Source organism: Cypionkella sp. PAMC25878, from assembly GCF_058135695.1.
Window position 1 is genome coordinate 1,760,001 of record NZ_CM176871.1, and the last position, 55,773, is coordinate 1,815,773.

At 58.7% G+C, this 55,773-nt stretch carries 55 protein-coding genes, 1 tRNA gene, 2 rRNA genes and 3 pseudogenes (2 of these 61 running past the window's edge); 27 read left to right on the forward strand and 34 right to left on the reverse strand.

Annotation, left to right across the window (positions count from 1 at the left end):
• The 5 genes from ACS5RD_RS08355 to ACS5RD_RS08375 all read left to right on the forward strand — a co-directional run.
• Positions 1-1,782: ribosomal RNA gene (locus tag ACS5RD_RS08355) — 23S ribosomal RNA — on the forward strand; it begins 1,061 nt to the left of the window's first position.
• 248 nt (positions 1,783-2,030) lie between these two features.
• A 5S ribosomal RNA gene (gene rrf, locus ACS5RD_RS08360) occupies positions 2,031-2,145 on the forward strand.
• Between the two features lie 91 nt (positions 2,146-2,236).
• Positions 2,237-2,313, forward strand: a tRNA-Met gene (locus ACS5RD_RS08365).
• Positions 2,314-2,524: 211 nt separating this feature from the next.
• Positions 2,525-2,794, forward strand: a complete 270-nt coding sequence (locus ACS5RD_RS08370) for a hypothetical protein (RefSeq protein ID WP_489930791.1) — start codon at positions 2,525-2,527, stop codon at positions 2,792-2,794.
• Positions 2,791-3,108, forward strand: a complete 318-nt coding sequence (locus ACS5RD_RS08375) for a type II toxin-antitoxin system RelE/ParE family toxin (protein WP_489930792.1) — start codon at positions 2,791-2,793, stop codon at positions 3,106-3,108. Before ACS5RD_RS08370 ends, ACS5RD_RS08375 begins: the two co-directional genes overlap by 4 nt.
• Positions 3,109-3,503: 395 nt before the next feature.
• On the opposite strand, the gene ACS5RD_RS08380 is transcribed toward ACS5RD_RS08375, so the two are convergent.
• From ACS5RD_RS08380 to ACS5RD_RS08425, 10 genes are all read right to left on the reverse strand, one after another.
• Positions 3,504-4,565: an ABC transporter ATP-binding protein gene (locus tag ACS5RD_RS08380; RefSeq protein WP_489930793.1), complete on the reverse strand. Its 1,062-nt coding sequence runs from the start codon at positions 4,563-4,565 to the stop codon at positions 3,504-3,506.
• A gap of 22 nt (positions 4,566-4,587) precedes the next feature.
• A complete protein-coding gene (locus ACS5RD_RS08385) occupies positions 4,588-6,720 on the reverse strand; it encodes an ADP-ribosylglycohydrolase family protein (protein WP_489930794.1) in 2,133 nt (710 codons plus the stop codon).
• A 38-nt stretch (positions 6,721-6,758) separates the two neighbouring features.
• Entirely contained in the window at positions 6,759-7,592 is an 834-nt protein-coding gene (locus ACS5RD_RS08390) for a carbohydrate ABC transporter permease (RefSeq protein ID WP_489930795.1), read from the reverse strand.
• Positions 7,589-8,434: a carbohydrate ABC transporter permease gene (locus ACS5RD_RS08395; protein WP_489930796.1), complete on the reverse strand. Its 846-nt coding sequence runs from the start codon at positions 8,432-8,434 to the stop codon at positions 7,589-7,591. The genes ACS5RD_RS08390 and ACS5RD_RS08395 overlap by 4 nt, the downstream gene beginning before the upstream one ends.
• Positions 8,435-8,502: 68 nt before the next feature.
• Entirely contained in the window at positions 8,503-8,631 is a 129-nt protein-coding gene (locus ACS5RD_RS08400; RefSeq protein ID WP_489930797.1) for a hypothetical protein, read from the reverse strand.
• A gap of 30 nt (positions 8,632-8,661) precedes the next feature.
• Entirely contained in the window at positions 8,662-9,828 is a 1,167-nt protein-coding gene (locus tag ACS5RD_RS08405; RefSeq protein ID WP_489930798.1) for an ABC transporter substrate-binding protein, read from the reverse strand.
• 45 nt (positions 9,829-9,873) lie between these two features.
• Entirely contained in the window at positions 9,874-10,878 is a 1,005-nt protein-coding gene (locus tag ACS5RD_RS08410; RefSeq protein ID WP_489930799.1) for a LacI family DNA-binding transcriptional regulator, read from the reverse strand.
• A gap of 393 nt (positions 10,879-11,271) precedes the next feature.
• A complete protein-coding gene (locus tag ACS5RD_RS08415; protein WP_489930800.1) occupies positions 11,272-12,330 on the reverse strand; it encodes a s-methyl-5-thioribose-1-phosphate isomerase in 1,059 nt (352 codons plus the stop codon).
• Positions 12,327-13,589, reverse strand: a complete 1,263-nt coding sequence (locus ACS5RD_RS08420) for a tetratricopeptide repeat protein (protein ID WP_489930801.1) — start codon at positions 13,587-13,589, stop codon at positions 12,327-12,329. Before ACS5RD_RS08420 ends, ACS5RD_RS08415 begins: the two co-directional genes overlap by 4 nt.
• A gap of 3 nt (positions 13,590-13,592) precedes the next feature.
• On the reverse strand, positions 13,593-14,846 hold the full coding sequence (locus tag ACS5RD_RS08425; RefSeq protein ID WP_489930802.1) for a trans-sulfuration enzyme family protein: 1,254 nt from the start codon (positions 14,844-14,846) through the stop codon (positions 13,593-13,595).
• Positions 14,847-14,993: 147 nt separating this feature from the next.
• On the opposite strand from ACS5RD_RS08425, the gene ACS5RD_RS08430 reads away from it, so the two are divergent.
• From ACS5RD_RS08430 to add, 4 genes are all read left to right on the forward strand, one after another.
• Positions 14,994-15,869: an ABC transporter substrate-binding protein gene (locus ACS5RD_RS08430; protein WP_489930803.1), complete on the forward strand. Its 876-nt coding sequence runs from the start codon at positions 14,994-14,996 to the stop codon at positions 15,867-15,869.
• The gene (locus ACS5RD_RS08435; protein WP_489930804.1) at positions 15,824-16,747 is read left to right on the forward strand and encodes an amino acid ABC transporter permease; all 924 of its coding nucleotides are present in this window, start codon (positions 15,824-15,826) and stop codon (positions 16,745-16,747) included. Before ACS5RD_RS08430 ends, ACS5RD_RS08435 begins: the two co-directional genes overlap by 46 nt.
• Positions 16,744-17,490 (forward strand): amino acid ABC transporter ATP-binding protein, encoded by a 747-nt coding sequence (locus ACS5RD_RS08440; RefSeq protein ID WP_489930805.1) that lies wholly within the window; start codon positions 16,744-16,746, stop codon positions 17,488-17,490. The genes ACS5RD_RS08435 and ACS5RD_RS08440 overlap by 4 nt, the downstream gene beginning before the upstream one ends.
• A gap of 186 nt (positions 17,491-17,676) precedes the next feature.
• The gene (gene add / locus ACS5RD_RS08445) at positions 17,677-18,708 is read left to right on the forward strand and encodes an adenosine deaminase (RefSeq protein ID WP_489930806.1); all 1,032 of its coding nucleotides are present in this window, start codon (positions 17,677-17,679) and stop codon (positions 18,706-18,708) included.
• A gap of 71 nt (positions 18,709-18,779) precedes the next feature.
• On the opposite strand, the gene ACS5RD_RS08450 is transcribed toward add, so the two are convergent.
• A complete protein-coding gene (locus tag ACS5RD_RS08450; protein ID WP_489930807.1) occupies positions 18,780-21,155 on the reverse strand; it encodes a transketolase-like TK C-terminal-containing protein in 2,376 nt (791 codons plus the stop codon).
• Between the two features lie 120 nt (positions 21,156-21,275).
• Between ACS5RD_RS08450 and ACS5RD_RS08455 the strand changes: the two genes are divergently transcribed.
• The 7 genes from ACS5RD_RS08455 (at position 21,276) to ACS5RD_RS08485 (ending at position 27,101) form a co-directional block, all read left to right on the forward strand.
• The gene (locus tag ACS5RD_RS08455; RefSeq protein WP_489930808.1) at positions 21,276-21,746 is read left to right on the forward strand and encodes an Lrp/AsnC family transcriptional regulator; all 471 of its coding nucleotides are present in this window, start codon (positions 21,276-21,278) and stop codon (positions 21,744-21,746) included.
• A 94-nt stretch (positions 21,747-21,840) separates the two neighbouring features.
• The gene (locus ACS5RD_RS08460; protein WP_489930809.1) at positions 21,841-22,485 is read left to right on the forward strand and encodes a helix-turn-helix domain-containing protein; all 645 of its coding nucleotides are present in this window, start codon (positions 21,841-21,843) and stop codon (positions 22,483-22,485) included.
• Positions 22,486-22,644: 159 nt separating this feature from the next.
• Positions 22,645-23,442 carry a nucleoside phosphorylase gene (locus ACS5RD_RS08465; RefSeq protein ID WP_489930810.1) on the forward strand — a complete coding sequence of 266 codons (798 nt, stop codon included), beginning with the start codon at positions 22,645-22,647 and terminating at the stop codon, positions 23,440-23,442.
• Between the two features lie 37 nt (positions 23,443-23,479).
• Positions 23,480-24,124, forward strand: a complete 645-nt coding sequence (locus ACS5RD_RS08470; protein ID WP_489930811.1) for a class II aldolase/adducin family protein — start codon at positions 23,480-23,482, stop codon at positions 24,122-24,124.
• A 122-nt stretch (positions 24,125-24,246) separates the two neighbouring features.
• On the forward strand, positions 24,247-25,749 hold the full coding sequence (locus tag ACS5RD_RS08475) for a CoA-acylating methylmalonate-semialdehyde dehydrogenase (protein WP_489930812.1): 1,503 nt from the start codon (positions 24,247-24,249) through the stop codon (positions 25,747-25,749).
• Between the two features lie 183 nt (positions 25,750-25,932).
• The gene (locus ACS5RD_RS08480) at positions 25,933-26,097 is read left to right on the forward strand and encodes a hypothetical protein (RefSeq protein ID WP_489930813.1); all 165 of its coding nucleotides are present in this window, start codon (positions 25,933-25,935) and stop codon (positions 26,095-26,097) included.
• Positions 26,094-27,101 carry a YeiH family protein gene (locus ACS5RD_RS08485; RefSeq protein ID WP_489930814.1) on the forward strand — a complete coding sequence of 336 codons (1,008 nt, stop codon included), beginning with the start codon at positions 26,094-26,096 and terminating at the stop codon, positions 27,099-27,101. Before ACS5RD_RS08480 ends, ACS5RD_RS08485 begins: the two co-directional genes overlap by 4 nt.
• A gap of 170 nt (positions 27,102-27,271) precedes the next feature.
• Here the strand turns inward: ACS5RD_RS08485 and ACS5RD_RS08490 are convergent, their stop codons facing one another.
• Complete coding sequence (locus ACS5RD_RS08490) at positions 27,272-27,814, reverse strand: hypothetical protein (protein WP_489930815.1); 543 nt, start codon at positions 27,812-27,814, stop codon at positions 27,272-27,274.
• Between the two features lie 127 nt (positions 27,815-27,941).
• Here ACS5RD_RS08490 and ACS5RD_RS08495 point away from each other — a divergent pair, with 127 nt between their 5' ends.
• From ACS5RD_RS08495 to ACS5RD_RS08510, 4 genes are all read left to right on the forward strand, one after another.
• Positions 27,942-28,214 (forward strand): hypothetical protein, encoded by a 273-nt coding sequence (locus ACS5RD_RS08495; protein WP_489930816.1) that lies wholly within the window; start codon positions 27,942-27,944, stop codon positions 28,212-28,214.
• Positions 28,215-28,301: 87 nt separating this feature from the next.
• Positions 28,302-28,514, forward strand: coding sequence for a hypothetical protein (locus ACS5RD_RS08500; RefSeq protein WP_489930817.1), 213 nt, complete (start codon positions 28,302-28,304; stop codon positions 28,512-28,514).
• A gap of 3 nt (positions 28,515-28,517) precedes the next feature.
• Complete coding sequence (locus ACS5RD_RS08505; protein ID WP_489930818.1) at positions 28,518-28,742, forward strand: hypothetical protein; 225 nt, start codon at positions 28,518-28,520, stop codon at positions 28,740-28,742.
• Between the two features lie 12 nt (positions 28,743-28,754).
• Positions 28,755-29,300: a DUF3489 domain-containing protein gene (locus tag ACS5RD_RS08510; protein ID WP_489930819.1), complete on the forward strand. Its 546-nt coding sequence runs from the start codon at positions 28,755-28,757 to the stop codon at positions 29,298-29,300.
• A 734-nt stretch (positions 29,301-30,034) separates the two neighbouring features.
• On the opposite strand, the gene ACS5RD_RS08515 is transcribed toward ACS5RD_RS08510, so the two are convergent.
• The 8 genes from ACS5RD_RS08515 to ACS5RD_RS08550 form a co-directional block, all read right to left on the reverse strand.
• Complete coding sequence (locus tag ACS5RD_RS08515; RefSeq protein ID WP_489930820.1) at positions 30,035-30,913, reverse strand: NAD(P)/FAD-dependent oxidoreductase; 879 nt, start codon at positions 30,911-30,913, stop codon at positions 30,035-30,037.
• Between the two features lie 889 nt (positions 30,914-31,802).
• Positions 31,803-33,308: an aromatic amino acid lyase gene (locus tag ACS5RD_RS08520; RefSeq protein ID WP_489930821.1), complete on the reverse strand. Its 1,506-nt coding sequence runs from the start codon at positions 33,306-33,308 to the stop codon at positions 31,803-31,805.
• A gap of 72 nt (positions 33,309-33,380) precedes the next feature.
• The gene (locus ACS5RD_RS08525) at positions 33,381-34,175 is read right to left on the reverse strand and encodes a HalD/BesD family halogenase (protein WP_489930822.1); all 795 of its coding nucleotides are present in this window, start codon (positions 34,173-34,175) and stop codon (positions 33,381-33,383) included.
• A gap of 89 nt (positions 34,176-34,264) precedes the next feature.
• Positions 34,265-35,170, reverse strand: coding sequence for a LysR substrate-binding domain-containing protein (locus ACS5RD_RS08530; protein ID WP_489930823.1), 906 nt, complete (start codon positions 35,168-35,170; stop codon positions 34,265-34,267).
• A 71-nt stretch (positions 35,171-35,241) separates the two neighbouring features.
• On the reverse strand, positions 35,242-37,239 hold the full coding sequence (locus ACS5RD_RS08535) for an ABC transporter ATP-binding protein (RefSeq protein WP_489930824.1): 1,998 nt from the start codon (positions 37,237-37,239) through the stop codon (positions 35,242-35,244).
• Positions 37,232-38,080 (reverse strand): ABC transporter permease, encoded by an 849-nt coding sequence (locus tag ACS5RD_RS08540; protein ID WP_489930825.1) that lies wholly within the window; start codon positions 38,078-38,080, stop codon positions 37,232-37,234. The genes ACS5RD_RS08535 and ACS5RD_RS08540 overlap by 8 nt, the downstream gene beginning before the upstream one ends.
• On the reverse strand, positions 38,077-39,084 hold the full coding sequence (locus ACS5RD_RS08545) for an ABC transporter permease (RefSeq protein ID WP_489931354.1): 1,008 nt from the start codon (positions 39,082-39,084) through the stop codon (positions 38,077-38,079). Before ACS5RD_RS08545 ends, ACS5RD_RS08540 begins: the two co-directional genes overlap by 4 nt.
• Before the next feature lie 6 nt (positions 39,085-39,090).
• A complete protein-coding gene (locus ACS5RD_RS08550; protein WP_489930826.1) occupies positions 39,091-40,749 on the reverse strand; it encodes an ABC transporter substrate-binding protein in 1,659 nt (552 codons plus the stop codon).
• 362 nt (positions 40,750-41,111) lie between these two features.
• Between ACS5RD_RS08550 and ACS5RD_RS08555 the strand changes: the two genes are divergently transcribed.
• Positions 41,112-42,014: a nucleoside hydrolase gene (locus ACS5RD_RS08555; RefSeq protein ID WP_489930827.1), complete on the forward strand. Its 903-nt coding sequence runs from the start codon at positions 41,112-41,114 to the stop codon at positions 42,012-42,014.
• A gap of 226 nt (positions 42,015-42,240) precedes the next feature.
• Here ACS5RD_RS08555 and ACS5RD_RS08560 read toward each other — a convergent pair whose 3' ends face one another.
• The 5 genes and pseudogenes from ACS5RD_RS08560 to ACS5RD_RS08580 all read right to left on the reverse strand — a co-directional run bounded on the left by ACS5RD_RS08560 (position 42,241) and on the right by ACS5RD_RS08580 (position 45,449).
• The gene (locus tag ACS5RD_RS08560; protein ID WP_489930828.1) at positions 42,241-42,900 is read right to left on the reverse strand and encodes a hypothetical protein; all 660 of its coding nucleotides are present in this window, start codon (positions 42,898-42,900) and stop codon (positions 42,241-42,243) included.
• On the reverse strand, positions 42,897-43,643 hold the full coding sequence (locus ACS5RD_RS08565; protein WP_489930829.1) for a DNA methyltransferase: 747 nt from the start codon (positions 43,641-43,643) through the stop codon (positions 42,897-42,899). The genes ACS5RD_RS08560 and ACS5RD_RS08565 overlap by 4 nt, the downstream gene beginning before the upstream one ends.
• 55 nt (positions 43,644-43,698) lie before the next feature.
• Positions 43,699-44,154 (reverse strand): annotated as a pseudogene (locus ACS5RD_RS08570) (DNA cytosine methyltransferase); the annotation flags it as partial.
• A 5-nt stretch (positions 44,155-44,159) separates the two neighbouring features.
• Positions 44,160-44,498, reverse strand: coding sequence for a hypothetical protein (locus ACS5RD_RS08575; protein WP_489930830.1), 339 nt, complete (start codon positions 44,496-44,498; stop codon positions 44,160-44,162).
• Between the two features lie 193 nt (positions 44,499-44,691).
• Positions 44,692-45,449, reverse strand: a protein-coding gene (locus tag ACS5RD_RS08580) for an IS5 family transposase (protein ID WP_489927796.1) whose coding sequence is annotated in 2 segments (ribosomal slippage) — positions 44,692-45,131 and positions 45,131-45,449 — 759 coding nt in all. Because the reading frame shifts where the segments join, the coding sequence is not laid out codon by codon here.
• Positions 45,450-45,545: 96 nt separating this feature from the next.
• On the opposite strand from ACS5RD_RS08580, the gene ACS5RD_RS08585 reads away from it, so the two are divergent.
• Both ACS5RD_RS08585 and ACS5RD_RS08590 read left to right on the forward strand, forming a co-directional pair.
• Positions 45,546-46,091 carry a hypothetical protein gene (locus ACS5RD_RS08585; protein WP_489930831.1) on the forward strand — a complete coding sequence of 182 codons (546 nt, stop codon included), beginning with the start codon at positions 45,546-45,548 and terminating at the stop codon, positions 46,089-46,091.
• A 358-nt stretch (positions 46,092-46,449) separates the two neighbouring features.
• Positions 46,450-47,172 (forward strand): hypothetical protein, encoded by a 723-nt coding sequence (locus ACS5RD_RS08590; RefSeq protein ID WP_489930832.1) that lies wholly within the window; start codon positions 46,450-46,452, stop codon positions 47,170-47,172.
• 118 nt (positions 47,173-47,290) lie between these two features.
• Here ACS5RD_RS08590 and ACS5RD_RS08595 read toward each other — a convergent pair whose 3' ends face one another.
• The 8 genes and pseudogenes from ACS5RD_RS08595 to ACS5RD_RS08630 all read right to left on the reverse strand — a co-directional run bounded on the left by ACS5RD_RS08595 (position 47,291) and on the right by ACS5RD_RS08630 (position 52,089).
• Complete coding sequence (locus ACS5RD_RS08595) at positions 47,291-47,674, reverse strand: hypothetical protein (protein WP_489930833.1); 384 nt, start codon at positions 47,672-47,674, stop codon at positions 47,291-47,293.
• Complete coding sequence (locus ACS5RD_RS08600) at positions 47,667-48,254, reverse strand: Panacea domain-containing protein (RefSeq protein ID WP_489930834.1); 588 nt, start codon at positions 48,252-48,254, stop codon at positions 47,667-47,669. Before ACS5RD_RS08600 ends, ACS5RD_RS08595 begins: the two co-directional genes overlap by 8 nt.
• 372 nt (positions 48,255-48,626) lie before the next feature.
• Positions 48,627-49,004, reverse strand: coding sequence for a TetR family transcriptional regulator C-terminal domain-containing protein (locus tag ACS5RD_RS08605; protein WP_489931355.1), 378 nt, complete (start codon positions 49,002-49,004; stop codon positions 48,627-48,629).
• 304 nt (positions 49,005-49,308) lie between these two features.
• Positions 49,309-49,443: pseudogene (locus tag ACS5RD_RS08610) on the reverse strand (phage terminase large subunit family protein); the annotation flags it as partial.
• 28 nt (positions 49,444-49,471) lie between these two features.
• Positions 49,472-50,329 carry a nucleotidyl transferase AbiEii/AbiGii toxin family protein gene (locus ACS5RD_RS08615; RefSeq protein ID WP_489930835.1) on the reverse strand — a complete coding sequence of 286 codons (858 nt, stop codon included), beginning with the start codon at positions 50,327-50,329 and terminating at the stop codon, positions 49,472-49,474.
• Positions 50,322-50,939, reverse strand: a complete 618-nt coding sequence (locus ACS5RD_RS08620) for a type IV toxin-antitoxin system AbiEi family antitoxin domain-containing protein (RefSeq protein ID WP_489930836.1) — start codon at positions 50,937-50,939, stop codon at positions 50,322-50,324. The genes ACS5RD_RS08615 and ACS5RD_RS08620 overlap by 8 nt, the downstream gene beginning before the upstream one ends.
• Before the next feature lie 5 nt (positions 50,940-50,944).
• Positions 50,945-51,307, reverse strand: a complete 363-nt coding sequence (locus ACS5RD_RS08625) for an XRE family transcriptional regulator (RefSeq protein ID WP_489930837.1) — start codon at positions 51,305-51,307, stop codon at positions 50,945-50,947.
• Between the two features lie 24 nt (positions 51,308-51,331).
• A protein-coding gene (locus ACS5RD_RS08630; protein WP_489927796.1) for an IS5 family transposase occupies positions 51,332-52,089 on the reverse strand; the annotation gives its coding sequence in 2 pieces (ribosomal slippage) (positions 51,332-51,771 and positions 51,771-52,089; 759 coding nt in all).
• 151 nt (positions 52,090-52,240) lie between these two features.
• Here ACS5RD_RS08630 and ACS5RD_RS08635 point away from each other — a divergent pair.
• Together ACS5RD_RS08635 and ACS5RD_RS08640 are read left to right on the forward strand one after the other, a co-directional pair.
• Positions 52,241-52,603 carry a 3'-5' exonuclease gene (locus tag ACS5RD_RS08635; RefSeq protein ID WP_489930838.1) on the forward strand — a complete coding sequence of 121 codons (363 nt, stop codon included), beginning with the start codon at positions 52,241-52,243 and terminating at the stop codon, positions 52,601-52,603.
• Positions 52,604-52,617: 14 nt separating this feature from the next.
• Complete coding sequence (locus tag ACS5RD_RS08640; RefSeq protein ID WP_489930839.1) at positions 52,618-54,042, forward strand: hypothetical protein; 1,425 nt, start codon at positions 52,618-52,620, stop codon at positions 54,040-54,042.
• 638 nt (positions 54,043-54,680) lie between these two features.
• Here the strand turns inward: ACS5RD_RS08640 and ACS5RD_RS08645 are convergent.
• Positions 54,681-54,821: pseudogene (locus ACS5RD_RS08645) on the reverse strand (IS3 family transposase); the annotation flags it as partial.
• A 30-nt stretch (positions 54,822-54,851) separates the two neighbouring features.
• On the opposite strand from ACS5RD_RS08645, the gene ACS5RD_RS08650 reads away from it, so the two are divergent.
• Both ACS5RD_RS08650 and ACS5RD_RS08655 read left to right on the forward strand, forming a co-directional pair.
• Positions 54,852-54,983, forward strand: a complete 132-nt coding sequence (locus tag ACS5RD_RS08650; protein ID WP_489930840.1) for a hypothetical protein — start codon at positions 54,852-54,854, stop codon at positions 54,981-54,983.
• Between the two features lie 45 nt (positions 54,984-55,028).
• Positions 55,029-55,773, forward strand: a protein-coding gene (locus ACS5RD_RS08655; RefSeq protein ID WP_489927796.1) for an IS5 family transposase whose coding sequence is annotated in 2 segments (ribosomal slippage) — positions 55,029-55,347 and positions 55,347-55,773 — 759 coding nt in all; it runs 13 nt beyond the window's last position. Because the reading frame shifts where the segments join, the coding sequence is not laid out codon by codon here.

Here is a 55,773-nt window from a genome sequence, read left to right on the forward strand (position 1 = left end):
GGACGGCCAAAACAACCAGGATGTTGGCTTAGAAGCAGCCATCATTTAAAGATAGCGTAACAGCTCACTGGTCTAGATAAGCTGTCCTGCGGCGAAGATGTAACGGGGCTCAAACCACGAGCCGAAGCTCAGGATGCATAGCAATATGCGTGGTAGCGGAGCGTTCTGTGATATAGGACGCTGTGTATTTATATTCGGGTACACTCGAATATAGCATACACAATGTGCTTTCTGTGAAGCCGGGCTGTAAGGCATCCGGTGGAGAGATCAGAAGCGAGAATGTTGACATGAGTAGCGATAAAGAGGGTGAGAGACCCTCTCGCCGAAAATCCAAGGGTTCCTGCTTAAAGCTAATCTGAGCAGGGTAAGCCGGCCCCTAAGGCGAGGCCGAAAGGCGTAGTCGATGGGAACCACGTTAATATTCGTGGGCCAGGAGGAAGTGACGGATCTCGACTGTAGTTTGCCCTTATCGGATTGGGTGGGCTGCTTAGAGGTTCCAGGAAATAGCCCTCCATCAGACCGTACCCTAAACCGACACAGGTGGATTGGTAGAGTATACCAAGGCGCTTGAGAGAACCACATTTAAGGAACTCGGCAAAATGCCTCCGTAAGTTCGCGAGAAGGAGGCCCTATTCGTACGCAAGTATGGGTAGGGGGCACAAACTAGGGGGTGGCGACTGTTTACTTAAAACACAGGGCTGTGCGAAGCCGTAAGGCGACGTATACAGTCTGACGCCTGCCCGGTGCTGGAAGATTAAGAGGAGGGGTGCAAGCTCTGAATTGAAGTCCCAGTAAACGGCGGCCGTAACTATAACGGTCCTAAGGTAGCGAAATTCCTTGTCGGGTAAGTTCCGACCTGCACGAATGGCGTAACGATCTCCCCGCTGTCTCAAATGTGGACTCAGCGAAATTGAACTGTGTGTCAAGATGCACACTACCCGCGGTTAGACGGAAAGACCCCATGCACCTTTACTCCAGCTTTGCACTGGTATCAGGATTGTGATGTGCAGGATAGGTGGTAGGCATCGAAGCGGGGACGCTAGTCTTCGTGGAGCCTCCCTTGAGATACCACCCTTCGCCATCTTGATATCTAACCGCGGCCCGTTATCCGGGTCCGGGACCCTGCATGGTGGGGAGTTTGACTGGGGCGGTCGCCTCCCAAATTGTAACGGAGGCGCGCGAAGGTAGGCTCAGACCGGTCGGAAATCGGTCGTTGAGTGCAATGGCATAAGCCTGCCTGACTGCAAGACTGACAAGTCGAGCAGAGACGAAAGTCGGTCATAGTGATCCGGTGGTCCCAAGTGGGAGGGCCATCGCTCAACGGATAAAAGGTACGCTGGGGATAACAGGCTGATGATGCCCAAGAGTCCATATCGACGGCATCGTTTGGCACCTCGATGTCGGCTCATCTCATCCTGGGGCTGGAGCAGGTCCCAAGGGTATGGCTGTTCGCCATTTAAAGAGGTACGTGAGCTGGGTTTAGAACGTCGTGAGACAGTTCGGTCCCTATCTGCCGTGGGTGTAGGAGACTTGAGAAGAGTTGCCCCTAGTACGAGAGGACCGGGGTGAACGGACCACTGGTGGACCAGTTATCGTGCCAACGGTAGTGCTGGGTAGCTATGTTCGGACAGGATAACCGCTGAAGGCATCTAAGCGGGAAGCCCCCTTCAAAACAAGGTCTCCCTTGAGAGCCGTGGAAGACCACCACGTCGATAGGCCAGAGGTGTAAGAGCAGTAATGCTTTCAGCTGACTGGTACTAATTGCTCGATAGGCTTGATTTGATCCAGTAACAGCAAGGTTAGTGATAACCAAAGCTTCTGGGTCGTAATGTCAAAGAAATGACATGTCAAAAGCGTACATACGCTGTCGAAAGACAGCCTAAACTTGGAACAATCTGATGATCTAAAACCCTGCATGAGCAGGATAAAGATCACATACTGATGTTTGCTATGCGAAGAAGGCCCATCGCGGTTCTGGATCAACTCCAACACCGCGATCAGCCTTCCAGCACAGCTTGTTTCTTCTTTGGTTTGGTGGACATAGCACGAGCAAAACACCCGATCCCATCCCGAACTCGGCCGTTAAGTGCCGTCGCGCCAATGGTACTGCGTCTTAAGACGTGGGAGAGTAGGTCACCGCCAAACCTAACAAGAAACAACCTCTCAATACGATAGCAAGCCCTCAGCACAAAACCAGCTGAGACCACGTTCCCACACCACCAACGGGAACGACCGTCGCGGGGTGGAGCAGCCCGGTAGCTCGTCAGGCTCATAACCTGAAGGTCACAGGTTCAAATCCTGTCCCCGCAACCAAAAACACCAAATATATCAAATACTTAGAACCCGACCTAAACAGTCGTGTTTTGGCTTGCGCATTTTGTGTCAACGCCATGTCAACGTTTGAAGAGTCGTCCGTAAAACGACCGCAGGCACCGGTTTTACCATCCCCATCCGGGCGGGCGACATGCCGTTGAAACCATCGCTTTCTCCTGCTATATGACTTAGTCATACCATGGAGGCGCAGATGACCGTCAAAACCACTCTTAGCTTTACCGACCGCCATCATCACTTCCTCTCGGAAAAGGTCGGGCAGGGCGTGTTCGCCACGCAGAGCGCTGCTGTTGCGGCTGCACTGGAGCAGATGATGCAGGACGAAGAAGAACGCGAGGTCGCCCTTTCGGCCCTCGGGCAGGAAATCCGTGCCCGCATGGAAACGCCGCGTGCAACGTTTATCGACCAGGACAACGCGTTTGCCGCTGCTCGTGGCACCATCGGTGCGGCGCGCGGAACGTGATCTATCGGATCAGGTTCCACCCTCTCGTCGCGCGTGACCTCGACGCTATCGCCCATTGGATCATCGACTACGTGGGGCCCGAGGCGGCTGCACGCAAACTGGCCGAGATCGAAGCGGCCATTGCCACCCTGAAGACGACGCCTCACAAGGACAGCCTGCGAGATGAAATTGCTCCTGGCCTGCGTGCCATCCCTGCAGGCCGAAAAGCCGTCATTGCCTTCTTGGTTGATGATGACGCAGGTGAAGTGCTGATCTACGCTGTCACCTATGGCGGTGCGGATTGGATGGGACGGACCCGCGCGCGCAAAGGGTGAACGGGGGAGGGCCATCTGTTTGCTTGAAGAGGCCGGTCGATGTGCTTCTTGTTTTACGAGACGGAGATCAATGGGATACCATTCTACCATGGCTCGACAATCGCGTTTGGCCGAAATCTTTCTTGGCTGACCGAGAAGGCTCAGATGAAACGCGCTGTTCCACTCCGCCCGCTGCAGTTCGATCAAGTCCCGGTCTTTGGATGTGTCGGAACGCATTGGATCGAGTACGCGGTCGTGCAGAATGGTTGTGTTTGAGAATCCGTCGCCCTTGCATTACTTTTAGGCGTCCTGCCGAAACGTGACGTCAAATTGCGATTAACGGGCGCTCTCTATCCTTTGATGGCCGTGGATGCTGGCCGCCTTGCTGCCAGCTTTTGTGTTGGCGGCTCTGGTATCTAGAGCCGATTTCCTGATTTTTGGTCAAAGAAATGAACGGCTCCCTCGAGTGGTGTCAGATGAATGATGGAATCGAGCGACAAAGCCATTCGGTCCCGGAAAACGGCAGCGACTGTTTGACCCGCAACCTTGAACAACACATGCGTTTCTGACCCGGTCGGTTCGACGACCAGCACCTGTCCGGCCATTCCTGACGCCGACACCGTAAGATGCTCTGGCCGAACGCCGCAGATGACGACCTGGCCTTCCTTGACGGCGACGTTGGCCGGTATGGGTATCAACGCCTCAGCGAACCGAGCAGCCAATCCGCCGCCTTGGACGACAACATGTGCCTTCAGCAGGTTCATCGAAGGCGATCCGATGAATGCGGCAACAAAGGTATTGGCCGGGGCATCGTAAAGATCAAGTGGCGCGCCTATCTGTTCCACCCGGCCCGCCTTCATCACAACGATCTGGTCCGCCATGGTCATCGCCTCAACCTGATCGTGGGTGACATAGACGATGGTGGTCTTCAGCCGGTGATGTAGAGCCTTGATTTCGGCTCGCATGGCGACGCGCAATTTCGCATCCAGATTGGACAAGGGCTCGTCAAACAGAAACACCTTGGGATTACGCACGATCGACCGCCCCATGGCGACGCGCTGGCGCTGTCCGCCGGATAATTGGCGCGGGTAGCGGTCCAACAGGTGCGACAGGTCGAGAATTTCTGCGGCACGGGCGACCTGTGCCGCCTTGTCCGCCTTGGATGCCCCGGCCAGGGTCAACGAAAATGCCATGTTCTCGGCCACGGTCATGTGAGGGTAAAGCGCGTAGTTCTGAAACACCATCGAGATGTCACGCTCTTTCGGCGGCAGATTGTTGACCTGCCGTCCGCCGATGCTGATCGTGCCGCCCGAGATATCTTCCAGCCCCGCGATCATGCGCAACAAGGTGGATTTGCCGCAGCCGGACGGTCCGACCAGAACGACGAACGCGGCGTCCGGAATGTCAATGGATACGCCATGCAGCACCTGCTGCGCGCCGTAGGATTTCACAACATCCACGATGTTTACCGATGCCATAGCTGCCTACTTTCTGTGGATATCAATGTACCGGACCGACGCGTACGGCTTGGGTTGACAAGGCACCCTCGTGGACAAGCAGGCCGAGGGCGCCATCGCGGAACGTGCCGTCCCGTGTTGTCAACGCCGTGCCGTTGGCGCGCGCGGTGATGTTGTCCCCCTCGACCTCGACTGACATCGAGATCGGGGTCTCGAAAGCGACCGCAAACGGTGTCTCGGCCAAGACAGTTGTTGTTTCATCTCGGACGCGCACGATCTGGAACATGCCACTGCGCAAAAGTCGGGCAGCATAATACCGTCGCAGTCCCTGAGCCCGGACGGCGATGCCGCCGTAGGTGCCCAAGTGCAGCGTCACATCGCTGGCCACGCGGTAATCTGTCCACTGCCGGGTGCCATGCAGGATGATGCCTTCGCCCACATCCTGCGAAATGCGAAAATCTGGAGGGAAGCGTTTGGAAAACAGGCTGACACCATTGACCCAAGCCATACGCCAGAAATCGCAGCCATCGCCCGGCCGCGACAGCGACGAGGTCGCGCCATCCATCGGGCGGTGGAGCGTCACGTCAGGCGCACCATCCCAGCGCAGGTGATCGACATAGACAGCTCCATGCGCCACCGGCCCGACAGAAATCAGCGCGATGCCCACCTCGGCAATCGGTTGGCCACCGCAGTCCGGCAGGCACCATTCCAGCGTGGCGTCCTGCCCGGGGACCAGCGAAACATCTGGGCCATCGATATCAACCAATTCATCCTGAAGGTCATAGACCCGCAGGCGCAGGCAGGCATTGACGGCGCCCTGATTGGCGGCATCGGCCTTCACGCGCGCCCGCAAGGTCTGGCCGGGATAGACCAGCGGCGTGGCCATCAGGTCATAGGTCCGCATCCGCAACATTTCGGGGGGCGAGAACGTCGGCGTCAGGGCGGCACAGGTCTGTCCCACCGCCAGCGCCCGGTAGTCGATGGCCAGCGCGCGCTGGCCATTCCCTTCGGCATTGCGCAGGGCGGGCGCGTTGAAGCCCGGCCCGGTGCGGGCGCGAAAGCCCTGAACGCTGCCTGGCAACGAAAAGTGGAACTGCGCGCCGTCTTTAGGCGCCGCCATCGCCGCACCTCCATCCAGTTGCTGACCAAGGTTTGCGATGTAGTAGGCCATCCGCACCGCGTCATTGATCGAACTGCCGCCATCGGCGGACGAGATCAACAGACGGTCAGCAATCGGCCCGCGGAAATCTGCCCCAGCGTCGATCCCTTCCAGCCCCAGCATGATGCCCAGAAGGCAGCCCACGTTGCCCGCATTGCAATCGGTGTCCCAACCACTGGTGTTGACGATCATCTGCGCCCGCTGAAAGTCGTCTGGCGCATAAAGAACCGCCATGATCATCAGGGCATGGTTGGGCACGACATGGCAGTTGCCGGGGAACTTGTCATAGCCATAAGTATCCTCGATCAACTGGCGGGTGTCGTGCCAATCCGGGTTCTGGCCATGCCAGCGCCGGATATCAGCGATCACGCGGGCAATCAGGCAGTCTGAGGGGATCTGCGCCAGACCGGTGTCCAAGAGGTGGTTGATATCGGACGACCGGAACGCTTCGGCCTCCATCGCGGCCCAAAGCTGGGCGGCAAAGACGCTTTCGCCGTCATGGCTGACGCTGCCTGCCCGACCCGCCAGACGGGCGGCAAGATCCGGCTGGCACGACGCCACCATCGCCCAGCCGTCGATGAAGATCTGTGCGCCGATCTGTTCGGCCACCGTAGCCCCGTTGGTGGTGATCGAGCCGCTGGCCGGGGCCGGGATGCCCTTCTTCAGGTTCAGCCACGCGGTGTGTTCGGTGGAATTGCCATTGCCGCCCCACCACAGGATCGTGCGATCTTCGATGATGTAGTTCAGCCAGGCCCGGCCGATATCCTCGGCGGTCAGGTCCGGTGAAATGCCGTAATCTTCCAGCGCGCGGATGAAGGTAAAGGTTCCGGCCACATCGTCATCGGTCACAACAAGCGGCTGGTTCAGCTTTTCGTGGACATAATATTCAATGGGTCCAAGTTCTTGCATGATGCGCTGGTAGCTCCAGCCCTCGAAGGGGCGGCCAAGATAGACGCCGATCAGTTTGCCAAGTACACCAGCGTAGACACGGGTCAGGTAATCATTGGGCAAGGTCATGCTGGTACTCCGTACGGAAATGGGTTGATTTGCATGGGTCAGCCTTTCACCGATCCGCCCGCCATGCCTTCGATGAAGCGGCGTTGCAGAGCGATGAACAGGACGACCACGGGGAGAACGATGATCATGGCTCCAGCCATAATCTGCCCCCAATTGGTTGAATATTGGCCCGACAGCAGGAAGAACGACACAACTGCGGTCAGGCGGTCTTGCTGTTGTAGGAAAGTGGTGGCGATCAGGAATTCGTTCCACGAATACAGCCCGATGATCAGCGCCACGGTCAGAATGCCGGGCGAGGCCATCGGCAGCATCACACGGCGGAACACCTGCCAATCAGTTGCGCCGTCGATCAGGGCGGCTTCCTCCAGCTCTTTGGGGATGGCAAGGAAGTAAGTCCGCAGCAACATGATGGCAAACGGGCTCCAGATTGCGGTATAGACCAGCGACACCGCAAAGATGTTGTTGATCAGCCCCAGCCGTGCAAAGCCGAAGTAAAGCGGGAACAGGAACAACTGGATCGGCGCGGTGGTGGTGGCCAGCAGATAGAACGTCACAACCTTCCAGGCTTTTACCTTCTTGCGCGCCAGCACATAGGCTGTGGCCGACCCGGTGGTGCAGACCAGCACGATGGTCAGCGCCGTCAGCTTGGCAGAGTTGAGCAAGGTTTGTGCGAAGTGTGCGTTTTTCCAGGCCTCGGTGAAATTATCCCAACGGAAGGCTTGGGGCAGCGAAAGCGGGCTTTGCACGATCTCGGGCGCGGATTTGAGCGAGTTCAGCACCAGAAGCGCAATGGGAAACAGGGTGATGAAGGCCAACACCCCCAGAAGGGCATAGGTGATGATCAGCGTTAGACGACTTTCAACCAGCCTCATTCCTGGCCCTCCTGCGACTGGACTCGGATGTAGAAATAGGTGGCCACCAGCCCGAAGGCGCTGATCACCATCGAGGCCGCAGCCGCTTGACCCACGTTCAGGTCATAGAACGCCTTGCGATAGGCCAGTGTGGACAAAACCTCGCTGCCAAAGGCCGGGCCGCCTTGCGTCAGGATGTAGACAAAGTCAAAGACCAGAAACGACCAGATCACGGTCATGATCATCATCAAGATGATGGTGGGCTTTATCCCCGGCAACAGGACATAGCGCATCATCTGAAAGAAGGTGGCCCCTTCCAGACGAGCAGCCTCGATCTGTTCGGCGGGCACCTGGCGCAGGGCGGCGAAGAAAATCACGCATAGGAACCCCCACCAGTGCCACAAATCCACGGTCGCCACCCCGAGCAGCGCGGTGGAGGGTTGCGAGAGAGGGTTGGTCAGCGGCAGCCCAAGGTGATTGAAATAGCCGAACACGCCGGTGGCGGGGCTGAAGATCATGCCTTGCCAGACCCGCGCCGTGATCACTGTGGCAATAACGGCGGGCAGGAAATAAACCACCTGAAAGAAGGTCCTCCCGCGCCGCACCACCAAAAGCATGGTGGCCGCCAAAAGGCCGGTGGCGATGGGCACCACCAAGAAGATCGCGGTCCAGATGATGTTGTTTTCCAGCGCCACCCAGAACACCCGGTCCTGCCACAGCGCCTGAAAGTTGCCCAGTCCGGTAAAAACTGGGGTCGACATGCCATCCCAGCGAAAGAAGGCCAGGGCTACAGTCAGGCAGGCCGGAATCAGGATGACGACGACGTTGATTGCAAGCGTCGGCAAAAGGAACAGCCGGTGCATGGGGTCGTCTCCCTTTGGGATGATTGGAGTGGGGGGCGGCTTTGCCGCCGCCCCAGAGTTGCGTCAGGTCAGTTCCGCGCAGGCACAGCAGGCACTTTGCCGTCCGCCAGTTCCTGCTTGAAGGTCGTGTCCATCGTTTCCAGGAATTGCGCGGTTGTGGTCTTGCCCAGCCACACTTCCTCGATGCCGCTGATCACATAGCTGTCGGTCGCAGGCGGCAGGAAGGTCTAGGTGGTATAGCCGTACTGGTTGGCATTCACCGCCGAGGCGAGGTTGGCCATGGTTTCCCCATAAAGCGGAAGCACGTTATCGCCGATTTTCACCTTGCTCAGATCCTTCAGTGGAATGTTCCATTCACCCTGCCAGACCGTGTTCATCGCACCATAGAAGGTGTCAGTGAAGACGTAGTCGATCACTGCCGCAGCACCGTCCGGGTTCGTTGAGGCTGCTGCGATCGAGAACGTCGAGCCGATGCCCAAGGGATAGATCGGATAGGGCACGCCCTCGCCGCTGGGGAAGCCCACAAAGCCAGCTTCGGCATTGGCAGGCGGGAAATAGGTGCCGACGTTTTGGAAGCTCCAGGTGCCCGTGGGGGCCATGCCCGCCTTGCCTGACGCCACTTCGGCGAAGGCCTGCTCGCCGGTCAACGAGAAGTAATCGGGACCGAAGTAGCCCTTTTGCCAGAAATGGTTCAGCGTATCTATCGCCTTGACGAAGGGTTCCGCCGTCCAAGGCAGTTCGCCTTTCAGCGCCTTGGCGACATTTTCCGGCCCCGCGACCGAATTCAGGATCATCGAGACATACCATTCATTGGTGCCCCGCCAATCAGCGTTGCCCGCTGCAAAAGGTACCACGCCAGCCGCCTTCATCTTGGCAGCAAGAGCATCCAGTTCGGCAATCGTCGTGGGCGGGGTCCAGCCGTTCTTGGCAAAAAGTGTCTTGTTGTAGAACAGACCCACGGTTTCATAGGTCTTGGGCAGGGCATAAAGCTTGCCGTCGAACTTGCCCATGTTCAGAAAGGCCGGAAGAATGCGGTCATTCCAGCCCAGTTTGGCCGCGTAGTCGTCCAGCGGCAGCAGTTGCCCCGCCTGCGCCATCGCCGCAACGTAGGCCGGACCCGGCGTATAGACCACATCCGGACCGCTGCCCGACAACATCGCCACGCGCAACTGCTTGTCCAACTCGTTGCCGCGGAAATCAATGCTGAGTTCGTCTTTGGCGCTCGTGGCGTTGAACGGATCGATCAGGACGGACTTGAGGAAAGCCTGATTTTCCGGCGACGCCGCTTCGTACCACCAGCTTACCGGCGTCTTGTCTTGCGCAAGGGAAGCAGTGCTGGTCAAGGCGAGCCCGATCAGGGCAGCGCTGGCCAGAAAGGTTGCAGTCTTGGTCATAGTCATCTCCTCCGTTGGGGTGTTGGGGTGCCAACCTTTGTTCGTTCAGGTCGATTGTCGTTCGATCAACTGGAACGGCATCTCAAGTGCAGTTCCGATGTCGGGTGTTCCGCCTGCCATTCGGTCCATTAAAATCTGCGCGGCCTTGACGCCGACGTCCGACTGGAACTGCGCAACGGTGGTCAAAGCCGGGCTGACCAGCGTTGCGGCAGAGATATCGTCGAAGCCTGCAACGGCCATGTCGCCTGGGACTGAAAGTCCCGCTTCACGCAGCGCCTGCATGGCGCCGATGGCCATCAAGTCATTGGCGGCGAAAATCGCGGTCGGGCGCAGCGGACGCGCAAGGATCGACCTTGCAGCGCGGGCTCCGCCTTCTTCGCTGAACTTGTCATCCATGACCACGTCGGGTGTGCCGCGTGCCTGAGTCAGCGCCTCGGCATAGCCTTCGATCCGCACTTGCTGCGGGCCGCCGCGTCCGGCGATCATTGCAATCTGGCGGTGTCCGCGTGCGATGAGATACTGCACCATGGCGAAGGATCCGGCACGGCTGTCGACAAAGATGTTATCCAACGGGATGCTGCCACTGCTCTTGCGCGAAGATTCTATCCGCACGACCGGAACCCCGGAATCGACCAGCGGTTTGAAATCAGACGCGCGCAGGGTCCAGAAGACTCCCACCACACCATCCACCCGGCCTTGACGTGCCCAGTCCAAAAACCGCTGTTCACGTTGGGCCAGACCGTCCGTGTTGACGGCGATGACGTCGTAGTCGCGCGCCTCGCAGACGGACTGAATCGCGCGCATCAGGGCGGGGTAAAACGGGTTGGTGATATCTGGCACGACACAAGCGATTGTCATGGTCCGGTTGGTTTTCAATGCCTGAGCGAACCTGTTGGGCATGTAACCCAACTCCCGCGCCGCCGCAGAAATTCGTTCAGAGGTTTCTGCGGGAATGGCGCTCGACGCCCCGCTGATGACCATCGAGACCGTGGCCTGAGAAACTCCGGCCAGCAGGGCTACGTCTTTCTGTGTGGTTCGACGGTCTCGCAACGACTCTTTCCTTATACCTATAACTGATACGAATAAGTAGAATCCCCGACACTGTCAATCTGTCGTGGCAAGCAGCGGTCGGGGCAGGGTCAGAACGCGTGAGATCGTAAATTGACCATCCAACCCGAGCGCCCGCGTGATGAAATCAAACGCTGCAACTGGGACGCCGTCGCTGGGGCATGCCTTTGTGCCGAAGGCCGTTGCGCGCCCGACCTGTTGATCTCACGCGGGTCACTTCTGCGTGGAAATCCACAGGGACCACCAGCCCGTTACCCAGCGCGAAGCCAGAAACTCCAGCCCCAGGCGGTCAGGGGTTGGGGGCGGAGCAAAACCAACCACACTCTCGCGATGACCGAGGGACGACCGCAGGCAGGCCCGCAGAACGATCTTTTCTCAAGCCATTTCGACGGAGGAGTAGGTGCAGATCAAACTCGGATCAAAGGCACCTCTGTCCGTTACAATCTTCGAAATCAAACGCGGTGGCACTATGTCGAAAGTTGGATATAGCCCCTGCGCGTCCAGCGGGGCCGTGCGGTGGCCCATGAAATTCACAACTTCCTCGCCATCGCGCATTTCAATCGTGATATCTTGCTCGGTCGCACTCTCAACGTCGGGGCCACTCTGGCGCAGCACGAAATAGGGCCGTCCGGTATCGGCTGCCGCGAGCGCATACTGGTAGCTGCCGATCTTGTTGCAAACAGTACCGTCCATGCAGACTCGATCAGCGGCGGTGATGAAATAGTCAACAATACCTTCCCGCATCAGGTAGCCGCCCATACCATCGGTAATGACCTTAGTCGGGAAGCCAAGCTCGACCGCACAGAGTGCCGTAAGACGCGCGCCCTGCAGGTAAGGGCGGGTTTCGCTGCAGATCACGTTCAGCGACTTGCCCTGACGTTTCGCCTCCAGAAGGAGGTAGGCGTAAGAGCGATCAGGAAAGCAATGGGTAAGGATTGTCGCCCCATCTTCGATCAGCGCGCAGGCGTTCCGTCCGGTCTCATATCCTTGCCGGGCAAGGACCGCTGCGGCGCGATCGACCGTTTCAACAATCGCCTCACAGAGATTGTCGCGCGCAGTCACCGCGTCTTCCGCCACGTCAAGGCAAGCCTGCACGACCCGCTTTAACGCGAGACCAGTGGGCCGTGTGGCGATTAGGATGCCTGCTGCAGCCTTGATATGTTCAAGGCGAGCATCTTGCCGGGCGGCAAGCGCAAGGCCATAGCCCGCCGCAATGGAGATCGAGAACGCGCCCTGAATGACCATATCGCGGATCGCGGCGGCCACGTCCTCAACGGTCTTGCAGGTTACATATTCGACCTTGAGCGGTAGCTGTCGGCGGTCAAGAATCCGAATTTCGCCGTCGCACCACTCAGCCATGCCAGAGCGGCGGATCAGTTGTGGCATCTCGGCTTCGGGATATTCTTGCTCAAGTCCCAGTCTGATATTGGTCATTGCGATGCTTCCCGGATGAGTTTTTGTGGGTCGAGCGCCGCCTTGGTACAAGCCGCGATGAATGTCTCTTCAACGATCCGGCGTTGCGGGTTCGAGCCTCCGAGCAGCACAGTCTGTGCCAGGATCGGCACAAGGAGATATGCCGCAGCTACTGAGTTATCGTCGGCAAAGGCAGTAAATGCTGCGCAGAGCGTGACGGTCAGACGGCTGGCACCAGAGTTGCGCGTATCGTCAAGCACGCGGAATTCAGCGCGCAGTTGTTCCATCCTGGCTTTATCGCCTGACAGGGCGGTGGCGCAGATGCGATGAATGTCGGCGAAGACGAAACCGGGATTCAGATAGTGTCGGTCCATGTATGCGATCGTTTCGTCGATGAATTGCGCCGGGATAGGGTAATCACGCAAATGCGCACGCCAAAGGAAGGACGCATTGTCGCTGAAAGTGCTGAGCGGCATCGGATCGCTGACACCAGAGCTAAAGCTTGTCTCGAAATGCCGACGGCTGTGGGCGGCGCTGCTCAGGCCCATGTCGAATTCAAAGATTGATTTGTGCCAGTTGATGTGGTGACGCATGTCTGATCCGACACCGGGCCCCGCAAGCCACATGTCGACGAAGGCAAGCCCGTCGTCCAGAGCGTGGTCCTCGATATGTGCGTGGCTTAGAGAATGCGCAGCGGTGCCTGTCGGGCGCACCTCCCACGCGCGCTCAGCGCGGGCCCGGCCTTCGCGGACCATGCCGCCCTCAACCTGCGAGAAGGACTCGTTGGCAAGATACCACCAATGGTCTTTCGGCCATGTGCTGCGGTACTTTTCCATAAGCACGATATTGGCCTCGCGCCAGTCGGTGCGGCCGTTGAACGCCAAAAGGCCGAACGGCCCAACGACCATCGAGAAGGCCAGGATGTCGGTGGGCCAAGTCGCAAGGTGGTCAAGCGCGCTTGCCAAAGCGCTCTCCTGGCCTCTGGCGGCAAGGCTGAGAAGTGAAATAAGCGAACGCTCGCGCTCATTGGTTCGGGGCGCTGAATTTTGCGCCGAATCCAGGTCCGCGAGGCCGGATTTGCGGTCACCGTGGATCATCTTCTGCCGACCAAGCATAGCGCGCGCCAAGGCGAAATCGGGATCAAGCCCAACAGCCTGCGTCAGCTCTGGGATGCCGCTGTGATCGAAGGTCAGCGCGTGGTCGAGCCCCACTTTCCAAAGATCCAGCGCCAACTGGCCACCCGTCGCCACATAGCCGTATTCATCCGCAGCAATGGCCATGGCTCATACCACGCTCAGAGCTTGATCCAGATCAGCTTCCAGATCTTCGACGTTCTCAATGCCAACCGACAGCCGGATCAGTCCTTCGGTTATCCCGGCAGCTTCGCGCTGTTCACGCGGGACGTTGCTGTGTGTCATCAGCGCGGGGCACTGGATCAGGCTGTCGACGGAGCCGAGGCTGATCGCAATTGACGGAATTCGTAGCGCGTTCATGAAGCGTTTCGAGCCTTCGAAGCCGGTCTTCAACTCGAACGACAGAAGCCCGCCGTAACCATTCTGCATTTGCCGCGAGGCCAGCGCGTGGTAGCGGTTATCGGCAAGACCGGGGTAGTCGACGCGGGCAATCTTATCATGGGCCTGAAGAACCCGTGCAATCCTCATTGCGTTTTCAGCATGTCGTTGCATCCGAATTTCGAAGGTCTTAAGGCCCATCTCGGTGATCCAGCAATCGAGTGGACTCGGCGTTGCGCCAAGTTCGATCGACATTTTCCAGAAGTCACTGAAGAGCTGCATATACTCGGGGTGCCGGGTGATGACGGCACCGCCCGTGGTGGCTCCGTGGCCGGAAATGAACTTGGTAAGCGAGTGGACGACCATATCAGCGCCTAGACTCAGCGGCTGCTGGTGGTAGGGCGTCGCGAAGGTGTTGTCGACGATCAGCCAGGCACCATGCGCATGTGCAAGATCGGCCAGTGCCTCAATGTCCTGGACATCGAGCGTCGGGTTTGCCGGGCTCTCGATGTAGAGCACCTTCACGTCCGGATGTTTTTCGAGAGCTTGCGCCCAGTCGTCGAGGTTGAACGAGTTTAGGAAATGGGCGGTGATTCCGTACCTTGGGCAGATCTCGGACCACAGATTAAAGGTCCCGCCGTAAATGCTGCCCTGCACCAGTGCGGAATCTCCTGATTTCAGTCGAGCAAGAATTGCGGCACTGATCGCGCCCATGCCCGAACCGTAAATCTGCGCTGCGGCCACGTCGCTTGGATTGTCGGTGTTCTGGCGAACCATCAGCTCGCGCCCTTCAAGCCACGCAAGCTTTTCGGCCAGCAATGTAGCGTTCGGATTGCGCCCTCGGCTGTAGACGTAGCTTTCCTTGTCTTCACCCGAAAAAGCCGCCATCGCGCCTTCGACAGTGTCAAAAGAGAAGGTGCTGGTTTGGAAAATGGGCATGACATGGCTATGCAACGGGCGCTTCGAAGATCCTGGATGCGTGACAATCGTCCCCACCCCAAGTTGTTGTTTTCCGATATTATTCATAAGCTAATACCTTATATGTCAGCACGATCCGTCGCGCTCCCCATAGGAAACTAGACGTTTTGTAAAAAATGTCTAGACGGAACTTCCATTTTGTGTTCCTTATTGTTTCGCGGACCTGTTCAACCAACAAGCATCAGCAAAAATGCCATGCTGGCCACGCAAAGTACCATCAGAGGAGGTAAACTTGGAATGCTGAAGGCAACGAAAATCGCAGCGGTCGCGACGACGATTATGGTGGGTATGTGCTCGGCTGTCAGCGCGCAGAACTGCGCGGATGGCAAAACGATCGAGGCGGGCAAACTGACCATCGCGACCGGGAATCCGGCCTATTCCCCCTGGATCATGAACGACAGCCCCGAGAGCAAAGAGGGCTATGAGGCCGCCGTTGCGTGGGAAGTCGCCAAGCGCATGGGTTTTGCGGATGACGCAGTAACTTGGATCCGCACCAGCTTTGACGAGGCGATTCAGCCCGGCGCCAAGACTTTCGATTTCAACATCCAGCAGTTTTCGATCCTGCCGGAGCGCGATGCCGTGATCGACTTCAGCGATCCCTACTACATCTCGTCAAAAGCGATCGTGGTTCCCAAAGAGCTCGCTGCCACGCTGACCGAAGTGAACGCCGACGTGATCCGCAAGCTGCAGTTCGGCGCGGCAAGCGGCCAGACCTCTGCGGGTTTCATCGAGAAATACATCAAGCCCGACGCCACTTTGATGCTGTACGAAGATATGGCCGACGTGACCGCAGCTTTGCAGGCCAATCAGGTGCAGGCGACCGTCTTTGACCTGCCGACGGCCATGTTCATGACGGCGGTGCGCTATCCCGAAGGCACGATCCTTGGGCAGTTCGACGAAGACCGCGGCGGCGACGCCGACGGGTTCGGCATGGTGTTTTCCGAGGGAAATCCGCTGCGCGAATGCGTCAACAAGGCGCTGGCGGAGATGAAAAGCGATGGGACGACTGCGGTGATCGAAGCCAAATGGCTGGGCGCATCCGCTGGTATCCCGACGATCTCGCTGGATTGAATGCGATGACGCCGACCACGGAAGCAAAACACACATCGCAAAAAGCGGGAGGGCCGAAAGGCCCGCCGCTGTCGCAGAGACAAATCTACGACAAGAAGGCGCGCGCGCGCGCGACTCGTGTTGCCGGTGTCAGCACATTGATCGTGGTCGGATTTCTTTGTTTCATCGTTCCGCGGGCCCCGGGATGGGAGCTTGTGAAAAATAGCTTCTTCAATTGGGAGATCCTGACAAGCACCTTCCCAAAGCTTCTTCAGGCGTTCTTGATTGATGTCATGATTTTCGCTTGGTGTGCGCCAGCGATCCTCATCTTCGCACTGCTCATTGCGCTGGCGCGCGGCGTGACAACGCCCTCGCTGTTTCCGCTGCGGCTTTTCGCGATCCTGTTTACTGACGTCATGCGATCGGTTCCCATCATTCTGACTGTCTACATTGTCGGTTTTGGTGTGCCGGGGCTGGGCCTCTCGCCGCCGTGGAACAGCCCCTATATCTGGGGTTCGGTCGCACTGATCCTCACCTATTCGGCTTATATGGCCGAGGTCTATCGGGCGGGCATCGAGTCGATCCATCGTAGCCAGACTTCCGCTGCTCACTCGCTCGGCCTGACGCAGACTGCCACGCTTCGCTTCGTGGTGCTGCCCCAGGCGCTGCGCAGGGTCGGCCCTGCACTGATGAACTTCCTGATTTCTCTGCAGAAAGACGTGGCGCTTTTGTCCTTCATCGGGCCAATTGAGTTGATGCGTCAGGCCAACGTGTACAAGTCGCTCTACGCGAACTTTACCCCCTACGTTGGTGCCGCAATCATCTTCATGTGCATCACAATCCCGGCCACGCGCCTCACAGACTATCTGGTAGCAAAACAGAATGCGGAGAGATCATGACTGCAGGAGCCAAGCTGTCGATTCGCAATCTGAAGAAAAGCTTCGGCGCGCATGAAGTCTGCAAGCGAATCTCGATCGACGTCGCGAAATCCGAGTTGATCTGCCTCATCGGCGGCTCCGGTTCGGGAAAATCCACACTCCTGCGTTGTATCAACCTTCTTGAGCATATCGATGACGGTGAAATCTTGCTCGATGGCGTGGACATCGCAGTACCGGGCTACGACCCCAATCCGGTGCGACAGAGGATTGGAATGGTGTTCCAAAGCTTCAACCTCTTCCCGCACATGACCGTTATCGAGAATGCGATGCTCGCACTTACCCGCGTGAAGAAGATGTCCCGCGATGAGGCGCGCGAGAAGTGTCAAACCCTGCTGACGCGCTTCGGGCTTGGAGAGAAGGCCGACACCTACCCCGACCGCCTGTCAGGTGGCCAACAACAGCGCGTGGCCATCGTGCGTGCTATCGCCATGGACCCCGAGATCCTCTTGCTTGACGAAATCACGTCGGCGCTTGATCCCGAACTTGTGGGAGAGGTGCTGACTGTCGTAAAGCAGCTAAAAACACAAGGCATCACCATGCTGCTTGCGACGCATGAAATGGGCTTCGCCCGTTCCGCGGCCGACCGGGTGGCGTTCCTGTCGCAAGGCGAGCTCCTCGAGATTTCGCCGCCTGAACAGATTTTCACCAACCCCGTCCACGACCGCACCCGACAGTTTCTAAGCCGCACCTCCGAGTGGCGCTAGTAATCGGGAACAGACTGCCGCGGCATCGCAAATCTGACACTTCCGACTGACGAAAACCGACCCCAAGGGCCGAAAAAACATTCCCCCGGCCAGTGGGTTCTTTCGACATGCGCCGGATGCCGAGCGTGAACCGACACCACATGACCTGCGACGGATACGCCGCGAAACTTCAGGAGCCCCTTCGCCATGCCGACCCTTTCAACCGACGACGAGACCACACTTACCAATATGAGAAAGGTCGAGCTGCATGTGCATATCGAAGGAGGGATCACACCTGATATCCTTTTCGCCCTCGCGCAGCGCAACAAAATCGATCTTCCCGCGCGCACCATCGAAGAGTTGCGGGAGTGGTTCACGTTCCGGGATTTTCCGCACTTTGGCGACATCTACAGTATGATCAAAAGCTGCCTGCGCACGCCAGACGACATCGAAGCCATGTCCTACGGGTTTTTCCGAAATCAGGCGCTTACAAACATAATCCATACTGAGGCGACTTACACACCTAGCACCACCTATTCTCGGCAAGGCATTCCGTTTGACGAACAGATCGATGCAATCTGGCGAGCCCGCAGCCGCGTGGCGCAGGAATTCGGCACGTCGAGCGCGCTGATCATAGATATTCCACGCTGCAGCTGTACGCATGAGGAAGCAATGTGGACGGCAGAAGGTGCAGTGAAGGCGCATAAGGACGGCAAGGTCGATGCGCTTGGGCTTGGTGGCTTTGAAATCGGCTTTCCGCCAGAGCTGTTTGTTGATCCGTTTACACTTGCCGCGCAAAGCGGGCTTCCGGCGATTTGCCATGCTGGCGAGACCGAAGGGCCTCAAAGCATTCGCAACGCCATTGAGCTTCTGAAATCCATCCGCATCGGCCACGGCGTGCGTTGCTTTGAAGACCCGGCACTTGTGGCCGAACTGCGCGACAATCAGACTCACCTTGAGGTTAGCCCCAGCTCGAACATCTGCCTGAAGGTCTTTCCAAACTATGAAAGCCACCCTCTGCCCCGGATGATGGAGGCGGGGCTGAACGTCAGCATCAACTCGGATGATCCACCGATGTTCAACACCACGCTGGCGAACGAGCTAAAGATCTGCCACGAATACTACGGCCTTACGATGGACCAGCTGCGGCAGTTGCAGGTCAACGCAGCATGGAATTCACTGTGTACGTCGGCGCGCAAGGCCGAGATGGAAGCTCAGATCAACGCCTCGGTCCAATAAGAGGGTAAAGAAGAAGCCTCGCCGATTGCACGGCGAGGCTTCTTCGTTTTCCGGCAAATCCGGTTTTGGCGCTATGCCCCGGCAAAGCGCCGCAGGATCGGCCTGCCAACGGTCAGACCGCCGACCTTCTCGACGATGGAGGCTGTATCAATGCCGAAGTGCCGGTAGAGGTCAGCAATCGTCCCGGTCTGGCCGAAATGCTCAACGCCCAGCGGAATCGTCTGGTGGCCGGCGACCGAGCCAAGCCAGGCGAGCGTGGCAGGATGCCCGTCGATCACCGTCACCATCCGGCAATGTGGCGGCAGATCGTGCAACAGCGTCTCGACGTGGCTCAGCGCGGCAGTGTTGCCCCGCGCCCGCGCCCGTTGCGCTGCTGTCCAACCTGCGTTCAACCGGTCCGCCGATGTCACCGCCAGCACACCGATATCGCGGCGGCTCTGTGCGATGAGGCCCGCCGCCTTGATAGCTTCCGGCGCGACCGCGCCTTGATAGGCAATCACCACGTCGCAATTCGGCCCCGGCTTCCGCAGCCAGTAGGCGCCGTCGATGGTGCCCTGGCGAAATGCATCGTCCTGGCGCTTGCCTGGCTGTTCGATCGGGTTGGTCGAAAGCCGCAGATAAACAGAGCCACCAGTTTCATCGCGCAGCCAGGTGCGCTCATCGGGATCACTACCGCCATCTTTCTGCATATAGGCAAAGGCCCAATGCATGATAACGGCAAGCTCATCGACGAAGGCAGGCTCGAATGCCGCCAGACCATCCTGCGACATCCCGATCAGCGGCGAGCCGATGGATTGGTGCGCCCCGCCTTCGTAGGACAGCGTGACGCCAGACGGTGTTCCGACGATCATGAACCGCGCATCCTGGTAGCAGGCATAGTTCAGCGCATCGAGGCCGCGCGCGACGAACGGGTCATAAACCGTTCCGACCGGCAAAAGACGCTTGCCGAATAACGAGTGCGACAAACCTGCAGCGCCCAGAAGCAGAAACAGGTTCATCTCGGCGATGCCAAGCTCGATGTGCTGTCCCTCAGGGGTGAACTCCCATTTCGCGGTCGAGACGATTTTCTCGTCTATGAAGGTGTCTGCCTGCGCCGTCCGTGCAAAAAGCTTGCGGCGGTTCACCCATGGACCGAGGTTCGTGGTTCCTGTCACGTCCGGCGATGTCGTCACAATCCGCGATGCCAGCGCACTGTCACCTCTCGCCAGATCGTCAAGAATCTTCCCAAAGCCAATCTGCGTTGAAATCTCGCGCTCCGAGGTAACAGAAATGTCCGGCACGGCGAGCTTTTCATCGGTAAAGCGGCGACGGCCCTTGGCGAAAAACGGCGCCCGGGAGAGCACGCGCTGCAGCGAGGCCGGGTCTTCGACCGTGGCAAACTTCTCCCATTCCTGATCTTCGGGCACGCCCATGTGGCGCTGCCATTCGGCCATCTGCGACTTGTTCATAAGGCCGCCGTGGTTGTCCTTATGGCCCGCGATCGGCGTACCCCAGCCTTTGATTGTATAGGCAAGGAAACAAACCGGGCGGTCATGGTCGATGGCGGAAAAGGTGTCGGCCATTGTCTGTACGCAGTTGCCACCGAGATTCTCCATTAGTTCGGCGAGTTCATGGTCCGAACGCCGACTAAGCAGCGCCGTGACATCGCCTTGGTCGCCAAGAGCATCCATCAATCGTTTGCGCCAGACGGTGCCGCCCATGTAAGTGAGTGCGGCGTAAAGCTGGTTCGGGCAAGCGTCGATCCAATTGCGCAGCTTTTCGCCGCCCGGCTCGGCAAAGGCCGCGTGTTGCAGGCAGCCGTATTTCACACGAATTACGTCCCAGCCGAAGGCGTCGAAGATCTGCTCGATCCGCTTGAAGAGACCCTCCCGGACGATGCCATCAAGCGACTGGCGGTTATAGTCGATGATCCACCAGGTGTTGCGCAAATCGTTCTTCCAGCCTTCCTGAAGGCACTCATAGATGTTGCCTTCATCCAACTCGGCGTCACCCACAAGCGCTACCATTCGCCCCAGCGGCATGTCCCGTCCCCAGGATTTCGCGCTAATATAGTCTTGCACGATTGACGCGAATGAGGTGATCGCCACGCCCAACCCGACCGAGCCAGTCGAGAAATCGACATCGTCGCCGTCCTTTGTCCGCGAGGGGTAGCTCTGCACGCCGCCATAGCCTCGGAAGTTCTCCATGGCTGCGCGGTTCAGATTGCCCATAAGATACTGGATTGCGTGAAAAATCGGCGAGGCGTGCGGCTTTACCGCGACGCGGTCTTCGGGACGCAGCGCGCTGAAATACAGGGCTGTCATGATTGACACCATCGACGCCGAGGATGCCTGATGGCCCCCAACTTTGATGCCATCGGCTTTGGGCCTGATGTGATTTGCGTGGTGGATCATCCAGTGCGACAGCCAAAGTAGCCGCTGCTCGATGATTTTCAGATGGTTCGTCATGAGTTGGATCTTCCAATTGTCGATTTTGTGCAAGAATAGCAGTTTACCAAGAGTGAAATATTGCAATCTGCGCGTTCGAATGCCAAAAATTGGCGATATCCGTTAAGAAAGTTAAGAAAAATGGCGAATGGCGTCACGATAGACGAAATCGACCGGCGTATCCTGCGTCGCCTACAAGTTGACGGACGGATGTCGGTTCAACAGCTCAGCGAAGTCGTGGGCCTGAGTGCGACACCCACCGCCCGTCGTTTACGTGTAATGGAGGAAGCGGGGGTTATCACCGGGTATCGTGCCATCATTGATGAAGCATCCCTCGGCTTTCACGTTTCGGTTTTCGTTTCTGTCCGGCTCGACAGGCAAATCGACGGAGCGCTGGCGACGTTCGAGGCGGCGGTTCGAAATTTCCCAGAGGTGGTCGACTGTTGGCTGATGACCGGCAACCGGGACTACCTTTTGCGAGTGTCCACAGGCAACCTCGCAGAATTCGAGACCTTTCTCGTAGGGCGCTTGACGAAGGTTCTGGGAGTTGCTTCGATTGAAAGTTCGATCCCACTCCGACGTGTGAAATCAGACATGCTGCGCACCGTATAATTATGGCGGCAGGCGTCAGTCGCAAATTGTAAAGTGTTGCATACCTGTTGTCAGACGGCGATACGTCCGCCCAGAGATCTTCAAAGGAAAGCTGATGAATTCAGAGGTGAAACGCAACGTCGACGATCAGGCAGCCCTTTCTGTTGATTTCTCGATTGGCCCGGGCGTTGCCGGACATCAATTGCCACATGTCAAAGCGGGCATCAAAGCGTTCACCGAACGAAATCTTGAGGAAAGCTCGAACGGGATCGTGTCGCATTGCGAGGGTACACTTGAAGAACTTGCCGATGCCATCCGGGACTCGATCCTGACGGCTTTCCGCGCCGGAGCAAGCCATTACAGGTTAGTGATCAGCGACTCGTCTCCGACGACGGAACTTGGTTGGAAATACGTGGAATCGCTTGAACCGGTTATCCGGTCGCTTGGATCACAGATCGTACCGCTGAGTGAGATGCGGCCCGAGGATATTCCACTCGAATGGGAGGGACGGATTCTTGCGGGCGTAAGGGAAGAAAAGACCGCCGCCGTGGTGGACGATGTACTGCCAGCGCAAATCATTCAGGCCGAGGCGCGGTTTGGCCCGCTTGAGAAGTTGGACCGTGAAGGCCGCGCGCAGGCCATCGTCTGGTTCAAGGACCAGAGTACGTTCAACATCCGCTATTCGGTCGACCGCATCGCAACAAAAATGGGTGTGAGCCGTGCGACTATCTACAACTATCTGAAGGCGCAGAAGACCTGAACGATACTTGCTGAGGAGGGGCAAGGACTTGTCGGCCCCTTTATCCATGCTGCTTTACCAGTCGAGATTCAACGCCGGATGGGCATTCACTTTGACACATTGACAAATTAGACATTTCATCTAATGTACCTTCTGACAGTGTTGGAAGGAGCCAAAGGTGTGCTAGAGCAGATGTGGAAAACGGCGTTCGAAAAGCGCAGCGAAGTCGATTCTCCTGAGCGGTCCAGATGTCGCGCGACACGCTGCCTGCCCGGCGAGATTGCCCCGTATGTCTTGCTGCCGGGTGATCCGAGCCGCGCCCAGATGATCGCACAGAACTGGCTCGAAGATGCACGTCTGGTCATGGCAAATCGAGAGTTTCACTCTTACAGTGGTACTTACAAGGGCGTTCCTGTTTCGGTCATCTCAACCGGCCTTGGCAGCCCCGGCGCTTCAATGGTGGTTCAGGACTTGCCGAAGCTAAATGTCCGCGTGGCGATACGCGTCGGCACGGCGGGGACGGCTGATCCGTCGATCCATCCAGGCCACGTCCTGGTTGCGACCGGCGCGGTACGCGATGAGGGCTCGTCAAAAAAGCACCTGCCCGAGTGTTTTCCGGCAGTTGCAGATCTTAACGTGACAAACGCACTTCTGAACGCGGGTCGAAAACTGACCGACCAGATCAGCTACGGCATCGTTTCGACATCGGACGGTTTTTCCTTCCCTTCGCTCGCGGCGGAACGCGATCTTTATAGCAGCGCTGGAGTCCGCGCCTTCGAGATGGAAGCCTCCGCAGTGATGATCCTTGCGCAGGTCAACAGGATCGCGGCGGGGTGCATCCTGTCGATAGACGGCTATGTCTCGGACGTGGCCAAGGGTAACACCCAACCTTCGAGCGAACAGCGTGACAAGGGCATCAATATAGCCATCAACGCAGCACTGGACGCTATTCTTGTTCTGGCCGCCCAGGATGCATAATGTGGCGACAGGTGGCGTCCTGCACGCGGACGAGCGTATGAGCGTCGCCGCCGTAGCCTGCGAGTTGGTAACAACACGGCTTGTGGTGAACACGTCAGGCAATGTGAGTGTCCGGATCGGCGACTGCATCGCAATTACCCCGAGTGCGCGGGAATACCGCTCGTTAGAGCCAGCTGACATTTGCGTCGTAAGCATGTCTGGTGAAGTCATAGACGCACGCTGGTTGCCCTCCTCCGAGCTTGCGCTGCACCTTGCGCTCTATAAGGCCAATTCGGAGTGTCAGGCGATTGTTCACACCCATTCAGTGAATGCGACGGCAGTATCAATGCTGGTCGAAGCGTTGCCTGCGATCCACTACCAGATGGCCGATCTTGGCGGCACCGTCCCGGTCGCGCCATATGCGACATTCGGCAGCCAGGCACTCGCCGACGCGGTCATCCGCACGATCCCGAACCACACGGCCGTGCTGATGCAAAACCACGGGTCGATCTCTTACGGTTCCACACTGAAAAAGGCACTGGCGCGGACTGTGCTGCTCGAATGGTGCGCGGAGGTCTGGCTCAAGGCCGTTGCCGTCGGCAAACCGAACTGCCTGACCGAAGAACAGCTTGATGCGGCGTTCGAGCAGATGTCGGCCTATGGCAGGGTGCGGGCCGCTTGTGCCTGCGGCGAGACACACTGACCTGGACGAAACAGCCGCTGATCGGGGCTCAATAGTCTTTGCACGCTGCGACGGCCCGGCGCACGCATGTCCGCCGGACTACAGACCACTGTCTAATCTCGATACCTTTGGGAGTGAACAAGATGATAGAAGTGCAGCATTTTCGGCAGAACGAAACCTGGCCCGGCACATCGGCGCGGGTGTCGCGCATCGTCAACCCGGCGACCGGGCAAGACATTGGTTCGGTGCGGCTTGCGACAGCAGGCGACGTCGATCAGATCGTCAAGGAGGCCGCCCTTGCGTTCAAGGGCTGGGCGGCAACGCCGCCTGCGAAACGCGCGCAGGTCATGTTCGCGTTCCGGGATCTTCTAAAGAGGAATATCCAGGAGTTGGCGCAGATGCTGTCGCGTGAGCATGGCAAAACCCTCAGCGACGCTGTGGGCGAAATCAGCCGCGGCATCGAAGTGGTCGAGTATGTCTGCGGCATCCCGCAGCTGCTCAAGGGTGAATACAGCGAGCAGGTCGCAAACGGCGTTGACAGTTTTTCCGTTCGCCAACCGCTTGGCGTGGTCGTCGGTATCACACCGTTCAACTTTCCGGCCATGGTGCCACTTTGGATGTACCCCGTCGCCATCGCCTGCGGGAACACCTTCGTCCTCAAGCCGTCCGAGAAAGACCCGAGCGTGCCGCTTCGGATCGCAGAGCTGTTCGCCGAGGCCGGATTGCCCAAAGGTGTGATGAACGTCGTCCAAGGCGACAAGGAAGCGGTCGATGCCCTGCTTGACCATCCGCTTGTCGAGGCAGTGAGCTTCGTCGGCTCCACCGCAATCGGCGAACAAATCTACAAGCGCGGCACAGGGTCGGGCAAACGGGTGCAGGCGCTTTGTGGCGCGAAGAACCATCTGGTGGTGATGCCGGATGCCGACATGGACCAGGTTGTCGATGCGCTGCTTGGGGCGGGCTATGGGTCGGCGGGCGAGCGTTGCATGGCGATCTCGGTTGCCGTGCCAGTGGGCCAGGCGACGGCGGACCGGCTCGTGGCGGCCCTTGCGCCGCGAGTACAGGCGTTGAAGATCGGCCCCTATACCGATCCGAATTCCGAGCTTGGGCCGGTCATCTCGAAGCAGAGCTTTGACCGGGTTCACAATTACATCGCGCAGGGCCTTGAGAAGGGCGCAAGCCTTGTCGTCGACGGGCGCAACGTTGCGCTGCAGGGCTACGAGAATGGCTTTTTCATCGGGGGCTGCCTTTTTGACCACGTCACAACCGATATGTCGATCTACACCGACGAGATCTTCGGCCCGGTGCTTTGCGTGGTGCGGGCCGAAAATTACGACGAGGCGCTCGCGATGATCAACGCGCACGAGTATGGCAACGGCACCGCGATCTTTACCCGCGATGGCGACGCCGCCCGCGACTTCTGGAGCCGGGCGCAGATCGGTATGGTCGGCATCAATGTGCCGATCCCGGTTCCGGTTGCCTATCACTCGTTTGGCGGCTGGAAGCGGTCGCTGTTCGGCGATCATCATATTCATGGCACAGAGGGCATCCGTTTTTTCACCCGCCTGAAAACGATGACGTCACGTTGGCCCTCAGGCATCCGCACTGGTGCCGCGTTCAACTTCACGGGCGGCGCTGACGTTTGAATAATCGCCGGTCCAGGTGCGGGATGGATTTGTCAGCTTGACCGATCAACCTTTGAAACCATCTGCCGCCGCCCCCTTGCGGCGGCAGAGACCCAAGCCCGCATCTGCCCGCACGCAATCGTCGGTGTGTGCGTGTTCAGTCTGCACGCGGGGACTGCAGATTTCTCTACAAGGATAGTTGAATTGAAGATGGCGAATGACTTCGGCGTGCTCGGCTCGCACCGTAACCCTGCCCAAGCAACGCTGACAGAGCAACGCATTGAGGCGCGCAATGTGTCGGCTGCCGGGCGCGCAGATCATACGCCGTTGCAGCCCTTGATCGAGGTCCGCGCAGAGATGCCAAAATGATGTTTGCCAACCGTCTCGACGGCATCAGGGTCTTGATGCCCGGCGTCGTTCTCTGCGCCACCGTCGCAATGGCCGCCTCCTTCCTGACCGCGCACTACGTCGCGCCGGTGATGCTTTTCGCCCTGCTCCTTGGCATGGCGTTCAATTTCGTTGACCCCTCGGGCAAGTTCGAGCCGGGAGTGACGTTTGCTTCAAAAACCCTGCTCCGTCTTGGGGTGGCGCTTCTTGGTGCGCGGGTGACCCTCGCCAATATGACAGACCTTGGCCCGCTTCCGTTCTTTCTTGCTATTGCAGGCGTGATGCTCAGCATGGGCGTCGGCGTGTTGCTTTGCCGCGCGATCGGCAAACCAAGCCTTTTTGGCGTGCTGACCGGCGGGGCTGTGGGTATTTGCGGAGCATCCGCCGCCCTTGCCCTCGCTTCGGTGCTCCCAAAGGGGCTGAAAGGCATTTCCGAGCGGGACACAGTGTTCACTGTAGTCTCCGTGACGGCGCTTAGCACGGTGGCAATGGTTGCCTACCCGATCCTTGCGCGGCTTTTGCATCTTGATGAAACCCAGGCCGGGATATTCATCGGGGCAACCGTGCATGACGTAGCGCAAGTTGTGGGGGCAGGATTCTCGATTTCCGAAAAGGCTGGAAACACCGCGACGATCGTGAAACTCATGCGGGTTGCGATGCTCGTCCCGGTGATTGCCATCATCGCTGTGATGGTGCGGGACCGCAACCGCGATAGATGCGAGGGCGAAGCTGCCCCCACCCGCTTCCCGGTCTTTCTTATCGGATTCGTCGCGCTGATGACGCTCAACAGCTTCGGCTTGATCCCGGCTACGGCAAGCGTCGCGATGGCCGATACCTCGCGTTGGCTGCTCGTCCTCGCAATCGCAGGCCTCGGAACCAAGACAAGCTTTGGCCAATTGATCGAAGTTGGCCCCACCGCCGCCGCCATCATTCTGGTCGAGACCGCCGCCATCGCGGTTTTGGCCATCACGACATTGCTGTGGTGATAGGTCATTCGCAACCTTCGCAATTATAGGCTGGCCAAGCCGATGAGCAATGCCGATCCGTCCGCTCCGGAATTGTCAGGTCCGGATCAGGCTCCAGCCGACCGTACCAGGACCGAAACAGATCCTCGGCACCCCCAAAGTTCGGATTGCGATCGGTCGCAAAATCGCTTTCATCCAAGCGAGACACGTAACTCGGCAAGGGCGTGGAGTTGTTCACGGACATGAGTTTCCAGCACCCGTTGAAGGATCGAGGTCTCGATTATCACCGGTTTGCCCGATTTCTTTTCGACTTCCGCCGCCACCTGTGCTGCCATCAATGCCGCCACGCGGGCGGGCCAGGTGACCCAGACATCGCGTTCCTGCCGTGCCAGGCGAAACACCAGCGCTTCGGCGCGCGCGCGATCAACTAGCGTGCCCTTCTTCTTCTGGATCGCAAGTTGACGTTCCTGCGCATGGTAGACCGTCAGCGCCGTGCGGGCTTTGAGATAGCTGTCTGTTCCACTGCTGCCACTGGTCGGCATGGCCGCATCGCCGCCAAGCGAGCGGCGCTGTTGATCGGGATCGGTCATTTCCGTCCGGCGTGCATCGGATGCGGCCGCATTGATCGAGCCGTCGGCATAGAACACCAGCCTGCCGCCGCGTTTGGCGTTCTGGACAGCACCCCGTGACAGGCCGGAGTGGGTGGAATATTCGCGCTCGCTCATGCCGATCATAGCTAGTCCTTTGCTCAATCAAAGTAATGATATCGCTTGGTATTTCGTTGATCAAGGTCGGATTCAGAGCAAACTTGTATGGAGACGCGACGCAGCCCGAACCCCGAAAAGCCAGAAGGATCGAACCATGACCGCCAGAACCAGCCCCCGCGTCACCGACAACAGTGCGACCCATTTCACCACTGGTGCGAGGCACCGGTCGAATGCCCTGAACGCTTTTCTCGCCGCCAAGCGTGAGATCGATGGGATGCTCGGGCGCCTGAAAACCCTCAGCGACGACCATTTCGACACCCACCCCGATGCGATCCATTGGGGCGACGTTGGCACCCTGAACCATTACTCCAGCCTGCTGCGCCAGATCACTTACAGCGCCTTCAACGAGGCCGAGCACCCCGAATAGGCCCGCACCATTCCCGCAGGCCCCCAACCGGGGGCTTGGTTGCGCAGGAGGCAACGCATCCCGCGTGCCCCAAATGCGGAGCCAGACATGCATAAATTTATCGTGATGTTGATCGAAACCCTCACACACCGCGTGGTGGTTGAAGCGGCCATCAAGGAGGCCGCCATGCACATCGCGGAAACCTTCCTGACCGAGAATGACCACAACGACGATTATTTTTTTGTGGCGGGTGGTTACGAAGCTACTCACACGGAACCCGCTGCGGACGACCTTCAACCCGATGTGAAAGGCGAGGGCTGAGCCATGGCGCTTGACCCCGCCCAGCGCCATCAGATCGAGCAGGACGCCATCACCACCGCATGGGAGGCCCAGCGCCTCGCCGCTTGCGACGACGCCATCGCCCTGCTGCGCGAGATCGCGGATATGGAAACCGACGACGATGGCGATATTATCCTCGAGGCTGATGCCAATGGCCACAACGATCTCATGTCGCGCATCCTATCCTTCCTTGCCGAACACGACCAGTAAGAGAAACCCGCCATGACAAAACTCACCGAAACCCAGACCAACATCCTGACCGCCGGGGCCAAGCGCCCCGACAACATCGCCATGCCGCTGCCGAAGGGGCTGGCAGGGGCCGCCGCGAAGATGGCCGTCAGCAAGATGATCGAACACGGCTGGCTGCAAGAGGTCGATGCCAACCTGCGCCGGGGCGAACCGCTCTGGCGTGAAACCGGCGATGGCCATGGCACCACGCTGGTGGTCACGGATGCTGGTTTGTTGGCCATCGGGATCGAACCATTGGTAGCTCAGGCGATGGCGGCCATCCGCAAACACGCGACTGAGACGCCGGTGCCGAAGCGGTCGATCCCGCGCATCGGCACCAAACAAGCCCTCCTGATCGCGCTGCTGCAAGCGCCCGAAGGTGCCACGATGGAAGCGATGATCGCAGCCACTGACTGGCAGCCTCACAGCTTGCGTGGGGTCATGTCGGGGGCGCTGGGCAGGAAGCTGGGTCTGACAGTGACCTCCGTCAAAGAGGACGGCAAATGCCGGGTGTACCGGATCAGTCGGGAAGCAAACTGATTCCGCGCTTCCCTGTCATCATCACCTGCGCAATTACCGAAAACACAGCCGCCACTGCGGTTGTGAACAGCCGAACCTGACCACGTTGGCCGTGATTTTTGGGATCCGCTCCGCCCCATGTCGCAAGGATTTTCAGGCACATTAGGTCAGCCAATCGAGAGGCCAAGCCCCCAGCCTGCTCAGCACGAAAGCCCGGCCCATGTCGTTTTGCCATCGCTTAGCGGCCTGGATTTGGCCGGGTGGATTTGAGCAAGTGGATTTGGCAAACTGGATTAGGTGGATTTGGCAAAAGAATCCAGCAGGCCAAAGTCGTGATTATCTAAGGCGCTGATATTAATGTGTTTACTTATCAGAAATCCGTCAAGTGGATTTGGGTGGATTGCCCGGTGAAAAAGCCAGTCGCTAGCGAAATGCCGCGCTGCGCCCCCCCCGCATACAAACAGGGCCGGGGAGGAACCATGCCTGGGGGGCGGATGTCGAAGTCGGCCCATTGCCGCCGGTCGAGACTAGGATGGCGCCGGAATGCAGCCCCAATAGCGGTCGTTCGTGCTTGCCGCAGCGAAATCGGTTGGGCAAGGTCTGCTATGCCGACGGAGCGGTCATTCGCTCCTGGCTGCCGAAGGTCCGGTTTCGATTTTTCCTCTGACTCAAACGGTCAATACTGGTGCAAACAACCGTTCTCGGGACTTTTTCCCTAAATGCCAGAATGCTTACATGAGCAACATAATCGGCGGCTATCCAACTGTTATGCTAGGCAGGGCATTGTGGATCGCCGTTGCTGCCACGGCACCTTGGCCCATCGCACAGGCGACCTGATCGAGCCCTTCTGTGAGGTCTCCAATCGCGTAGACTCCCTCGATGCAGGTTTTCTGCTTTGCATCGATGATAACGCAACCGCCTTCAGTAAGACGAACACCGAGCTTAGCCGCCAGCTCTGTACGAGGGGTCGTGCCCAAGGCGACATACAGAGTGTCAAAGTGCTGGGTCTCTCCATTCTCAAGCGTCACGATGACTTCGGAGTCCGACAGCGCCAAGCCACTCATCGGTGACGCCAGAACGTAGATACCGTCCTTTGCCACCGCCACAGAGCCGTCAGATGGGATCAGCGTGACGGTCAGGGAATAGTGGCGAATGAAGCTCGCCTCGGCAAAGCCGTTCGCGCCACTCCCAAGAACGGCAATGCGTTTGCCGCGGATTTCATAGGCATCACAGACCGGGCAATAGCGGATCAACCCCCGGCTTAGACCCTGATCGTGGTCGCTGACCGACAAAGGCGGCCGATGATTGACGACACCAGAGGCGAAGATAACACTGCGCGCGGTCTCAACCCCGCGATCGGTCGTGACGTGGAACACGTCTCCCTGCTTTTCGACCGCGCTGACCGTCCGGTTTTCAAGCGTGGCGCCATATCGCTGCGCATGAGAGCGCATCCGGTCAAGAAGATCGCGCCCGGAAATGCCGTCCGGAAAGGGCGCCAGATTGTGCGCTTTCGGAATCATCCAGGCCCGCCCTTCCTGAGCGTCAAAAACCATGACGTTGCGCAGGAACCGGGCAAGGTAAAGCGCGGCAGTCAGTCCCGCAGGGCCGCCACCGATGATAATGCAGTCTTTCATGGCCGGTTTTCCAATGTGGAGGCATCCCAAAACGGTGGTTTTTGTCTAACCAGACGAACATATCAAGATCACCAGGAAATCAGTGGGATAAAAACCCTTGGCAGAACTCGGCTTAATTTTGTTAGATTTTTGGCCAGTTCCCGCAAAGCGGACATTGGCCGCGATGCAGTATGCGGTCAACATGAGCTCGAAGCAGCCACGCGGCGTCGCAGCAATTGCGCCTTAACACCGAGTGACCCCGGAATGGCGTGGACGGCCCGGAGCTGCCGTTCCATAGGTGGATCGCGGCTGTGCAACGGCCACGAACCAGACGTTTATGTTCGCCGCAGCGAAAATCGTCCACCAATGTCGCCGATGCGCACAGAGCTTTCGCTCGTGCAGGCTTTCTGCTCCACCCTGCTGGTCAATTTACCGAGAGTATAGGGCAAAATTCTTACGGGCATTGCCAGCGCTGGCACCGCCCTGACCACAATGGCTTTGGCCTAACACGGCTGGTTCATTTTTCTTTCGTTCCGCTTTTTTCCATCGGCTGGGCAGGCATGCCTGCGCTGCAATTTTCTGGCGACAGGGCATACGCATGCCCTTCAGCGGCAATTCCAAAGGCTGCTGGCATCATGGGCAGCCTCGCCTATATTGGGCCCGCTTGGGTTTTCAAGCCATTCAGGCAGAATGCCGGGCGCAATCTGGCCGTTCCTCGTCGCCATCTATCCGCTCCGCGTACCACTCGCCCTGCGACTTGGACAGGAAAGCAGGACAGGCTAACGCTACCAGTGATTTCCATTGATGCGCAGATCACCGACACCACCAACCCAGCCTTCATCCTCCCCTCGCCTGAAACCCCGACGCCACGGGCCAAATGGTCGTCGAAAACGATTTAGGTAAAAACCTATCACCGAGGGAGGGCAGTTTCATCCAGGTTCATTAGAATGTCGACAATCGCCTCGATTGAAAAAACCTCTAGCCCCTCTCGGCCAATGGGAAGCTCGGGGGCGATCTGCGTTACATATTCTCGCAGACCCTTACCTAGACTGTCAGTGGCGAGTTGCCTTTTCTGAATCGCCCAAATCGAGACGATAATCTCAATCGAGAACACCAGGCGCAGCGCCCCGAGCATACGCTCAAAATCCGCGACAGCATGCAGAGCATGACCAGCGGTGTCTTCCACACCATCGGCGATCTGGCCGACCGATAACAGCAAGGACGGCGCAGCCCAGATTTTGATCGAGGTGACCAGCGAGGCCGCAAGATGGCCGAGATTCAGAAATTGCACCCCACCCAGCGGGCTGTTCGGGTCAGAAAACCCGGTGGGCAGGCCGGAAAACTCGGTCCATTGCTGTTTGTGCAGACGTTCGCCGGCAATATCAGCGGCTTTGGCGAAGGCCTGCCGCAGACCGTCAATCGCCAAGGTCATCCGGCTGGAATCCATATTGCCATGCGAGCGCACCGAGCGGTCGTCATGATCGACGATGGGATTGTCGGTCACAGAGTTCAATTCCTCGTCCCAAACTTGGGTCGCGCGTTCCAACAATTCCTGCAAAGCGCCGTGGATTTGCGAGGCGCAGCGGAAGCTTAGCGGGTCTTGGATGCGGCGGGCCGCACCATCTTGCCAAAGCTGGCTTTCTTGCAGCAGGTCGCGCAATGCGGCGCTGACCTTAGCCTGACCGACGCGCTGATGGGCTTGGTTAACCTTGGCACTGATGGCGTTCAGATTGCCGCGGAAGCCTTCCAGTGACAATGCCAGCGACAGGTTTGCCAACCGCATGATTGCCCGCGCCTCGATCAGAGCATCGGCCCCGGTCGCCAGCGTGATTGCGTTGGTGTTGATCAGCGACAGGGTTTCTTTCGGGCCAGGAATGCCGCGCGCCAAAGCCTCTGGCTGGCTTTGTAGCCAATCGGCGATTTGCGCCATCGGGATCAAGTCCGCCGCGCCGACGGTGCCATAAGAGGACACTTGCGGCATCTCAGCGGTGTTGATCTGGTTGACGATCAATTCCACCAGCGGGGCGGAAACGCCCGATAGGCCCAGTGAGAACTCATTCGCCAGAATGATAAGTGCGGCGCGGACGCGATGCTCTGGCAGCACGTCGCCGCCCATATGGGTGGAATGCGCCCGTGCGAGGCGACGGTTGTAATCGCGCATGCCCTCGGGCGGCACGGCAAATTCCTTTTGCGAGCCGACCCCGGTAGTGATGCCGTAGCCTTTCACGCCGCTGGACACGATGTCTTCAACCACGCTGCGGCCTTGGCGGATGCGCAGATCGGCACCTTCGGCAAGGGCAATCGGGCGGGCGCGATGCGCGGCTGCGACAAGCTGCGCGCAGGTCAGGCTGATGCCGTCAAGGATCAGGGGATCGGCAGGGGCGGGATGGATCATAGTGTCTTCGGTCCGGGTCATGAAAAGGCCGCCATAATGCGGCGGCCTTGGGTGAAGGGTTGGGCTTTGCCGCAGCTGCGGCGGGCCCAAGATCTAGGCGGCAACGGCGCGGCCATAAAAGCCGGTTTGTTCCTCGGCGGTCATTATAACACCGGGGCGATCAAAGAATGCAAAGATTGCGACTATGCGCTCTGTCGGTCCTTGCACCTGCACGACGCGGTGGAGAGTGTTGACGCCGCGAAACACATTCAGCGCGCCGGGGTGCAATTTGACCTTTTTCACCTCCGGGTCTTCGCCGCGCAACAGCGCTGCGACGCCGTCATAGTTGGGGTCCTGGGCGCTGCGCAGATCGGATCTGTATTCCAACTCGCCGCCCTGTTCGGGCGATTGTAGCAAGATGGTGGTGGTGAATTCCGAACGGTCGAAATGCCAGTTCAACGCCTCGCCCGCGCGGCTGGCCTGCACGTTGACCCGCGCCATCGGGTCATCCATGCGATACAGCGTGTCTTTGCTCATGGTGGCGGCAAGGAAAGTGGCGAAGGGCGGCCAATCGTAAAGGTCGATCACCGGATTGCCCGCAAGCTGATCTGCGGTCAGCGTGTGGTTGACGGTTTCGACCTTGGCCAATGCCGGGTGATCTTCGGACAAGCCTTCGACTGTATCGCGGAAGTAGATGTTGTGTTTGCGGGCATGGCGGAACGAGGCGGTTGCCATCGCTGGCTTGGTGGCGTCGGCAGCCGCTTGGGTCACATCGGCGCGCATGAAACCGGGCAGATCGAACATGCCATCGGTCGCCAGACGGGTTTTGCAACTGGCAACGAGGGCCGCGTATTCGGGGCTGTCGGGGCGGTCGATCGGGTAGGTGTCAAGATCAAGAATGTGGTTCATCGGGCATCCTCCGCAATTTCATGCGGCAAGTGTCACCTGCCCGAAAGCGCGGCGCAACCGCCTGAAATATTAGCGAAGTTTAGAATAACTTAGCCAAGAGATGGCTGAGCCGAAAGCCAATTTACCAAGGCTAGCAGATGCCGCTTACGGGCTTTCGCGCGCGGATAGGCCAGACAATAGGGATAGCCCAAGGCGATGCTGATTTCTGAAAGCGCCACAAGCCGACCCGAGGCAATATCATCCAGCGCCATCATCCTTTGCCCCAAAGCCACGCCAAGGCCTTCGCGTGCCAAGTCCAGCACAAGGCTTGACCGTCCAGCCTGAAAGCCCTTGGTGTCCGAGGGCGGCTTTAACCCCGCCTTCACAAACCAGCCGTGCCATGTCGGATGCGAGCCAAAACTGCTCCCCCAACTGGTGTGCAACAGATCATCCTCTGGGACAGCGGCCATGCCCATCGCCGCCGCATTGCGCGCAAGGTAAGCCGGGCTGCACAGGGGCAGCACAACGTCTTGTTTCAGCAGCGTGATGCTGTGTTCTGGATACTGGCCAGGATCATAGCCCAGCCGCAAGTCTATGTTATGGCGCGCAAAATCGGCGGGATCGGCCTCCACCCGCAGATCAAAGCGGAAATCGGGATGCGCGCGGGAATAGGCGGCAAGCCGGCTGATCAGCCATTTTTCGGCCACTGAATCGATGGTGCTGATCACCAGCCGAGAGCGCGAACGGTCTGACACCAGCTGTTCGGTTGAATCCGAAATCATCTGAAGCGCTGCGGCGGTGCCTTCACGTATGGCATGGCCCGCATCTGTCAGCACCACGCGGTTGTTCATCCGCATGAACATCTGCTTGCCAAGGTAATCTTCCAGCTTGCGGATTTGCTGGCTGATCGCCGCTGCCGAAACGCCGAGTTCCTCTGCCGCAGCAACATAGCTGCCCGTCCGCGCCGCTGCTTCAAAGGCGCGCAGGGCGTTCAGCGGAGGCAGGGTCAGGGGCATCGGCGCTTTCTCTTGGTTGGTCGTGCCAGTCCTATCAGTTTTCCGGCGCTTAGGTAATCCCGCAGGCAGGCTCATCCACGCACTGGCAGCGCGTCGGCGGGCAAGTGGCAGTCGATCACATGCCCCGCCTCTAGTGCGATCTGCGGCGGGACTTTGCTGTCGCACAGGCCCGGAATGCTTTGTGGGCAGCGGGTGTGGAACACGCAACCCGTTGGGCGCTGCGCGGTGGTCGGCAGAGCGCCCACCAGCTTGACACGCTCTGCCGCCTCATCGCCAATGGCGGGGGCCGAGGACAGCAGGGCCGCCGTATAGGGATGATGCGGGCCGGAAAACACTGCTTCAGACGGACCGATTTCCAAGACTTGGCCCAGATACATCACCGCAATCCGGTCGGACAGATACCGCACCACCCCCAGATCATGTGAGATCAGGATATAGCTGACCTGAGTTTCCGCCTGCAAATCCGCCAACAAATTCAGGATCGCCGCCTGCACCGACACATCCAAGGCCGAGGTTGGCTCGTCACAGATCAGCACTTGCGGATCGCTGGCAAAGGCGCGGGCGATGGCGACACGCTGCTTCAACCCGCCCGAAAGCTGGCGCGGCATTGAGGCCAAGTGACGTTCGGTCAGCCGCACGCCGGTGGTCAGCGCCTGCACGCGAGCCTCGCGCGCCGCACCTTTCAGCCCGACCAGCAGGGAAATCGTGCGCTCTAACATCCACCGCACGGTGTGAGATCGGTTCAGCGCGGAATCCGGGTTTTGAAATACGATCTGGATGGATTTGACCTGATCGCGTGTGCGCGCGGCGGTGCGCCCGGCAAGGGGCTCGCCCGCAAACTTCAGTTCGCTGCCCTTATCCGGCTGCAACAGGCCCAACAGACAGCGCGCAAGGGTGGTCTTGCCGCTGCCAGATTCACCGACAAGACCCAGAGTCTCGCCCTTGCGCAGTTCAATTCCAATGTCACGCAGCACGCGCTGGCGTTGATGGCCGTCTCCAAAACTTTTCGACAGGTTTTCGATTTGCAATATCGGTGCCGCCGGCTCAGGCCCGCGCAAAGTCCCGCCCGCCTTGGCAACGACGGGCAAAGCCCCGGCGCGTTCAGGGTAGTGGCATTTGCTGGCATGGCCATCCGAGACGCGAAACGCAGGCTCGATCGAACGGCACAGATCATCGGCCACCGCACAGCGCGCGGCAAAGACGCAACCGCTGATCGTCTCACCCGGCACCGGCAGAAAACCGGGGATTGTCGCCAGCGGAGCCTGATCTTTGCTGCGCCCGGGTTGCGGCAGGCAAGACAACAGCCCAGCCGTATAGGGATGCTGCGGGGCGTTGAAAATCTGCGCGGTCGGGGCTTCTTCGACCAGACGGCCCGCATACAGCACGCCGACGCGGTCACACATCCGGGCGATGACGGCAAGGTTATGGCTGATGAACAAGATCGCGGTGGAGAGCTCGCGGCGCAGATGCTGAATCAGGTCCAATACCTCGGCCTCGACCGTGGCATCAAGGCCCGTGGTGGGTTCGTCCAGCACCAGCAGCGTGGGATTGCTGGCAATCGCCATCGCAATCGCCACCCTCTGCTGCATCCCACCCGAAAGCTGATGCGGATAGCGGCCCATCACCAGTTGCGGGTCGCTGATCTGCACTTTGGCAAGGATTTCGACCGTCCGCGCGACCCAATCGGCACGCGGCACGCCTGCCAGTTCAAACACCTCTTGCACCTGCCGTCCGATGGTCAGCGATGGGTTCAGGGCTTTGCCGGGGTCTTGATAGACCATGGCCACCGATTGGCGTCGCAAGCGCCGCAACGCGGGCGCAGTCATCTGGCCAATATCTTGGCCGTCGATCAGGATGCGGCCTTGGGTGACAGCCCCATTGCGCGGCAGATAGCGCAAAGCGGCAAAGGCCGCCGTTGATTTGCCGCAACCGGATTCGCCGACAAGGCCATACGCCTCGCCCTTGCGGATTTCCAAGCTTATGCCCGCCAATACCGAGCGGGATACCCCCTTGACGCGGTAGGAGACGGAAAGGTTTTCAAATTGCAAAGCGGGGATGGTGTCAGTCATGGCGCAGGCTTTCAATGCCATCGGCAATCAAATTGATGCCGATGATCAGCGAGGCGATGGCTGCGCCGTCAAACACCACCGTCCACCAAAACCCGCCGCCGATCAGCCCATAGTTGGACGAGATCGACAGCCCCCAATCAGGCGAGGGCGGCTGAATGCCAAAGCCGATGAAGCTAAGTGTGGCGACGGTGAAAATCGCATAGCCAAGGCGCACGGTCGCCTCGACAAGGATAGGCGGCAGCACGTTAGGCAGGATTTCGACGAACAGGATGTAAAACGTGTTCTCGCGGCGCAATTCGGCGGCGGCGACGTAATCAAAGCCACGCTCGGCCAGAACCGCGCTACGCACCGTGCGCGCGATCACCGGGGCAAAGCTGAAGGCGATTACTACCATGACAGTGACTGTCGAGGTGCCCAGTGCTGTCAGCGCCAACAGCGCCACGATCACCGTCGGCAGCGCCAGCACGGCATCGACCACGCGGCTGAGTGCTTCGTCAATCACGCCGCCGAAATAGCCCATGGTCAGGCCTAAAGCCGTGCCAAGCACCGTGCTGAGCGCCGTGGCAATCGGTGCCACCGTCAGAATATCGCGCGCACCGACGATGACGCGGGAAAACACATCACGGCCCAGCTGATCGGTGCCGAACCAATGCTCAGACGAGGGTGGCATCAGTGAACTAAGCAGATCATCGGCAAATGGATCATAGGGCACCAGATGCGGCCCAAACAGCGCGCAAGCGACCCAGAACAGCACGATCACCACGCCGATATCAAAGCTAGGCGACCGCGACAGCCGCCGCAGATCGCCGCGCCAGCCCAAGGCTGCGGTTTGCGGGTTCATTCCTGACCTCCAAAGCGGATACGGGGGTTCAGCCGCGCGTAGAGCAAATCAGCCAGCAGGGTGGTCAGCGCGAACAAAGCGCCGATCGACATCACGCCCGCTTGCAGCATCGGGAAGTCCTTTTTCTTTGCAGCCGTGTAGATTAGACTGCCAATACCTTGATAATGAAACAGAATCTCGATCACCACCAGCCCGCCGATCAGATAGACGGTCTGGGTGGCAATGACGCTGATGGTGGGCAGCAAAGCGTTACGCAACACATGCCGCCAGATCACTTGGGGGTAACTCAAGCCCTTCAACACGGCGGTGCGGGTGTAATCGGCATCCAGCGCCTCGATCATCCCGGCCCGCGCCATCCGGGCGATATAGCCAAACAGGATCAGCACCAGCGGGATCGCGGGCAGGATCAGATGGTAAAGCTGCGTCAGCGGCCCAGCACCGTCCTCCCAAGTCGCCGAGATCGGAAACCAACGCAGCCAGACGCCAAAGATCAGGATCAGCAGGATGCCCGAGACAAACTCCGGCACCACCGTCGCCGACAGCCCCACCACTGACAGGATGCGGTCGGTCGGGCGGCCCCGGTACAGCGCTGCGATCACGCCGCCGAAAATCCCCAATGGCACCACCAGCACAAAGGCCACGATGGCGAGTTTAGCCGAATTCAGCAGCGCCGTGCCAAGAAAATCCGCGACAGGCGCGCGATAGGCATAAGACATCCCCAGATCGCCGCTGACAAAGCCTGCAATCCAATCGCCATATTGCACCAGAACCGGGCGATCCGTGCCCATTTGGTGGTTCAGCACTTCGACCGCCGCCTGATCGGCAAACGGCCCCAGCATTGCGCGTCCAACATTGCCGGGCAACAGATGCCCACCCGCAAAGATCAGCACGCTCAGCAGCCACAGAGTCAGCAGCGCCAGTAGCGTGCGCTTAAGGATATATCTGGAAATCGCAACTCTCCTGGACAGATAGAGGGCGGGCCGCAGGCGATCGGCGGCCCGAATGAAGGTTTATAGGCTTGCTTGTGCCAGCATGATATGGCCCATCGCGGTCGCCACGATCCCTGTCGCGCCCGCCTTGGTCACGGTGAGGAAGTCGTAGAAATACGAGAAGATCACCGGGGTTTCATCGAGCAGCAGCGTCTGGATCTTGCCCGCCGATGCGCGCTGCGATTCCAAATCTAGCGAGGCGATATAGCCCTTCACCAGCGTATCATACTCGGCATTGGCGAAATGCGCCGAGTTCCAGGTGCCTGTGCTGGTCAGCGGCGCTTGCAGGAACACGTTTGGCACCCCGCGATGGCCGTAATCGGTGATGCCCATTTCGGAATCAAGCCAAGGCGATTTGCCCGGCACTGCATCGCCGTAATAAGCGCCCTGATCCATGATGTTCAGCGTAATATCACCGCCGATTTCCTTGACCGCATTCTGGATCAGCACCGCGTAATCTGGAATCTCCAGATATTTCTCGGTGGTCAGCGTGGTCTTGAATCCCCCCGCCATCCCCGCCGCTTCCATCAACTGCTTTGCCTCGGCAATGTTCATCTCGCGCTGGGCGATGCTGCTGTCGGTCGAGGGATAGGCCGGCATGAACGGGCTGTCATTGCCGATCTGCGCCTTGCCACGCAGCAAGCCTTGCACGAATTTTGGGCGATCCAGTGTCAACGCAATTGCGCGGCGCACGCGCTTGTCTTTGAAAGGTTCCATGTCGGTGCGCATATGCACCTGATGATGCGTCGAAGACGGCGTGGTGACGATATTGAAGTTCGGATCGGCCAGAAGACCCACGGCTTGCAATACCGGGACTTGTTGAATCAGGTCGATTTCGCCAGCCTGAAGCGCCAGAATCTGCGGCTGATAATCGTCGTAGAATTTGATCTCGATCCGGTCGGGAAGTGCAGCCGCCCCCCAATAATCCGGGTTGCGCACGAATGACGCACCAACTTTCGGGGTGTATTTCTCTAGCTTGAACGGGCCGGTCCCGATCATCGTTGCCTCAAAATCCTCCGGCATCTCGGCAGGCAGGATTACGGCATTATAGTTGTCGGTCGATACCGCATAGGGGAAGTTGCCATTGGCGGCATCCAGATGGAATTCAACCGTGTAATCATCGACCTTGCGGGTGCCGCCTTTCGACAGCATCCCCGACAGCGCCGACAACGCGTTAGAGCCCACCGCCGGATCAGATAGCCGATCAAAGGTGGCGACCACATCATCCGCGGTCATCAGCTTGCCGTTGTGAAACTTGACGTTCTGCCGCAGCTTGAAGGTCCAGACCGTGCCATCGGCATTCGGCACCCAGCTTTCCGCCAGCAGCGGTACCGCCGACAGATCAGGTGCCGAAAGTACCAGTGGCTCGGCAAATTGCGACAGGATCGTAACACCGCCCGCATCTGCAATCGTCACCGGGTTGATCACGCCAGCAGGCACGATCTGACCAAAGCGGATGGTGCCGCCCGGCGTGCCAGCGCGCGCGGCAACCGGGGCAAGCCCGAAGCCCAACGCCCCCGAAATCCCACCCAACAGTGGCGCAGACAGGCCCAGAACCGAGCCATAGCGCAGAAACTCGCGGCGGCTGACGGCCTCGCGCACCACACCGTCGATCAGATGGTTCTCGTGTTCACTGCGTCCACGGCGCAAAATATCCAGCAATTTGTGATTGATTGTCATATTCGTCTCTCCGGCTGTTGGGAAAAGCGCCATCTGGCGTGGCTTGAGGCGGTTCGGGGGCGGGATCGGCTGAAACATGGCTTCAGACCAACCAGGCGGGCACCCAGCATTGACCCGGCTGCGTTGCGCAACATGCCTGACTCAATGGCGGTCAATATAGAGTATTGCGGCATCAGAGTCCTTGGTTTTGGGTAAGGAAGCGTCGCTAAAGACGTGGGGTTCGACAAGTTGGCAAAATCTTAGCCTGACTTAGAAAATATAAGTCACAAAGCCACAGCTGAACACTTTTGTTTCAGCGCAAAGTATCGAAACCTGCCGGGTATGGCCCGACAAAAGGGACCAAAATCCAGAAAGGCCACGCTGTGCAAAAGATCATCATAGATTGCGATCCCGGCATTGATGACGCTGTGGCGATCTTTCTGGCGCTGGCCGCGCGCGACGATATTCAGGTGCTGGGCATCACTTGTGTCAAAGGCAATGTCGGGCTGGGCAAGACCTACCTGAACGCGCAACGGATTTGTGCCGCGGCGGGGCGACTGGATATCCCGGTGCTGCGCGGCATTTCGCGCCCGATACTGGCTCCTGCGGATCTTGCCGCTTCGGTGCATGGGGTGGATGGCTTGGGCGATACTGGCCTACCGCTGCCTAGCGATTTTCCGCAAACAAAGACCCATGCAGTCGATTTCATCCGACAACAGGTCGATAAGTACCCCGGCGAGGTGGTGGTTTGCGCCCTTGGGCCGCTGACGAATGTGGCGGTGGCGCTGCTGTTTGACCCGTTATTGGGAAAAAAACTGCGCTCCATCGCATTTATGGGCGGCGCCGCTTATTGCCCAGGCAATATGAACGATTTCGCCGAGTTCAATTTCATGGTTGACCCACATGCCGCCGAGATTGTGCTACAATCCGGGGCACAACTGGTGATGTTCGGTTTGGATGTGACGCAACAGACCCGGATCGAGGAACTCCATCTAGCACGCCTACGGCAGAACGGAAACGTTTGCTCCGACATCGCAGAACGGCTTTTGACCGCATATGCCAAGGGTGATCAGCATTTGCACGACCCGTGCGTCGTTGCGTGGTTGATCGAACCGTCTATATTTTCGGGAACACAAAGTCGGGTCAGAATCGTGACTGAGCCTGGACCGCAGTTTGGACGATCAATGGCGAACATCGACCCGCATGGAAATTGCCTCGTCATGACGCAAGTTGACCAGCAAAGGCTGTTCTCCATTTTGCTATCAAAACTTGCGCAATGGCCCTAGGGAAATCTCCAAGATCACTCGGCGGGCCGGTCGTTGCGGCGTGAACGAATGACCGCAGTTCGACGTTGCTGCGGTCGTCATGCCGCGCCTCAATCAGGCCGTTTTCCGCTCTGCCTGTTGATCAAAGCCGGAAATGTTGCACGGCTGGCAAACGGCCGCTCCAGCTTGATGCTGCATCTGCTCTGCCGCGACGCCGTCAGACTGCTTACCGCCCTCTTCGTCGATGTCACCTACTTACCCACGGCCGCACCTTCGGCATCGCCGCCGTCACCTCGACCTCCCGCAACATGCCACCCGCCAGCAGCCCGTCCCGCACCCAATCCAGCGCCTGCCACCAATCCTCATAGCCGCGCCGGGCGGAGGCGATCTGCTCTGGGTGCGGCCTCCAGGTCACTGGGCATGCCAGAACCTCGACCGTGCGCCAGCGCCCGCGGTGCAGCACGCGTTCCACGCCCACCACCACCGTGGTGGATCGCTCGCCATGCTGGTTGCTCTTAGTCTCCACCGGCACGCAGCGTGGAACGACGCCGGGGAGCCAGTCTGGCGTCATCCCCGCGCGCGCCAGTTCGGCGACGTAGATCGCCATGCGGTTCCCGCCCAATCTGTCGGGCATCCCGGCCAAAGTTGCAGCCACGACCTCGGCATCCTCATGGGTGTAGGACTGCGATTTATGGCCACCGCCATCAACCTTGCACCCCAGCCGCGCGCGCTGGATCAGCACGTATTCCATACCAAAGCCGAACCCTTCTTCGTCGATGTCGCGCCGCTGCGGCAGTTCCAACTGCGCTTTTTCCACCCGAAAGGCCCATTCGAGGATCGCCTGCACGCACAGCGCGCGTTTGACCCGAGCACCGCCAGCGCGACTGATCCGTCCCTGCATGCTCATGGCTGCATTCCTTCAAACAGGGTCATCTGTGCTGGGCGCTCCGGCCCATCCATCGGCCGCCAGATCCACGGGCCCGAGGCCATGGGCAGCCGCGAGAGCACGCCACGCGTGCGCTGCTGCCAGTGGGTGAACTCCGTTTCCGAGCAGGCGCAGAGCGCGTGACCGATGGGCCAGCCCATCAACCAGCCGACGAACAACGGGTTCAGCCGCCGCCGCGCCCGGGCTTTCAAGACCCTGCGCGACACGACACGCCCATGCGATGCAATCATCAAAGCCCACAGCGGGCGCGAGATCGGGGCGTGGTGCGAGGGCTGCAGCCCATGCGGCGTGATCGGCGGGACCGGGTGGGTGAAGCCCTGTTCCGCCCGGTAGTGCAGGATATCCATCCGTGACTTGCCGTCGGCGCGGGTTACGCTGGCCGGGCTGCTGCCCTTCCAGTTCTGCGCTGCCGGTGTCGGCCATTGGATTGCCTGCGCACTGAGCTTCGGCTCGCCCCGGCTGTTGATCTTGCCGCGCAGCCGGTCGACCTGATCGTCGGCCACCGGCGTTTGCCATTGCGCCGCCTGCGCTGGCAGGGGAGGCATCCCGCCCGAGCCATAGCTCTGGCCCGGCCCACCCTTCGCCCCATCCGATCCCTTCGGCGTCGACCAGTTGGTGATGCCCAGCGCCAGCGCCTCGGCCTTGCGGGTAAAGTCGCTGTTCCCGGCCGGGTTGTAGTTCGCCGTGCCGGGATGCAGGCTCATCGGTGTGGGCCAGGATGAAGATGCGCAATCGCTGGTGCGCCGCGCCGACTTCTGCCGCGCTGAACAGGCCCGCCGCAGGCGTGTAGCCCATGTGCCAAAGCTCTCGCAGCACGGATTCAAGGCCGAGGGTGACGTGACCTGAGACGTTTTCGAGGAAAACCCATTCTGGTAAACATTCCCCGATGACCCGGGTGACCTCGGGCCAGAGGTGCCGGGGGTCGTTGGCACCCTCGCGTTTGCCAGCGGCACTGAAGGGCTGGCAGGGATATCCGGCAAGGACGATGTCGAATGCTCCGTGGAAGGACCGGACATCGAAGCTGCGGAGATCATCCCAGATTGGCGCGGATGCGAAATATCCCGCGCGCTGGGCGGCGATGAGGACGCTTCGGGGGTAACCTTCCCATTCGACAAAGGCGCGGGTGTGGAAACCGGGTTCGGCGAGCATGACGCCCAGATCCAAGCCTCCGCCGCCAGCGCAGAGGGACAATCCGTGCCGGGGACGTGACACCATGCCATTCACCGCACCCCCCGCTCGCGCAGGCGTTCCGGCGTGACGAGGCCCCGCACCAGCATGGCATCACGGATGGTGTTGCTGATCACGCTCTGGGGCAGATAGCCGTCGGCATTGACCATCTTTGCGTAGAACGCCGCCTTTTCGTCGTCGCTGAGCGGAGGCTTCACTTCGCCCTTGCGCTGCCGTTTGGCTTTCTGGCCGCTGGCATCTGCGGCGGCAGTTTGCGCATCGCGCTGGGCGGCGCGTTCCATGAACCTGTCGAGGGCTTTCGGCCCATCGGGCGGGTTGGGATGATCACCCCGGCTCTCGGTGGCGACCTCAATAATCCGGTCCTCGGTCAACCCGAGGTCATCCCGCCAGCGGCGGACATGGAGCCGCGCTGGCGATCCCTGCCACCACGCGGGCAGAGTGGCGTTGGCTGCAAAGCCCAGCGCATTCAGCAGCTTTGCGAAAAACCGATCAAAATCGGAATCTCGCGCTTGCGCATCCTCCTCCTCCTTTACAGGTTTACTTAGGGTCCAGACTCATTGATCGTCAAAGCCAGAACAAGACGGTTGCGGCGAGAGCGACGGCGGAGAGGAAGACTTTTGGGCATCTGTCGTAACGTGTTGCCACCCGCCGCCAGTCTTTGAGACGGCCAAACATGATCTCAATCCGATTGCGGCGTTTGTATCGGCGTTTATCGTATTTGACAGGCTTCGCGCGTGACTTCCGGCCGGGGATGCAAGGCGTGATCCCCTTGTTTTTCAGGGCGTCTCGGAACCAGTCGGCGTCATAACCCCGGTCAGCCAGCAGCCACGTCGCTTTGGGTAAGCTGCCCAGTAAGGCCGCAGCGCCGGTGTAATCGCTGACCTGACCTGCGGTCATGAAGAAGCGGATCGGTCGGCCGTTTTCGTCAGTGACGGCATGCAGTTTGGTATTCATGCCACCTTTGGTCCGGCCAATCAGACGACCGCGCCCCCCTTTTTCACCCCAAGGCTTGAAGCCGTGCGGTGCGCCTTGAGATAGGTCGCGTCGATCATCACCGTCTTCGGGACCGCCGCCTCGGAGGCCAACCCTTCCATCATCCGGGCAAAGACGCCCATGTCGCCCCATCGCTTCCAACGGTTGTAAAGCGTCTTCGCCGGGCCGTATTCCTTCGGCGCGTCAGACCAACGCAAGCCATTGCGATTGATGAAGATAATGCCGCTCAAGACCCGACGATCATCGACACGCGGCACCCCGTGGCTCTTGGGAAAGAAGGGTTTAAGTCGAGCCATCTGCTCGTCCGTCAGCCAGTAAAGGTTGCTCATTGCTCAGTCTCCTTGCGGAGCCTGAATCACGGCTGCGTTGCAAAATCAATAGGTCCTGACCCTAAGAAGGCACTAAAGGAGCAGGTTGATCCATGGATGGCTATAGTCACTCCCAGTCCGGGCAAGGGCTATGCAGTATATTCTTGCTTGCGGGAAACCGGAAACTTGACGCCCTCGTCAATCGTTTTCGTCGATCCGCCTGAACAGACGGGTGATTTCCAGATCGAGCTGCCTCCCGACTGGGTTAGACGGCAGAATTACGCCGCTTGGTTGAAAATCATGGGTTTGCCGGGCGCTTCCAGTCGGTTGTTGTCTGCGCCCGACAGTCGAGAAGCCTACAGTGAGACGACTGAAGTTCGGATGCAAATCCTTAGAGTTCGAGACCGATTTTTTGCAGTGTCCGGTTTTCTCGGGCGGCCTTCGGCCTTTGCTCACACGCGTTTTGTTGTTGGAATCGAGGTCGATGCACTTCGTGCAGTTAGTTCCGCGATACAGGGTTCCTCAGATGCACTGCGCGGCTATCGCTCACGACGTCGGGACAGCGACGATGTCACTGCGCCGATCAGCATCCTCAATGACGGTACCATGTTCGGCATTTTCTCTAGTCCAGATTTTTCTGGCACAGAGAGTTTCATGCTCTGATAATCTAGGCGGGTCAACGTTCGGGAACTGTCGGAATTCGTATGCGTGTTTATGTCCGATTCCAAGAGACTTTATGCCGTCTCTGGAACATGTTAATTCATACGCGGCAAATCGGTCCAGTTCGACTGTAGTGGCTGCCTGTCCCCGCAACCAAATCTAATAAACATATCAGATACTTAGAACCAGACCTAAACAGTCGGGTTTTTGCTTGTGCAAAACACATCAACGCCACATCAACGTTTGAAGAGTCGCGCTGAAAAAGTGGTGGGAAATCAATCGCCTACCCATAAATCCCGATTTTGCCGCCATCGACCATTTGAGTCTGGCCCGACCGTAATCCTTGTGGCAGCATCGCGCCATGATCGAGTTCCGCACCCTTCCTGATGACCATCCTGACCTGGCATGCTCGCCGCTGTTGCGGGCTGCGCTGCTGACGCTTCGGTATGCGCAGGAGCACGGGGCCATCGGCCTGACTAAAACAATGGCCTTCAAGCGCGTCTTTGTGCATTGGGCGGTCGAACATTTTGACTGGCCCGGAAAAAGCGCTGAAGAAATGTTCCGCTACAGCAAGGTCATCAATGAATACGAATTCCCTCCGCTCGAGGTGCTGCACCAGCTTCTGATCACCCTGCGCCTGGCGCGCCACTTCAAAGGCGAATTCCGTCTGACCAAGCGTGGTGCAGAACTGGCGGACGCGCCAGCGCCGCTGTTTGCCGAACTCATCCCCTTCTTCGTTCTCAAGATTGACCACTCCTCCTATGCCCGTTTTGAAGATCGTCCCTTCGGCAAATGGGATGTGTGGATGAACGTCATCAACGTCGAGGCCGACCATGGCACCACCGAGAGGGCGCTGTTCGCGGCCTTCTACGGCGAGGAGCATGATTGGGACAACGCAGGATGGCGCGAAATGGCGGCGTTCTCCTCCTGCGTTCTGCGCCCGCTTGAATGGGCAGGGCTTCTGGTCCAGACCCGTGGAGAGCGCGAGGGCAAGCACCTTCACCACGTCTTCAAAACACAGCTGTGGCGCAGTGCGATGAGACTGGATACCGATCGCATGCTGCAGCCTATCTCCGTTCAATAGTTGGCCTACGTAACCGGCCCATAGAATACAATAAGCGGGTCATGCTATGCTGCGGTCCGGCTTGCCCTTAAACGGCCATTCGCCGCCAAATGCAGCAATGCACAATTGGAATAGTCGGTTAGATGAAGAGGCTCTCGAGCGCCGAAACAACAAACGCCTGTTCTTGCCGTGTGAGCGACCTGACTGCTTTGGCGAAGGAAGCCAGTTCGCCTGCAAGATGCGCATCTATCGCGCCGGTTTTGGTTGCGCCCAAGACGGGAAGTTTGTCTTCCCTTACCCTTACGAGCAGTGAAAATGACACGACAGACTTCCCAGTGGGCGACTTTGGCAAGCCCGGAATTTGGCCATCCTCCAAGACGCAATCACCTTTGAATCCGGAGCCGGAGTTCAGAAAAAGAAATGCGAAGATCGTCTCGTGCTCTGTCCGACCAAGGCAAAGGTGAAATTTTTCCTTGCCTGCGATGGTCGAGTGGAAGCGGATGACATCACCAGCTTCATACATACGACGAGTATTCAGCCAACGTGGCGGCTTGCTCGAAATTTGGCTCCTCGAAAAGCAGGCCGAGCTTCATGGCATAGGCCGCTCGACCACCATCTTCACGCCAAGCATCGACGTAAGCGGGGTCTTCGTGAGTCAGCCGTCGAATCTGACTAAAGCCCAACGACTGAACCACACCGAGCGATTGAGTCAAAACCTCGATATCGCTCGCTGACAGAAAATCTTGAGGATCCAAAGCTTCATCGACGGGGAAGAAATGCTTCGTCGACTTGATGTGCGGAACCGATTTCCAAGGCACACCATGAAGTTGATGGTCACGCATAGCCTTCTCATTTCCTTTGAGAAGATCATAGGCGAGCGATGGGACCGGCCCGTGAAACATCGCACAGTAGTTATCGTATGTTACTGGCCTTCCCCATTCGTTCAGATGGGCACGGTCTGCGAGGAACAGTGTTTTGACCAGATCATACTGCGACACGTTTCGGCCTCGCCGCTGGGATTCGACCATAACGAAGTATAGCGCGGCCACGATGCGGTCCACGTTAGGCTTCATCTCGACATGCTCAGGGATAGCGTTGCTCATCACTCGGACCTCTATGGTCGCTGCATGTAAAGGAATCTACCAGAATTCCAAGATATGCGAGAAAAAAGTGAACATGTTGTGGCCGTGCAGCGGATGCGCTGAATTCTATGGGTGCGACGCCGCTATGCCGCTTGACCGCTTTCCACCCTTTATGCCCGCGGCACTGGTGCGGTGGCCATCTTTGGCACCAAGGTCCGCTTTCCTGGTGCTGACGTGACCTGCTCCCACCGGCTGAGGGCGTCCGCTTTCCCCCGCCCGAAGTTGCCGCGCGAGGAACAGTTTAGGGTCCCACGCGCACTGCGTAGCGGGCTGCCGACCGCGCTCAGATTTGCCATTTGGAAGAAAATGCGTTCGACATCACGCATTCAGCGATCAACCACTGACCACTGCGCCCAAGTAGAAGTTGAGCATCTCGTCAAGCGAGGTCGGGTTCCGCCGCAGGCGGCTCCGCAGGGCAGCCCCCTCCCAGCAATTAACCAGCAGGTCGGCCATCTGCCGCACATTGGTATCTGCGGCGACTTGGCCAAGTTGCCGCGCTTCTTCCAGGCAACCAGCCACCCGTTGGGCAATTGCGGAAAAGCAAGCTTCGATCTTCTGTCGAAACACCTCGCTGACACCCGACAGCTCTTGGCCGAGGCCACCAAGAAGGCAAGGCACCTGCGATGCTGGCAATCTCGCCGATGTGATCGCCGAGGAAAGCGATGCTGGTCTGGAATATTCCGCCCGTCCGCGTGGCATCGGCCAGCGCATTGGCCACCGTCTCCAGAGCCGGTGCCACCGCCACCGTCAGTTGGTTCGTGAGCCCAAGCCAGACCAGACCTAGCCGGTCGATTGCATCACCTGCCGTCCGGATCTGATCGGCGTCCTGATCGGAAACCGCCACCCCGAAGTCCGTGATGTCCTGGGAGGCTTGGCGCAGCGTGGCGCTGTCGATCCGGCTGAAGGCAAGAGCTGCCTTGTCGCCGAAGAGGGCCGAGGCCACGGCAGCACGCTCGGCAGGTGGGACGAACTTTGTCAGCGCGTCCTGAATGGCGACGATGCGTTCATCGAGCGGTGCCGCCTTCATAAACGAGATGCGCTGCGCCGGGTGGCGGGGCGACAGCGCATCCATGATCTCGCGCAGGTAGGGCGTCCGGGCTGTGCGATAACGCCCCGGTTCAGCGCTGGCACGCGACGACAGCCATGCATACGCGGGCATTGGCGTGCAGCGACGGGCTTCATGATGCTGACTGACATGCTGGTTCCATCCACGACCATATTTCCGCGGTGATTTCTTCCAGCGGCTTTCCTTCAAGCGTGGTTCCTCTGGAGTACGCGCTCCATTGCGTTTCCTTGCCTTGTTCGGTCGAAAACTCGGGTGACAAGCCCACCGGACAGGTCGTCGGTATGGCGGTTTCCCTCCGGCTGAACGTTCCCCTGATCGTGTCAGCCAGTTCTTGGCTATCGATCTTGACCGCCTTTGGCAGTGTCCACAGATCATAGAAATCTTTCATCCTGCTGTTGGCGATGCCCAGCGCGACCACCGCCTGAAACTTCTCGGCGATTACGGTCGCAGGGGAATAGGCACGTATGGATGCCGTCGGGAAATCCAAAAGGGAGCCGTAGTCGATCTGGTATTTTGGGTCGCCGAGGGCATCGCCGAACCCGAGGTCCACGGTAATCGGAATCTGGGTGGTTCCCAAATAGGCGGTCGTGCGCAGGCGCATGCCGCCGTAAACCTGATCTTCGCGGATCGGGGCGGCCGTCAGATTGGCTGCGTCATAGATCAAGCCGTCACCGCCGTCGATCGCAAGGATCGTTGAAAAGGCTTCTTTCAACGCGGCTTCTTCGTCAGACCCAAATGCCAGGAAATCTATGTCCCGCGTGAACCTGCCAGTGTCGGCCGTCCAGAGCGTGACCAGCATTCCGCCTTTCAGGACGAAGCGATCACGATAATCAGAGACCGACAGGCGGTAGACCAGCCGCTCGAGGCCAAAGGCAACGAGGACGACATCGAAGACCTGCCCCTCTTGCCGTGCCAGGTTGAGCAGGCGCTGCCGGACGGAGGCTGCGATATCCTTGGGTTGCTTAGCCATTGGATGTCAGCGCCTCCAGATAGGGGCGCATCTGGTTCCATGCCCCGTTTTGCTGGGCGGCCTCTGCCAGTTGTCCCGGCGTTGCCTTGCGCTCGTTGAGGGCAGACTTCATGGCCTCGATGGCCACAGACCGGTCAACCAGCTTCGGGTTTCTGAAGGCGTCAGCAATCGATTTGGTGATGGAATACACCCGCACATCGACGCCGTGGATGTTGTGAACCTCAAGCCCGTTCGTCAGATAGGGTTCGCGAAACCGAACAACGCGGATTTGGGGATAGTCGATCTTCGGGGCCCAATCCTTCGCGCCAACTGCGATCCAGATTTTGCGTGGCAGCTGGTCGGTCAGTTGGTGAAAGGACAGCGACGAAGTCAGGCAGATCACTGCTTTCGGAGCCCGCTTTGCGATCTCGATCAGCGCCGAATGCAGATCCGGTTCGCTGTCTGGCAGTTGGTAAAGACCGCGTCCGATACGAACAACAGCGCCCTCGGCAACTGCGCGCGATATTGCCGTCGCGGCCACGCCAATCGCCGCCAGATCCCTGGACCGGGCTGGTGCATGAGCCTCCATGAAGTCGATCATTCGGGCACGTTGGCTGTGATCCGCGATCATCGGCGTTAGAAATCCTCGGACAGACTTGGTTTTTGTCCTAGGTTTTGTAACACAAGGAGGCGCTCAGGGCAACCAGCACATCTGTGCCGCCTGTCCGCCAGCCGTTCGGCCATGGCAAGAAGTGTCAAAAGCACCGTGTCGGAGTGTTGTGCGAGCACGATCAGGTGCTCTCCGCTCGGTCCCCGTTCGCCGGAAAGCCAATACTTGACAGTGCGTTCGCTCGCCCCCGTCCAGCGCATCGCTGTCTTGACGGCTTGGTGGGTCTGGCCCAATTCCGCGCGCAGTGCGGCAGCGATGGCCTTGCGATATGCGGCCTGATCCGCATTGAGGTGCACAGTTGTGCCCTTTTTCGGCACAACTGTGCCCATCTTAGGGTCCAGACTCATTGATCGTCAAAGCCAGAACAAGACGGTTGCGGCGAGAGCGACGGCGGAGAGGAAGACTTTTGGGCATCTGTCGTAACGTGTTGCCACCCGCCGCCAGTCTTTGAGACGGCCAAACATGATCTCAATCCGATTGCGGCGTTTGTATCGGCGTTTATCGTATTTGACAGGCTTCGCGCGTGACTTCCGGCCGGGGATGCAAGGCGTGATCCCCTTGTTTTTCAGGGCGTCTCGGAACCAGTCGGCGTCATAACCCCGGTCAGCCAGCAGCCACGTCGCTTTGGGTAAGCTGCCCAGTAAGGCCGCAGCGCCGGTGTAATCGCTGACCTGACCTGCGGTCATGAAGAAGCGGATCGGTCGGCCGTTTTCGTCAGTGACGGCATGCAGTTTGGTATTCATGCCACCTTTGGTCCGGCCAATCAGACGACCGCGCCCCCCTTTTTCACCCCAAGGCTTGAAGCCGTGCGGTGCGCCTTGAGATAGGTCGCGTCGATCATCACCGTCTTCGGGACCGCCGCCTCGGAGGCCAACCCTTCCATCATCCGGGCAAAGACGCCCATGTCGCCCCATCGCTTCCAACGGTTGTAAAGCGTCTTCGCCGGGCCGTATTCCTTCGGCGCGTCAGACCAACGCAAGCCATTGCGATTGATGAAGATAATGCCGCTCAAGACCCGACGATCATCGACACGCGGCACCCCGTGGCTCTTGGGAAAGAAGGGTTTAAGTCGAGCCATCTGCTCGTCCGTCAGCCAGTAAAGGTTGCTCATTGCTCAGTCTCCTTGCGGAGCCTGAATCACGGCTGCGTTGCAAAATCAATAGGTCCTGACCCTAAGACAATTTTACGAAACGGTTTTCGATGTGCGAGCCATCCCCTTACCGTCTGAACATCCGCGCGATCTGACCGAACGATACATCAACATGAACGACGCAATGCATGCAGCTGGCATCCCGTTAAGCTACTACGGCAATAAGGTGGGCACGCTGAACCATGGCGAAAACGGCCCCCACGTCTATCTCATGACGATGCACAGCGCAAAGGGACTTGATTTCAAGAATGTATTTCTGCCGAGTTTGAACCGTGGGCCGAACAATACCATTGCTCCATCGGAGCCTTTTCAGCCCCGAGTTTGCTTCGTCGGCGTGACCAGAACTTTTGAGAACCTTTTCTTGACTCACTCGAAGGGGGCGATGGAGGCACCATTTGACAATTTGCCGGATGACGTCATTACCAGAATTTCGCCTGCTGGCCCTACAAACGTAGTCGATGAATTATTTTTCTGAAGGGGAGCCATTCCATGCATCGACATATAGTAGTGGTTAGTTTCCTTGAATGGTTAAGTTGGAACGATAGAGGGGCCCTCCGCGTCTCGGCGCAGCGTGTTATCTGGTGTACGAATGATTGCGCCGCATCGGCTTTTCTGAACTCTCTTCAGTTCGCGCCTGATCTGGAACCTGCCGACGACGCTTTTCTTGTCGCTGAAATTAACAGGCCGCCGCGCAACTTCGGCAATGGCATGCTTTTTCTTTCTTTGGATGGCACCAGATTCGAAGCACTGTCAGAGCGGAGTTCCAGACTGCTTTCACCCGCAGCGAAGCGGATGAATGCTGATCTCGAGCTTGCAACTGAAGGTATCCGGGACGCATGGGCTGACTGGAAAGCGCGCTACAAAAGCGAAAGTGCCGATCAGCAGGCACGTCGGATCTGGAGTTGGGCATGGGCGCAGCCTTGGCCGTCTGAGCTGCAAAGCCAGCAAGAGCAGCGTCTTGTGAAGACTAGGCAGTCCCTGGGAGACATGTCTCGGCTTCTTGCTGAGAATTCTGCGCTGCACGAGAAGATCGCCGGAACCTCCGCGGAAACGTGGATTCATATGGCCCTTGCGGCAGAACAAGGAAAACTTCTAGCCCCTGATAAGGATGCGGCCTGGCGTGAGGCATCAAGACCCTACATCCAATCTTGTGCGTCGTCCGGGCAGTTGACTGCCGCCTTTTTCCCGAAAGCTGACGCCGCCTTTTCGAATGCCCTCGCCAAACTCCCTCTCGACCGGATCGAGATGTTAGAGTTGGTAGCAGTGGCGACCGGGGAGCATCATGCGCTACGCATGAATGTTGGGCACGAGCCCGATTTTGAGACACTATTTTCGGATCTCCAGATTCTATCGGACCTCGCTTTTCAAGCTGATCCCAACGGACGAAGCATCATATTGTCCACTGCATTGTTGGCCCTCGGACAATTGTTGCCTGGAACTGCCGTGGTCGCTCTTCAAGCTCAGGCGGATTTTCCAGTTGGTTGGGCAGGAGGGCTGCTCGGGGGAAATGAAAAAATGGAGTTATCCGATCGCGCTGTGTTAACGGAGGCGTCCAAATTGCCCTCTGCAGCCGTGCCTAAATCAATCACCGAGAACGAGTTTGGAAGCGACGGAAGTGCATCTTCAGATGCGGATCCCGAGATCGTCACAGTGGTTGCTGGTCTAGAGGGCAAGACGCAACCCGTGACTGTAACCCATGAAGCTTCCAATGTGCCTACTGCGGCTTCTTCAATTGTCACCCACGTCGAGACAAAGCCAACAGACAATGACTTGGTAGTTCCAAAGGAGGAGAGATTAATCAAACGACGCTCTGGAAGCAAAAAAGCAGTCCCCAAAGTCCCCTCTAAGAATAGCGATGAACAGTTAGCCGATCAAAAAATTGATCTGTTCTCCGAGAAGGATATGCCTGATTAATAACAGAAATCGCCAGAGAAGGTCTGACCCCGGTCCTCACCCTCAAGATTGAAGTGCGACACCTACAGGCCGAAGTGCATAGGATGTTGCCATGGAAAGACACTACAAGTACCTGGATTCCGAGGAACGTGGCGTGAAGTTTGCGGAACATCGGCGGGGATCGAGCCTGCGTTAGATCGGTCAGCTTCTTGGGAGTGACGTTGCCCCCGACTTTTATCCAGGGTGAGCGAGACTCCGGTTTTGAGTTTTGCCCAATTGGGCGGGTTGGGCAACGGGGGGGGTAATCCCCCCCGAAAGTGACCTGCCACCGATATTTCATCCAGCCACGACCGGAGCCCATTGGTCATTTGCGTTGCTCCCCTTCTCTGGACCGCCGGATGATAGAGTTTTCCGGGGGCAGAGCACATTTACGCCTGTCGGCGCGGTTTGAGCAATTGCCCGGCGCGCGGAACTTTCATCGCGTGCAGCGGGTCGGGCGATTGAGCTACCCCCCGAAAATCGGACAGTGACGGAAGCTACGATCTGAGGTCTGCTGATCCCCAAGACGAGCAGATCAGAACATGTCGAAACGCAGGAACCACGACGCAGCGTTCAAGGTATGAACCGCTCCGGGTTTGCCGGAGGCTGATTGACGTTAGTTACGCGGCCATGGGTTCAGTTTCCAGTGCTGCGTAGTAGTTGGCTTCGGCTTCTGCGGGTGGGATGTTCCCGATGGGCTCGAGCAGACGGCGATTGTTAAACCAGTCCACCCATTCCAGCGTTGCGTATTCGACGGCCTCAGCTATTCGGATCGCTACCTTCTGACGCCGATGACCCTGTTGCTGGCAGCAGAAGTTATTCGTGCCGTTCCGGGCGGAAAATCGGCTTCTGTCCATGTGAATCTTGCACCTGGTGATGGGCGTAGTAGCCCACGCGACTTTCCTAGGGTCAGGACCTATTGATTTTGCAACGCAGCCGTGATTCAGGCTCCGCAAGGAGACTGAGCAATGAGCAACCTTTACTGGCTGACGGACGAGCAGATGGCTCGACTTAAACCCTTCTTTCCCAAGAGCCACGGGGTGCCGCGTGTCGATGATCGTCGGGTCTTGAGCGGCATTATCTTCATCAATCGCAATGGCTTGCGTTGGTCTGACGCGCCGAAGGAATACGGCCCGGCGAAGACGCTTTACAACCGTTGGAAGCGATGGGGCGACATGGGCGTCTTTGCCCGGATGATGGAAGGGTTGGCCTCCGAGGCGGCGGTCCCGAAGACGGTGATGATCGACGCGACCTATCTCAAGGCGCACCGCACGGCTTCAAGCCTTGGGGTGAAAAAGGGGGGCGCGGTCGTCTGATTGGCCGGACCAAAGGTGGCATGAATACCAAACTGCATGCCGTCACTGACGAAAACGGCCGACCGATCCGCTTCTTCATGACCGCAGGTCAGGTCAGCGATTACACCGGCGCTGCGGCCTTACTGGGCAGCTTACCCAAAGCGACGTGGCTGCTGGCTGACCGGGGTTATGACGCCGACTGGTTCCGAGACGCCCTGAAAAACAAGGGGATCACGCCTTGCATCCCCGGCCGGAAGTCACGCGCGAAGCCTGTCAAATACGATAAACGCCGATACAAACGCCGCAATCGGATTGAGATCATGTTTGGCCGTCTCAAAGACTGGCGGCGGGTGGCAACACGTTACGACAGATGCCCAAAAGTCTTCCTCTCCGCCGTCGCTCTCGCCGCAACCGTCTT

Coding starts and splice junctions, on each gene's coding strand:
- ACS5RD_RS08370 (WP_489930791.1), top strand. CDS start 2,525: ATGACCGTCAAAACCACTCTTAGCTTTACCGACCGCCATCATCACTTC.
- ACS5RD_RS08380 (WP_489930793.1), bottom strand. CDS start 4,565: ATGGCATCGGTAAACATCGTGGATGTTGTGAAATCCTACGGCGCGCAG.
- ACS5RD_RS08385 (WP_489930794.1), bottom strand. CDS start 6,720: ATGACCTTGCCCAATGATTACCTGACCCGTGTCTACGCTGGTGTACTT.
- ACS5RD_RS08390 (WP_489930795.1), bottom strand. CDS start 7,592: ATGAGGCTGGTTGAAAGTCGTCTAACGCTGATCATCACCTATGCCCTT.
- ACS5RD_RS08395 (WP_489930796.1), bottom strand. CDS start 8,434: ATGCACCGGCTGTTCCTTTTGCCGACGCTTGCAATCAACGTCGTCGTC.
- ACS5RD_RS08405 (WP_489930798.1), bottom strand. CDS start 9,828: ATGACCAAGACTGCAACCTTTCTGGCCAGCGCTGCCCTGATCGGGCTC.
- ACS5RD_RS08415 (WP_489930800.1), bottom strand. CDS start 12,330: ATGACCAATATCAGACTGGGACTTGAGCAAGAATATCCCGAAGCCGAG.
- ACS5RD_RS08420 (WP_489930801.1), bottom strand. CDS start 13,589: ATGGCCATTGCTGCGGATGAATACGGCTATGTGGCGACGGGTGGCCAG.
- ACS5RD_RS08425 (WP_489930802.1), bottom strand. CDS start 14,846: ATGAATAATATCGGAAAACAACAACTTGGGGTGGGGACGATTGTCACG.
- ACS5RD_RS08430 (WP_489930803.1), top strand. CDS start 14,994: ATGCTGGCCACGCAAAGTACCATCAGAGGAGGTAAACTTGGAATGCTG.
- ACS5RD_RS08435 (WP_489930804.1), top strand. CDS start 15,824: ATGGCTGGGCGCATCCGCTGGTATCCCGACGATCTCGCTGGATTGAAT.
- ACS5RD_RS08440 (WP_489930805.1), top strand. CDS start 16,744: ATGACTGCAGGAGCCAAGCTGTCGATTCGCAATCTGAAGAAAAGCTTC.
- add (WP_489930806.1), top strand. CDS start 17,677: ATGCCGACCCTTTCAACCGACGACGAGACCACACTTACCAATATGAGA.
- ACS5RD_RS08450 (WP_489930807.1), bottom strand. CDS start 21,155: ATGACGAACCATCTGAAAATCATCGAGCAGCGGCTACTTTGGCTGTCG.
- ACS5RD_RS08455 (WP_489930808.1), top strand. CDS start 21,276: ATGGCGAATGGCGTCACGATAGACGAAATCGACCGGCGTATCCTGCGT.
- ACS5RD_RS08460 (WP_489930809.1), top strand. CDS start 21,841: ATGAATTCAGAGGTGAAACGCAACGTCGACGATCAGGCAGCCCTTTCT.
- ACS5RD_RS08470 (WP_489930811.1), top strand. CDS start 23,480: ATGAGCGTCGCCGCCGTAGCCTGCGAGTTGGTAACAACACGGCTTGTG.
- ACS5RD_RS08475 (WP_489930812.1), top strand. CDS start 24,247: ATGATAGAAGTGCAGCATTTTCGGCAGAACGAAACCTGGCCCGGCACA.
- ACS5RD_RS08485 (WP_489930814.1), top strand. CDS start 26,094: ATGATGTTTGCCAACCGTCTCGACGGCATCAGGGTCTTGATGCCCGGC.
- ACS5RD_RS08490 (WP_489930815.1), bottom strand. CDS start 27,814: ATGATCGGCATGAGCGAGCGCGAATATTCCACCCACTCCGGCCTGTCA.
- ACS5RD_RS08495 (WP_489930816.1), top strand. CDS start 27,942: ATGACCGCCAGAACCAGCCCCCGCGTCACCGACAACAGTGCGACCCAT.
- ACS5RD_RS08500 (WP_489930817.1), top strand. CDS start 28,302: ATGCATAAATTTATCGTGATGTTGATCGAAACCCTCACACACCGCGTG.
- ACS5RD_RS08505 (WP_489930818.1), top strand. CDS start 28,518: ATGGCGCTTGACCCCGCCCAGCGCCATCAGATCGAGCAGGACGCCATC.
- ACS5RD_RS08510 (WP_489930819.1), top strand. CDS start 28,755: ATGACAAAACTCACCGAAACCCAGACCAACATCCTGACCGCCGGGGCC.
- ACS5RD_RS08515 (WP_489930820.1), bottom strand. CDS start 30,913: ATGAAAGACTGCATTATCATCGGTGGCGGCCCTGCGGGACTGACTGCC.
- ACS5RD_RS08520 (WP_489930821.1), bottom strand. CDS start 33,308: ATGACCCGGACCGAAGACACTATGATCCATCCCGCCCCTGCCGATCCC.
- ACS5RD_RS08525 (WP_489930822.1), bottom strand. CDS start 34,175: ATGAACCACATTCTTGATCTTGACACCTACCCGATCGACCGCCCCGAC.
- ACS5RD_RS08530 (WP_489930823.1), bottom strand. CDS start 35,170: ATGCCCCTGACCCTGCCTCCGCTGAACGCCCTGCGCGCCTTTGAAGCA.
- ACS5RD_RS08535 (WP_489930824.1), bottom strand. CDS start 37,239: ATGACTGACACCATCCCCGCTTTGCAATTTGAAAACCTTTCCGTCTCC.
- ACS5RD_RS08540 (WP_489930825.1), bottom strand. CDS start 38,080: ATGAACCCGCAAACCGCAGCCTTGGGCTGGCGCGGCGATCTGCGGCGG.
- ACS5RD_RS08550 (WP_489930826.1), bottom strand. CDS start 40,749: ATGACAATCAATCACAAATTGCTGGATATTTTGCGCCGTGGACGCAGT.
- ACS5RD_RS08560 (WP_489930828.1), bottom strand. CDS start 42,900: ATGAGCATGCAGGGACGGATCAGTCGCGCTGGCGGTGCTCGGGTCAAA.
- ACS5RD_RS08565 (WP_489930829.1), bottom strand. CDS start 43,643: ATGAGCCTGCATCCCGGCACGGCGAACTACAACCCGGCCGGGAACAGC.
- ACS5RD_RS08585 (WP_489930831.1), top strand. CDS start 45,546: ATGGCTATAGTCACTCCCAGTCCGGGCAAGGGCTATGCAGTATATTCT.
- ACS5RD_RS08590 (WP_489930832.1), top strand. CDS start 46,450: ATGATCGAGTTCCGCACCCTTCCTGATGACCATCCTGACCTGGCATGC.
- ACS5RD_RS08595 (WP_489930833.1), bottom strand. CDS start 47,674: ATGTATGAAGCTGGTGATGTCATCCGCTTCCACTCGACCATCGCAGGC.
- ACS5RD_RS08600 (WP_489930834.1), bottom strand. CDS start 48,254: ATGAGCAACGCTATCCCTGAGCATGTCGAGATGAAGCCTAACGTGGAC.
- ACS5RD_RS08605 (WP_489931355.1), bottom strand. CDS start 49,004: ATGCGCTGGCCGATGCCACGCGGACGGGCGGAATATTCCAGACCAGCA.
- ACS5RD_RS08615 (WP_489930835.1), bottom strand. CDS start 50,329: ATGGCTAAGCAACCCAAGGATATCGCAGCCTCCGTCCGGCAGCGCCTG.
- ACS5RD_RS08620 (WP_489930836.1), bottom strand. CDS start 50,939: ATGATCGCGGATCACAGCCAACGTGCCCGAATGATCGACTTCATGGAG.
- ACS5RD_RS08625 (WP_489930837.1), bottom strand. CDS start 51,307: ATGGGCACAGTTGTGCCGAAAAAGGGCACAACTGTGCACCTCAATGCG.
- ACS5RD_RS08635 (WP_489930838.1), top strand. CDS start 52,241: ATGAACGACGCAATGCATGCAGCTGGCATCCCGTTAAGCTACTACGGC.
- ACS5RD_RS08640 (WP_489930839.1), top strand. CDS start 52,618: ATGCATCGACATATAGTAGTGGTTAGTTTCCTTGAATGGTTAAGTTGG.
- ACS5RD_RS08650 (WP_489930840.1), top strand. CDS start 54,852: ATGACCCTGTTGCTGGCAGCAGAAGTTATTCGTGCCGTTCCGGGCGGA.